General features: G+C 71.9%; 47 protein-coding genes and 2 pseudogenes (1 of these 49 running past the window's edge). 34 read left to right on the top strand and 15 right to left on the bottom strand.

Annotated features, from left to right (window positions below; all coding sequences use genetic code 11):
* From ABD52_RS11980 to ABD52_RS11910, 15 genes are all read left to right on the top strand, one after another.
* Positions 1-732: the 3' portion of an alanine racemase gene (locus ABD52_RS11980; RefSeq protein ID WP_047891840.1), read on the top strand. Its footprint begins 531 nt before the window's first position; only the last 732 of its 1263 coding nucleotides appear in the window; its start codon lies beyond the left edge, outside the window; it ends in the stop codon at positions 730-732.
* Positions 732-1520, top strand: coding sequence for an ATP-binding cassette domain-containing protein (locus ABD52_RS11975; protein WP_013285147.1), 789 nt, complete (start codon positions 732-734; stop codon positions 1518-1520). The genes ABD52_RS11980 and ABD52_RS11975 overlap by 1 nt, the downstream gene beginning before the upstream one ends.
* A 277-nt stretch (positions 1521-1797) precedes the next feature.
* Positions 1798-3453 (top strand): ABC transporter substrate-binding protein, encoded by a 1656-nt coding sequence (locus ABD52_RS11970; RefSeq protein WP_047891839.1) that lies wholly within the window; start codon positions 1798-1800, stop codon positions 3451-3453.
* A gap of 15 nt (positions 3454-3468) precedes the next feature.
* A complete protein-coding gene (locus ABD52_RS11965) occupies positions 3469-4479 on the top strand; it encodes an ABC transporter permease (protein WP_013285149.1) in 1011 nt (336 codons plus the stop codon).
* The gene (locus tag ABD52_RS11960; protein ID WP_030270843.1) at positions 4479-5363 is read left to right on the top strand and encodes an ABC transporter permease; all 885 of its coding nucleotides are present in this window, start codon (positions 4479-4481) and stop codon (positions 5361-5363) included. The genes ABD52_RS11965 and ABD52_RS11960 overlap by 1 nt, the downstream gene beginning before the upstream one ends.
* A gap of 2 nt (positions 5364-5365) precedes the next feature.
* Positions 5366-7399 carry an ABC transporter ATP-binding protein gene (locus tag ABD52_RS11955; RefSeq protein WP_047891838.1) on the top strand — a complete coding sequence of 678 codons (2034 nt, stop codon included), beginning with the start codon at positions 5366-5368 and terminating at the stop codon, positions 7397-7399.
* Positions 7396-9447: a hydantoinase/oxoprolinase family protein gene (locus ABD52_RS11950; RefSeq protein ID WP_013285152.1), complete on the top strand. Its 2052-nt coding sequence runs from the start codon at positions 7396-7398 to the stop codon at positions 9445-9447. The genes ABD52_RS11955 and ABD52_RS11950 overlap by 4 nt, the downstream gene beginning before the upstream one ends.
* Positions 9444-11132, top strand: coding sequence for a hydantoinase B/oxoprolinase family protein (locus tag ABD52_RS11945; RefSeq protein ID WP_013285153.1), 1689 nt, complete (start codon positions 9444-9446; stop codon positions 11130-11132). Before ABD52_RS11950 ends, ABD52_RS11945 begins: the two co-directional genes overlap by 4 nt.
* A complete protein-coding gene (locus ABD52_RS11940) occupies positions 11125-12795 on the top strand; it encodes a hydantoinase B/oxoprolinase family protein (protein ID WP_047891837.1) in 1671 nt (556 codons plus the stop codon). The genes ABD52_RS11945 and ABD52_RS11940 overlap by 8 nt, the downstream gene beginning before the upstream one ends.
* Positions 12792-14057 (top strand): amidohydrolase family protein, encoded by a 1266-nt coding sequence (locus ABD52_RS11935; protein ID WP_013285155.1) that lies wholly within the window; start codon positions 12792-12794, stop codon positions 14055-14057. The genes ABD52_RS11940 and ABD52_RS11935 overlap by 4 nt, the downstream gene beginning before the upstream one ends.
* Positions 14054-14467 carry a nuclear transport factor 2 family protein gene (locus ABD52_RS11930; RefSeq protein WP_047891836.1) on the top strand — a complete coding sequence of 138 codons (414 nt, stop codon included), beginning with the start codon at positions 14054-14056 and terminating at the stop codon, positions 14465-14467. The genes ABD52_RS11935 and ABD52_RS11930 overlap by 4 nt, the downstream gene beginning before the upstream one ends.
* A complete protein-coding gene (locus tag ABD52_RS11925; RefSeq protein WP_013285157.1) occupies positions 14464-15468 on the top strand; it encodes a zinc-binding dehydrogenase in 1005 nt (334 codons plus the stop codon). Before ABD52_RS11930 ends, ABD52_RS11925 begins: the two co-directional genes overlap by 4 nt.
* A complete protein-coding gene (locus tag ABD52_RS11920; protein ID WP_013285158.1) occupies positions 15465-15794 on the top strand; it encodes a TIGR04076 family protein in 330 nt (109 codons plus the stop codon). Before ABD52_RS11925 ends, ABD52_RS11920 begins: the two co-directional genes overlap by 4 nt.
* A complete protein-coding gene (locus ABD52_RS11915; RefSeq protein WP_013474653.1) occupies positions 15791-16789 on the top strand; it encodes an LLM class flavin-dependent oxidoreductase in 999 nt (332 codons plus the stop codon). Before ABD52_RS11920 ends, ABD52_RS11915 begins: the two co-directional genes overlap by 4 nt.
* A 5-nt stretch (positions 16790-16794) precedes the next feature.
* Positions 16795-17886, top strand: coding sequence for an alpha/beta hydrolase (locus tag ABD52_RS11910; RefSeq protein ID WP_235437443.1), 1092 nt, complete (start codon positions 16795-16797; stop codon positions 17884-17886).
* Positions 17887-17960: 74 nt separating this feature from the next.
* On the opposite strand, the gene ABD52_RS11905 is transcribed toward ABD52_RS11910, so the two are convergent.
* Positions 17961-18596, bottom strand: coding sequence for a helix-turn-helix domain-containing protein (locus tag ABD52_RS11905; RefSeq protein WP_221488115.1), 636 nt, complete (start codon positions 18594-18596; stop codon positions 17961-17963).
* 143 nt (positions 18597-18739) lie between these two features.
* On the bottom strand, positions 18740-19717 hold the full coding sequence (locus ABD52_RS11900) for a hypothetical protein (RefSeq protein ID WP_047891845.1): 978 nt from the start codon (positions 19715-19717) through the stop codon (positions 18740-18742).
* Positions 19718-19863: 146 nt separating this feature from the next.
* Between ABD52_RS11900 and ABD52_RS11895 the strand changes: the two genes are divergently transcribed.
* The 4 genes and pseudogenes from ABD52_RS11895 to ABD52_RS11880 all read left to right on the top strand — a co-directional run bounded on the left by ABD52_RS11895 (position 19864) and on the right by ABD52_RS11880 (position 24893).
* The gene (locus ABD52_RS11895; protein ID WP_013285163.1) at positions 19864-20202 is read left to right on the top strand and encodes a PadR family transcriptional regulator; all 339 of its coding nucleotides are present in this window, start codon (positions 19864-19866) and stop codon (positions 20200-20202) included.
* Positions 20199-21020 (top strand): ATP-binding cassette domain-containing protein, encoded by an 822-nt coding sequence (locus tag ABD52_RS11890; protein ID WP_047891834.1) that lies wholly within the window; start codon positions 20199-20201, stop codon positions 21018-21020. Before ABD52_RS11895 ends, ABD52_RS11890 begins: the two co-directional genes overlap by 4 nt.
* On the top strand, positions 21017-21703 hold the full coding sequence (locus ABD52_RS11885) for a hypothetical protein (RefSeq protein ID WP_013285165.1): 687 nt from the start codon (positions 21017-21019) through the stop codon (positions 21701-21703). The genes ABD52_RS11890 and ABD52_RS11885 overlap by 4 nt, the downstream gene beginning before the upstream one ends.
* Positions 21704-21755: 52 nt before the next feature.
* Positions 21756-24893 (top strand): annotated as a pseudogene (locus ABD52_RS11880) (BTAD domain-containing putative transcriptional regulator).
* Here ABD52_RS11880 and ABD52_RS11875 read toward each other — a convergent pair.
* Both ABD52_RS11875 and ABD52_RS11870 read right to left on the bottom strand, forming a co-directional pair.
* On the bottom strand, positions 24877-25623 hold the full coding sequence (locus ABD52_RS11875) for an ABC transporter permease (protein ID WP_013285167.1): 747 nt from the start codon (positions 25621-25623) through the stop codon (positions 24877-24879). The pseudogene ABD52_RS11880 and the gene ABD52_RS11875 sit on opposite strands and share 17 nt — an antisense overlap.
* On the bottom strand, positions 25620-26561 hold the full coding sequence (locus ABD52_RS11870) for a daunorubicin resistance protein DrrA family ABC transporter ATP-binding protein (protein ID WP_013285168.1): 942 nt from the start codon (positions 26559-26561) through the stop codon (positions 25620-25622). The genes ABD52_RS11875 and ABD52_RS11870 overlap by 4 nt, the downstream gene beginning before the upstream one ends.
* A 93-nt stretch (positions 26562-26654) precedes the next feature.
* Here ABD52_RS11870 and ABD52_RS11865 point away from each other — a divergent pair, with 93 nt between their 5' ends.
* From ABD52_RS11865 to ABD52_RS11855, 3 genes are all read left to right on the top strand, one after another.
* Positions 26655-27224, top strand: a complete 570-nt coding sequence (locus ABD52_RS11865; RefSeq protein ID WP_013474658.1) for a DUF4240 domain-containing protein — start codon at positions 26655-26657, stop codon at positions 27222-27224.
* 77 nt (positions 27225-27301) lie between these two features.
* Positions 27302-28381 (top strand): DUF3800 domain-containing protein, encoded by a 1080-nt coding sequence (locus ABD52_RS11860; RefSeq protein WP_047891844.1) that lies wholly within the window; start codon positions 27302-27304, stop codon positions 28379-28381.
* Complete coding sequence (locus ABD52_RS11855; RefSeq protein WP_047891833.1) at positions 28378-29367, top strand: BtrH N-terminal domain-containing protein; 990 nt, start codon at positions 28378-28380, stop codon at positions 29365-29367. Before ABD52_RS11860 ends, ABD52_RS11855 begins: the two co-directional genes overlap by 4 nt.
* 3 nt (positions 29368-29370) lie before the next feature.
* On the opposite strand, the gene ABD52_RS11850 is transcribed toward ABD52_RS11855, so the two are convergent.
* The gene (locus ABD52_RS11850) at positions 29371-29796 is read right to left on the bottom strand and encodes a VOC family protein (protein WP_047891832.1); all 426 of its coding nucleotides are present in this window, start codon (positions 29794-29796) and stop codon (positions 29371-29373) included.
* 45 nt (positions 29797-29841) lie between these two features.
* Positions 29842-33114 carry a hypothetical protein gene (locus ABD52_RS11845; protein ID WP_047891831.1) on the bottom strand — a complete coding sequence of 1091 codons (3273 nt, stop codon included), beginning with the start codon at positions 33112-33114 and terminating at the stop codon, positions 29842-29844.
* A 243-nt stretch (positions 33115-33357) separates the two neighbouring features.
* Here ABD52_RS11845 and ABD52_RS11840 point away from each other — a divergent pair, with 243 nt between their 5' ends.
* A complete protein-coding gene (locus ABD52_RS11840; RefSeq protein WP_047891830.1) occupies positions 33358-34233 on the top strand; it encodes a sulfotransferase domain-containing protein in 876 nt (291 codons plus the stop codon).
* 89 nt (positions 34234-34322) lie between these two features.
* Here ABD52_RS11840 and ABD52_RS11835 read toward each other — a convergent pair whose 3' ends face one another.
* Complete coding sequence (locus ABD52_RS11835) at positions 34323-38729, bottom strand: FG-GAP-like repeat-containing protein (RefSeq protein WP_047891829.1); 4407 nt, start codon at positions 38727-38729, stop codon at positions 34323-34325.
* A gap of 627 nt (positions 38730-39356) precedes the next feature.
* Here ABD52_RS11835 and ABD52_RS11830 point away from each other — a divergent pair.
* The 4 genes from ABD52_RS11830 (at position 39357) to ABD52_RS11815 (ending at position 48594) form a co-directional block, all read left to right on the top strand.
* Positions 39357-45989: an RHS repeat-associated core domain-containing protein gene (locus ABD52_RS11830; RefSeq protein WP_053065367.1), complete on the top strand. Its 6633-nt coding sequence runs from the start codon at positions 39357-39359 to the stop codon at positions 45987-45989.
* Between the two features lies 1 nt (position 45990).
* Positions 45991-46440, top strand: a complete 450-nt coding sequence (locus ABD52_RS37445; protein ID WP_053065366.1) for a hypothetical protein — start codon at positions 45991-45993, stop codon at positions 46438-46440.
* A 956-nt stretch (positions 46441-47396) separates the two neighbouring features.
* Complete coding sequence (locus ABD52_RS11820; RefSeq protein WP_047891828.1) at positions 47397-47843, top strand: hypothetical protein; 447 nt, start codon at positions 47397-47399, stop codon at positions 47841-47843.
* Positions 47844-47883: 40 nt separating this feature from the next.
* Positions 47884-48594 (top strand): helix-turn-helix domain-containing protein, encoded by a 711-nt coding sequence (locus ABD52_RS11815; RefSeq protein ID WP_047891827.1) that lies wholly within the window; start codon positions 47884-47886, stop codon positions 48592-48594.
* Here the strand turns inward: ABD52_RS11815 and ABD52_RS11810 are convergent.
* Both ABD52_RS11810 and ABD52_RS11805 read right to left on the bottom strand, forming a co-directional pair.
* Complete coding sequence (locus ABD52_RS11810) at positions 48576-49154, bottom strand: dihydrofolate reductase family protein (RefSeq protein ID WP_013285177.1); 579 nt, start codon at positions 49152-49154, stop codon at positions 48576-48578. The two genes, ABD52_RS11815 and ABD52_RS11810, sit on opposite strands and share 19 nt — an antisense overlap.
* A 54-nt stretch (positions 49155-49208) precedes the next feature.
* The gene (locus tag ABD52_RS11805; RefSeq protein ID WP_047891826.1) at positions 49209-49673 is read right to left on the bottom strand and encodes a rhodanese-like domain-containing protein; all 465 of its coding nucleotides are present in this window, start codon (positions 49671-49673) and stop codon (positions 49209-49211) included.
* A gap of 62 nt (positions 49674-49735) precedes the next feature.
* On the opposite strand from ABD52_RS11805, the gene ftrA reads away from it, so the two are divergent.
* Positions 49736-50737: a transcriptional regulator FtrA gene (gene ftrA, locus ABD52_RS11800; protein ID WP_047891825.1), complete on the top strand. Its 1002-nt coding sequence runs from the start codon at positions 49736-49738 to the stop codon at positions 50735-50737.
* On the opposite strand, the gene ABD52_RS11795 is transcribed toward ftrA, so the two are convergent.
* The 3 genes from ABD52_RS11795 to ABD52_RS11785 are packed head-to-tail and all read right to left on the bottom strand — an operon-like array spanning position 50704 to position 51855.
* Positions 50704-51072 (bottom strand): nuclear transport factor 2 family protein, encoded by a 369-nt coding sequence (locus ABD52_RS11795; RefSeq protein WP_013285180.1) that lies wholly within the window; start codon positions 51070-51072, stop codon positions 50704-50706. The two genes, ftrA and ABD52_RS11795, sit on opposite strands and share 34 nt — an antisense overlap.
* Complete coding sequence (locus ABD52_RS11790) at positions 51050-51526, bottom strand: SRPBCC domain-containing protein (RefSeq protein WP_047891824.1); 477 nt, start codon at positions 51524-51526, stop codon at positions 51050-51052. The genes ABD52_RS11795 and ABD52_RS11790 overlap by 23 nt, the downstream gene beginning before the upstream one ends.
* Positions 51523-51855, bottom strand: a complete 333-nt coding sequence (locus tag ABD52_RS11785) for a helix-turn-helix transcriptional regulator (protein ID WP_013285182.1) — start codon at positions 51853-51855, stop codon at positions 51523-51525. The genes ABD52_RS11790 and ABD52_RS11785 overlap by 4 nt, the downstream gene beginning before the upstream one ends.
* Before the next feature lie 205 nt (positions 51856-52060).
* Here ABD52_RS11785 and ABD52_RS11780 point away from each other — a divergent pair, with 205 nt between their 5' ends.
* Both ABD52_RS11780 and ABD52_RS11775 read left to right on the top strand, forming a co-directional pair.
* On the top strand, positions 52061-52777 hold the full coding sequence (locus tag ABD52_RS11780) for a hypothetical protein (RefSeq protein WP_013285183.1): 717 nt from the start codon (positions 52061-52063) through the stop codon (positions 52775-52777).
* Between the two features lie 70 nt (positions 52778-52847).
* Complete coding sequence (locus ABD52_RS11775; protein ID WP_047891823.1) at positions 52848-53801, top strand: FAD-dependent oxidoreductase; 954 nt, start codon at positions 52848-52850, stop codon at positions 53799-53801.
* Positions 53802-53826: 25 nt separating this feature from the next.
* Here ABD52_RS11775 and ABD52_RS11770 read toward each other — a convergent pair whose 3' ends face one another.
* Positions 53827-54252: an iron chaperone gene (locus ABD52_RS11770; RefSeq protein WP_047891822.1), complete on the bottom strand. Its 426-nt coding sequence runs from the start codon at positions 54250-54252 to the stop codon at positions 53827-53829.
* Positions 54253-54395: 143 nt separating this feature from the next.
* Between ABD52_RS11770 and ABD52_RS11765 the strand changes: the two genes are divergently transcribed.
* The gene (locus ABD52_RS11765; RefSeq protein ID WP_047891821.1) at positions 54396-55133 is read left to right on the top strand and encodes a VOC family protein; all 738 of its coding nucleotides are present in this window, start codon (positions 54396-54398) and stop codon (positions 55131-55133) included.
* Positions 55134-55181: 48 nt separating this feature from the next.
* On the opposite strand, the pseudogene ABD52_RS38240 reads toward ABD52_RS11765, so the two are convergent.
* A pseudogene (locus ABD52_RS38240) lies at positions 55182-55289 on the bottom strand (ADP-ribosylation/crystallin J1); the annotation flags it as partial.
* An 89-nt stretch (positions 55290-55378) separates the two neighbouring features.
* Between ABD52_RS38240 and ABD52_RS11760 the strand changes: the two are divergent.
* The 3 genes from ABD52_RS11760 to ABD52_RS11750 all read left to right on the top strand — a co-directional run bounded on the left by ABD52_RS11760 (position 55379) and on the right by ABD52_RS11750 (position 57554).
* A complete protein-coding gene (locus ABD52_RS11760; RefSeq protein WP_047891820.1) occupies positions 55379-55915 on the top strand; it encodes a DUF664 domain-containing protein in 537 nt (178 codons plus the stop codon).
* Between the two features lie 83 nt (positions 55916-55998).
* Entirely contained in the window at positions 55999-56613 is a 615-nt protein-coding gene (locus tag ABD52_RS11755) for a dihydrofolate reductase family protein (protein WP_013474676.1), read from the top strand.
* Between the two features lie 47 nt (positions 56614-56660).
* Positions 56661-57554 carry a hypothetical protein gene (locus ABD52_RS11750; protein ID WP_047891819.1) on the top strand — a complete coding sequence of 298 codons (894 nt, stop codon included), beginning with the start codon at positions 56661-56663 and terminating at the stop codon, positions 57552-57554.
* A 2-nt stretch (positions 57555-57556) separates the two neighbouring features.
* On the opposite strand, the gene ABD52_RS38235 is transcribed toward ABD52_RS11750, so the two are convergent.
* On the bottom strand, positions 57557-57671 hold a 115-nt coding region (locus ABD52_RS38235; RefSeq protein WP_200905183.1), incomplete at its 5' end, for an SUKH-4 family immunity protein.

Here is a 57671-nt window from a genome sequence, read left to right as displayed (position 1 = left end):
CGGCTCGACGCCCTCGACGGCGCCCGGTTCGCCGGTGTCACCAGCTTCCCGACCCAGCTGTTCGATCCGGCCGCCGGGCGGGTCGTGCCGACCCCGAACCTCGGCACCCTGCGGGCCGCCGCCGTGGCGTTGCGCGCCGCCGGGTGGTCGCACGTCGAGATCAACGCCCCGGGTACGACGTCGGCGGCGATCCTGGCCATGCTGGCCGAGGCGGGCGTGACGCAGGTCGAACCCGGCCACGGGCTCACCGGCACGACGCCCTGGCACGCGGTCACCGACCTGGTCGAGGAGCCCGCCGTGCTCTACGTCAGCGAGGTGTCCCACCTGTGGGACGGGCGGGCGTACGTCTTCGGCGGCGGGCTCTACGTCGATCCGGTGCTCGGCCTGGGCGGCACCCGGGCGCTGATCGTGCCCCGGGGCGGTGGTCTCGACGACGCGTACCTGGTCGACGTCGAGATGCCCGCGCCCGAGGCGATCGACTACTACGCGATGGCCGACGTGACGGCCGCGCCGGGCGTCGCACCCGGCGACACGGTCCTGTTCGGGTTCCGGCCGCAGGCGTTCGTCACCCGGGCGCTGACCGCCGGGGTCACCGGCGTGCGGTCGGGCGCCCCGGCCGTGGCCGGTGTGTACGCCGCCGACGGTTCGGCGCCGATCGGGCTGGACGACATCGACGCGGGCGACGGCCCCGGCACTGGTAACCAGGCGGCTCGCAGCGCAGGGAGGGCATGATGAGCACTGTCATCCACAAGGACGACGCGACCCGGGCGGGCGCCCCGCCGCTGCGGCTGAGCGGCATCCGCAAGCAGTTCGGCGGCGTGGTCGCGATCGAGCGCTTCGACCTGGAACTGGCCGCCGGGCAGATCACCGCGCTGGTCGGCGACAACGGCGCCGGCAAGTCCACCCTTGTGAAGATCATTTCGGGGGTTTACCAGCCCACGGAGGGTGAGCTGGAGATGCACGGGCGCCCGGTGACGTTCCGGGACGCCTCCGACGCCCGGCGGCAGGGAGTCGAGGTGGTCTACCAGGACCTGGCCCTGGCCGACTCGCAGCCGGTCTACATGAACATGTTCCTGGGCCGGGAGCTGACCCGCGGTCCGCTGCGCCTGCTCGACCGGCGCCGGATGGCCCGGGAGACGCAGGAGCTGGTGGACGCGCTGGACGTGCGCATTCCCAGCGCGAAGGCGACGATCCGGGACCTGTCCGGCGGGCAGCGGCAGGCGGTGGCGATCTGCCGCGCCACCCACTGGGCCAGCGGCCTGGTGCTGATGGACGAACCGACAGCGGCGCTGGGCGTGGCCGAGACCGCCAAGGTGGAGCAGCTGATCCTGAAGCTGCGGGAACGTGGTGCCGCCGTGCTCGTCGTCAGCCACAACCTGGACCAGGTGTTCCGTATCGCCGACCGGGTGGCGGTGCTGCGCCGGGGACGCCAGGTCGGCGTCCGCGACATCACCGGGACCAGTCGCAACGAGATCGTCTCGATGATCACCGGCGCGTCCGAGGAGACCGGCCGCCCCTGAGCCGCGCGGACCGCCGCGCGCACGATGACCCCGGGTGCCCCTCCCGGGGTCATCGGCGTTTCCGGCCCCGTTCGATCCGTCGTACGTAACGTTTTGGTGAACTCATGTGAACGCTGACACCGGGGTCATCCCGCACTTCGGGAGCGCTCTAATTTCACAGCCCGGGCGTGTTCAGTGAACACCGTTCACCCTATTGTTCACTCGTGCCTAATCCGGTAGAACACCAGGTAGGTCCGCAGCTCGGGCCATTCGCCTCGTGCTTCTAGGAGGGCTTCTCATGGCTCGTTCACCCCGTCCGGGCGCCTCCTCGCCCGCGCTCTCCCGCCGCGGCGTCCTGCAGTTGGGTGGCAGCGTCGCGCTCCTGTTCGCCACCGGCGCCTGCGCCGCGGACAGCGGCAGCAAGTCCACGGACGGCAAGTCCGGCGGCGCCTCCGCCAAGACGCTGCGCATCGCCGTCTCCAGCTATCTGTCGAGCTGGGACCAGGACTTCGTCGGTTTCGACCTGACCGCGCTGATGCTCTACAAGAACGTCTTCCCGTACCTGATCGACTACGGGGTCACCAACGCCGGCGGCAGCCAGATCCTCGACACCCAGAACATCACCCCGACGTTCGCCGAGTCGTTCGAGCCGGACGCCGAGCAGAAGGTGTGGACGCTCAAGCTGCGTCGCGGCGTCAAGTTCGCCAGCGGCAACGAGATGAAGGCCGCCGACGTGAAGTGGTCGAAGGACCGCGCGTTCGCCGCCCAGGCCAACGTGGCCGGCGTCTACCGCACCATCGGCCTGACCAGCGCGGACCAGGTCAAGGTCGTCGACGACTACACGGTGGAGTTCCACCAGGCGTTCCCGAGCGCGCTGACCCGGCAGATCCAGGCGATCTCGCTGTACGTCTTCGACTCCGCCGAGGCCAAGAAGCACGCCAGCGGCAGCGACCCCTGGGCCAAGGAGTGGTTCGCGAAGAACCCGCCGACCGGCGGCTACTTCAACGTCGCCAAGGCCACCCAGGGCCAGGAGATCGAGCTCAGCGCGAACACCGGCTACCCGGGCCCGGACCCGGCCAAGACGCCGACCATCCGGATCTCCGTGGTGCCGGCCGCCTCCAACCAGCGGCTCCAGCTCCAGGCCGGTGACATCGACATCGCCCTGGGCATCAGCCAGCGCGACATCCAGGACCTCAAGAAGGCGGCCGGCATCAAGGTCATCTCGGCGGCCAGCAACCGCCAGGTCGCCATCCAGATGTCGGTGACCGCCGCGCCGTTCAACGACGTGAACATCCGCAAGGCGCTCGCGTACGCGGTGCCCTACGAGCAGATCATCAACAACGTGTACGGCGGCGACGCCCGCGCGGCCAAGAGCCCGGTCCCGCTGGACATGCCCGGCTACGACGAGAGCGGCTACCCGTTCACCTACGACCTGGAGAAGGCGAAGGCCGCCATGGCCGCCGCCGGCCGGGCGTCGCTCGACTCCGAGCTGGTCTTCGAGGCCGACAACGAGGAGCAGCAGAAGATCGCCGTCCAGGTGCAGGGCGAGGCGGCGAAGGCGGGCATCCGGCTCAAGCTGACCCCGCTGGACCCGGCCACCCTCGGCGAGCGGCGGACGAAGAAGAACATCCCGCTCCAGATCACCTCCGGGCAGCTCTGGGTGGACGACGTCGAGTACATGCTGGCGACGAGCTTCGTCAAGGGCGCCAACCTCAACTACTCGAACTACAGCAACCCGGAGATCGAGCAGATCTACGAGAAGTCGCACACCACTGTCGACACGGCCGCCCGCAACGCGCTGTGGAAGCGGGTCCAGGAGATCCTCGCCGCCGACGTGCCGTGGGTGGTCATCTGCCAGCCCAACTTCAACCTGCCCGTCCGGGAGTCCGTCGCCGGCTGGGTGCAGCCGATGGACGGCCTCGCCCGCCTGCGCTACCTGAGCGCTTCGGCCTAGGGACGTCACCCACCCATGCGTATCTTCCGGTTCGTCGTCAGGCGACTACTCCAGCTGATCCCCGTTCTGCTCGGAGTGGTCGTCCTGGCCTTCCTCCTGGTCCGAGTGCTGCCGGGCGACCCGGTCCGCAGCATCCTCGGGCAGAACGCCACAGAGGAGGACGCCGCCGCGGCCCGTGCCCGCTTCGGGCTGGACCAGTCCCTGTGGCAGCAGTTCCTCGACTACCTCGGCGGGCTGCTGACCGGTGACTTCGGGACGTCGATCCAGAGCGGCAGCTCCGTGGGCTCGGAGATGGCGCTGCGGGTGGGTCCGACCCTGGAACTCGTCGTCATCTCGGTGAGCATCGCGCTCGTGGTGGCGACGGTGCTGGGCATCTGGTCGGCCAAGCGGGCCAACCGGGCCGGCGACCACAGCGTCCGGATCTTCGCGCTGGTCGGCAACTCCGTACCGGAGTTCTGGCTCGGCCTGGTGCTGGTGCTCGTCGGCTACAGCATCCTCGGCTGGTTCCCGGCCCCCAACGGCCGGGTCGACCCGGACACCGGCCTGACCCCGCTCACCGGCGCCGACCTCGTCGACGCCGTCCTCACCGCCAACGGGCCGGCGATCGCCTCGGCCGCGGCGTACCTGGTGCTGCCGGTGCTGACCCTCGTGGTCGGCGTGGTCGCCCCGCTGCTGCGCAGCGTCCGGGCCTCCGCGCTGGAGGTGCTGCACTCGGAGTCGTACGCCGCGGCGAAGGCGCACGGGCTGCGCGACCGCACGCTGCACTACGGCTACCTGCTGCGGGCGACGCTGGTCCGGCTGCCGTCGCTGGCCGCGCTGGTCTTCGGTACGGCGATCGGCTCCACCGTGCTCGTTGAGTACGTGTACTCGTGGCAGGGCTTCGGCCAGTGGGCCCTGCGCGGCCTGCTCTACCGGGACTACCCGGTGGTGCAGGCGTCGGTGCTGGTCATCGCGCTGTGCTACGTGCTGGTGTTCCTCATCGCCGACGTGGTCCACGCGATCCTCGACCCGAGAGTGAGGCTCTGATGGCCGAGCTGCGAACCGTCCCCGACGGTCCCGCCGCCGCGCCGGTGGTCGTGCCCGGCGGCGACCGGGACAGCCGATTCGCCCGCCGCATGATCATCGCCGGGGCGAGCATCCTGTCGGTGGTCGCGCTGCTGGCGGTGTTCGCGCCGCTGCTGAGCCAGTGGGGCGAGACCGAGATCGACGCGGCGAACACGCTCGTCGCGCCGGGCGGCAGCCACCTGCTCGGCACCGACGGCAACGGCATGGACATCTGGAGCCGGGTGCTCTACGCCGCCCGGCTCGACCTGGGCATCGCCCTGGCCGCCGTGGCGCTCGCGGTGGTCGTCGGCACGCTGCTCGGCCTGGTCGCCGGCTACTTCGGCGGCTGGCTCGACGACGTGCTGATGCGGGTGGTCGACATCTTCCAGTCGTTCCCCACGTTCATCCTGGCGCTCGCGGTGGCCGCGCTGCTCGGCAACGGCACGATCAACCTGATCATCACGATCGCGGCGGTGAACGCGCCGGCGTACGCCCGGCTGGTCCGCGCCGAGGTGCGGTCGCTGCGGGAACTGCCGTTCGTGGACGCCGCGATCACCTCCGGAGCGTCACCGATCGGCGTGCTCTGGCGGCACCTGCTCCCCAACAGCCTCACCCCGGTCCGGGTGATCGCGCCGCTGAACTGCGGCTGGGCCATGCTCACCCTGGCCGGGCTCTCCTTCCTCGGCCTGGGCGTGAGCATCCCCGAGGCGGAGTGGGGCGCCATGATCAGCCTGGGTGCCGCGGACGTGGTCGGCGGCCGGTGGTGGACCTCGGTCCCGCCCGGCCTGGCCCTGTTCGTCTGCGTCCTGGGGTTCAGCCTGCTCGGCGAAGGCCTGCAGGACCGCGCGAACGCGAAGCGGCGGTGACCATGCTGTCGATCGAGAACCTCTCCGTGACGATCCGCCGGCCCGGCCGGCAGGTCGCCGCGCTCAGCGGCGTCAGTTTCGCCGTCCGGCCCGGCGAGGTCGTCGGCCTGGTCGGCGAGAGCGGCGGCGGCAAGAGCATGGTGGCCCGCGCCGTCGTCGGGCTGCTGCCCGGCGGCTCGCACGCCACCGGCCGGGTGCGCTTCGGCGACTCGGACGTGCTGCGGATGGACGACGCCGCGCTCGCCGCCCACCGCGGACGCGGGGTGGCGATCTGCTTCCAGAACCCGCGCGGCGCGCTCAGCCCCACCCGCACCATCGGCAAGCAGCTCGTCGACCGGCTCGCCACCCACCAGGAGATGTCCGGCGACCGGGCCCGGGAGGCGGCGCGCGAGCTGTTCGAGGCGGTCGGCATCCGCAGCCCGCAGCGGCGGCTCGACGCGTACGCCCACGAGCTGTCCGGCGGCATGGCCCAGCGGGTGATGATCTCGCTGGCCACCGGCTGCGCGCCGGAGCTGCTGATCGCCGACGAGCCGACCACCGGCCTGGACGTGACCCTGACCCGGGAGATCCTGCGCCAGTTCCGGCACGCCGCCGACACCGACGGCCGGGGCGTCCTGCTGATCTCGCACGACCTGGCCTCCATCGCGGAGGTCTGCGACCGGGTGGTGGTGCTCTACGCCGGCACCGTGGTGGAGAGCGGACCGGCCGCGCAGGTGCTGCGGGAGCCCGCGCACCCGTACACCCGGGCGCTGCTGCGTTCGGTGCCGGACGTCGGCGGCCGGCCGGTCGTCGCCACTCCCGGCGCCATGCCGCTGCTGACGCAGGAGCCGCACAACTGCCCGTTCGTCGCCCGGTGCGCGCACGCCGACGGCACCTGCTCGTCCCGGCGCCCGGCCACAGTGCCGGTGCCCGGTGGCGGCGAGTGGTCGCTCGCCTGCTTCCACCCGCAGACCCGGCCGCTGGACGCCGACGTGCCGCAGGCGTCGCACACGCCGGCAGCGTCCGGCGCGGTCTCGGCCGACGCGGACGCGAAGCCCGCCGTGCTGGAGATCGAGGACGCGCACGTCGTCTACCGCAGCCGGTTCGGTTCCGGCGGGCACCACGCGCTGCGCGGCGTCACGCTGCGGCTCGGGCCGGGCGAGACGCTCGGTGTGGTGGGCGAGAGCGGTTGCGGCAAGAGCACCCTCGCCAAGCTCGTGATGGGCCTGGTCGCGCCCACGTCCGGCACCGTCACGGTCGCCGGGCAGGCACTGGTCAAGCAGCCGGGCCGCCCCCGGCCGCGGGGCCGGGCACTGCGCCGGGCCCGGACCCGGGCGCAGCTCGTGTTCCAGGACCCGATCGGCTCGCTCAGCCCGCGCCGTCCCGTCGGCGACTCCATCGCCGAGCCGCTGCGCGCCGCGGGCCTGTCCCCGGCGCAGCGGGAGGAGCGCGTCACCGCCGTGCTGGACCGGATGGAGCTGGACCGGTCGATCCTCCAGCGCTACCCGCACGAGCTGTCCGGCGGCCAGGCGCAACGCATCGGCATCGCCCGCGCGCTGGTCGGCGAGCCGGACCTGATCGTCTTCGACGAACCGACCTCGGCGCTGGACGTCACCGTCCAGGCGCAGATCCTCGACGTGATCGCCGACGTGGCCGCCGACGCGGAACGCGCCTCGGTGTTCATCTCCCACGACCTGGCCACGGTGCGCGGGTTCGCCGACCGCGTCGTGGTGCTCTACCTCGGCCGGGTCGTCGAGGAGGGACCGGTGGACGTCGTCTTCGACACGCCCCGGCACCCGTACACCCGCGTGCTGCTGGGCAGCGCCCCCCGCCTCGGCGGGACGACCGGGTCCGACGGCGAGGCCGTCGAGCTGGTCAAGGACCTGGAGGAAGCCGACGCCGCGACCGGGTGCCCACTGGCCGCCCGGTGCCCGTTCGTCACCGACCGGTGCCGAGCGGAGCAGCAGGAGCTTCAGTCGTACGGCGAGAGCCGGGCCGCCTGCTGGCGCGTTCCCGAGCTTCCCGCCCTCATCGGAAGGCAGGCTGTCACGCCATGACCCGTCGCCCCATCCGGCTCGCCGTCGACATCGGCGGGACCTTCGTGGACGCCATGGAACTGGACACTCGCACCAACCGGGTCCGGTTCCGCAAGGCGGCCACGACCCCGGCCCGGCCCGCGGACGGTGTCCTCAACGCGATCACCGCGCTCGGCACCGACCTGTCCGAGGTGGAGCTGTTCATCCACGGCACCACCCTCGGCCTCAACGCGGTGCTGGAACGCCGTGGTGGCCGTACCGGCATCATCACCAACGAGGGCTTCCGGGACGTCTTCCTGATCGGCCGCGGCAACGTGCCGTCCGACCACATGTACGACTTCCAGTACCAGCGGCCGGAGAGCCTGGTGCAGCGCCGCTTCACCGCCGGTGTGCGGGGCCGGCTGGACTACCGGGGCCGCGTGGTGGAGCCGCTGGACCCGGACAGCGTCCGGGAGGCCGCCCGCACGCTCGTGGTGGACCAGCAGGTCACCTCGATCGCCATCTGCTTCCTGCACTCGTTCCTCGACCCGAGCCACGAGCGGGAGGCCGCGCGCCTGATCCACGAGGAGTTCCCCGAGGTCAGCCTGTCGCTGTCGACCGACATCGTGCGCGAGTACCGGGAGTACGAGCGCACCAGCACCACGGTGCTGGAGGCGTACATCCGGCCGATCTTCGAGCGGTACGTGGACGAGCTGGAGGCCGGCCTGGCCGAGCGCGGCTTCTCCGGGCGCTTCCTGATCATGCGCTCCGGCGGCGGTTCGATGACCAGCGCGGTCGCCAAGACCGCCCCCACGCACACAGTGCTGTCCGGCCCGGCCGGCGGCATCGTCGGCGCCGCCTACGTCGCCTCCGAGCTGGGCCGCGACAACGTGCTCACGTTCGACATCGGCGGCACCTCCCTGGACGCCTGCGTGATCGAGCGCGGCAACCCGGTCGCCGCGTACGAGGCCCAGCTGGAGCATTTCCCGCTGCTCATCCCGACGTACGACATCCGTACCATCGGCGCCGGCGGCGGCTCGATCGCCTGGCTCGACCACGGCCTGCTCAAGGTCGGCCCGCAAAGCGCCGGCGCCGACCCCGGCCCGGTCTGCTACGGCCGTGGCGGCACCAAGCCGACTGTCACCGACGCGGCGGTGGTGCTCGGCTACATGGACCCGGACCGGTTCCTCGCCGGCACCATGGGGCTGCGCGACGCCGAGGCGCGCGCCGCGATCCAGGAGCAGCTCGCCGATCCGCTCGGCCTGAGCGTGGAGAACGCGGCGGCGGGAGTGTTCGACGTGCTGCTGGCCCGCACCGTGGGCGCGGTCCGGCAGATCACCGTCGAGCGGGGGCACGACCCCCGGCAGTTCGCGCTGCTCGCATTCGGTGGCGCCGGCCCGCTGCTGGCACCGCTGCTGGCCCGGGAGATGGGCATCGGCGAGGTGGTCGTGCCGTTCGCGCCGTCCGGCTTCTCCGCCTGGGGCATGCTCTCGGCCGACATCGTCAACGACTTCAGCCGTACCGTGATGGCCACGCTCGACGACGCCGACCTGTCGGAGCTGGAGCAGCTGTTCAAGGCCGTCGAGGCCGAGGCCGTCGCGTCGCTCGTGGCGCAGGGCGTGCCGGCCGGCGAGGCGGTGCTGGAGCGGCAGTTCGAGCTGCGCTACCTCGGCCAGGAGCACAGCCTGATGGTCACCGTCGGGCGTGAGCTGGACCGCGACGCGATCCGCGCCGCGTTCGACGAGACGCACCGCACCCGGTACGGCCACACCATGGGCAACCCGCTCCAGATCCTCAACCTGCGGGTACGCGGCATCGGGCGCACCGACCGGCCGGAGCTGGAGACCCTGCCGCGCGGCGACGGCGACCCGTCGCAGGCGCTGCTGGCACACCGCGACGCCTACGACTTCGGGCAGCAGGCGGTGGTGCCGTTCGCGGTCTACGACCGGGCCCGCCTGGAGCCGGGCGACACCTTCGACGGACCGGCGCTGATCGACGAGGGCACCTCCACCACAGTGGTGCCCAGCGGCCAGCGGGTCACCGTCGACGACCACGGATACCTGCTCGTCACCCTGGAGGAAGCCGCATGACCACGCTGGACGGAGCCCAGGTCGAGGTCGTCCGCAGCTATCTGCTGTCGGCCGCGGAGGAGATGCGGGCCACCCTCATCCGTACCTCCTTCAACCCGGTCATCTACGAGGTGCACGACTTCGGCCTGTCGATGTACGACGCCGACCTGCGGCTGGTCGCCGAGGCCACCGGGCTGACGTTCTTCCTCGGCGCGAACGACTTCTCGCTGCGCAAGGGCGTGGAGTACGTGGGCCGGGAGAACCTGCACCGCGGTGACGTGGTGCTGCTCAACTACCCGTACTGGAACGCGGCGCACGCGTTCGACGCGACGCTGTTCGCGCCGGTGTTCCGGCCGGACGAGGCGGACCCGGACGCGGACGGCGACCTGGTCGGCTTCCTCTGCGTCCGCGCGCACTGGATGGACCTGGGCGCCAAGGACCCGGGCTACGTGCTCGACTCGACCGACATGCACCAGGAGGGGCTGATCTTCCCGGGCACCAAGGTCGTGTCCCGGGGCGAGCCGGTGCGCGAGATCCACGAGCTGATCCGGTTCAACTCGCGGATGCCGGACGCGGTGCTGGGTGACCTGCACGCGCAGATCGCCGCGCTGCGCACCGGCGAGCGGCGGATGCTGGAGATCATCGAGAAGTTCGGCCGGGACACCGTGAACCAGGCGATCGACCGGATCATCGCCGACGGTGAGGCCCGCGCCCGCGCGGCGCTGGCCACGCTGCCGCAGGGCACCTGGACCGCCGAGGACTGGGTGGACGACGACGGCATCAGCGACGACCCGGTGAAGATGCGCGTCACCGTCACCATCGCCGACGGGCGCTTCGTCGTCGACTTCGCCGGTTCGGCGCCCGCCACCCGCGGCCCGATCAACATGCCGTTCGGCGCGACCGAGGCGATCTGCAAGGTCGTGCTGAAGTCGCTCACCTCCCGGGACGAGCCGTCGAACGCCGGCACCGTGGCGCCGCTGGAGGTGCGGGCCGAGCCGGGCACGCTGTTCCACGCCGTCTACCCGCAGCCGACGTTCACGCTCTGGACCGGCATCGTCGCGGTGGAGCTGATCCTCAAGGCGCTGGCCCAGGGCATGCCGGACCTGCTGCCCGCCTCCTCCGGCGGCGACGTGCCCGGCTTCATGATGGTCGGCCTGCACCCGGACACCGGGAAGATGTTCGCGGTCAGCAACAACGACCTGGTGGGCTGGGGCGGCACCGCGCAGCACGACGGGATGGACGCCGCCACCCACGTCTCCGGCAGCACCGGCCGGGGCACCCCGATCGAGGTCATGGAGGCCAAGACCGGGATGTTCTTCGAGCGCTGGGAGATCCGCGAGGACTCCGGTGGCGCCGGCCGGTTCCGTGGTGGTTGCGGCCTGCGGCGGGACATCCGGTTCGTGACGCCCGGTGAGTTCCTCACCGTCATCAAGAAGACGAAGAGCGCACCGTGGGCGCTCGACGGCGGCTTGCAGCCGGAGCCGAACCAGATCGTGGTGTTCCCGGGCACCGACCGCGAGCACCGGGTGAGCACCAAGCGCACGACGGTCGCTGTGGGCGACCGGGTCACCCTTCTGACCGCCGGTGGCGGTGGGCACGGCGACCCGCGCGGCCGCGACCCCGAGGCGGTCCGGCGCGACGTGGCCGAGGGCTACGTCTCCCCGGAGGCGGCCCGGGACGTCTACGGAGTGGACGTCGATGGGTGAGCCGACCGTCGACGGGGCAACCGTCGAGGTCGTCCGCAGCCATCTCGTCTCGGCCGCCGAGGAGATGCGGGCCGCGCTGGTGCGCACCGCGTTCAACCCGGTGATCTACGAGGTGTACGACTTCGGCATCTCCGTCTACGACCGGCGGCTGCGGCTGGTCGCGGAGTCGACGGGATTGTCCCGCTTCCTCGGCGCCAACGACTACTCCCTGCGCAAGGGCGTCGAGTACGTCGGCGTGGAGAACCTGCACCGCGGCGACGTGGTGCTGCTCAACTACCCGTACTGGAACGCGGCGCACACGTACGACGCGACGATGTTCGCGCCGGTGGTGCTGCCGGACAGCGAGGAGCTGATCGGTTTCCTGTGCATCCGGGCGCACTGGATGGACCTGGGCGCCAAGGATCCCGGTTACGTGCTCGACTCCACGGACATGCACCAGGAGGGGATCATCTTCCCCGGCACGAAGGTGTACTCCCGGGGCGAGCCGGTGCCGGAGATCCACGAGCTGATCCGGTTCAACTCACGGATGCCGGAACTCGTCCTCGGCGACCTCAACGCGCAGATCGCCGCGCTGCGCACCGGTGAGCGGCGGGTGACCGAGTTGTACCGCGACTACGGTCCTGCGGTGGTCGACGCGGTCGTCGACCGGGTGATCGACGCCGCCGCGCAGCGCGCCGGGGAGGCGGTGGCCGCGCTGCCGCAGGGCAGCTGGACCGCCGAGGACTGGCTCGACGACGACGGGGTCAGCGACGATCCGATCCGGATGCGGGTCACCGTCACCGTCGCCGACGGCGAGTTCACAGTGGACTTCGCCGGGTCGTCCCCGGCGGTGCCCGGGCCGGTGAACCTGCCGCTGGGCGCGACCATCGCCACCTGCCGGGTCGCGTTCAAGGGCGTCACCACGCCGCACGAGCAGACCAACGCCGGGCACTTCGCGCCCCTGCGGGTACGCGCCGAGCCCGGTACGTTGTTCCACGCGCAGTATCCGGCCGCCACGTTCACCCAGTGGACCGGCACCGTCGCGCTGGAGCTGATCCTCAAGGCGCTGGCGCAGGGCATGCCGGACCGGCTGGCCGCCTCCTCCGGGGGCGACGTGCCCGGGTTCATGATGGTCGGCCGGCACCCGGACACCGGCGACATGTTCGCGGTCAGCAACAACGACCCGGTCGGCTGGGGCGGCACGCCCCGGCACGACGGCATCGGACCGGCGAACCACCTGTGCCAGACCCAGGCGCGCAACACGCCGGTGGAGGTGCTGGAGTCGAAGACCGGGATGTTCTTCGAGCGCCTGGAGATCCGTACCGACTCCGGTGGCGCCGGCCGGTTCCGGGGTGGGTGCGGCCTGCGGCGGGACATCCGGTTCGTGACGCCGGGTGAGTTCCTGTCGGTGATCAAGAAGACGAAGAGCGCGCCGTGGGCGCTGGCCGGCGGCGAGCAGCCGGAGCCGAACCAGGTGGTCGTCTTCCCGGGCACGGACCGGGAGCACCGGGTGAGCACACGGCGTACCGCGGTGGCGGTGGGGGATCGGGTGACGTTGCTGACCGCCGGTGGCGGCGGGCACGGTGACCCGAGGAGTCGGGATCCGGAGGCGGTGCGACGGGACGTGGCCGAGGGCTACGTCTCCGCGCGGGCCGCCCGAGACGTTTATGGAGTGATCGCGTGAGTGCCGCCTATTCGCCCGAGCAGCCGAGCGTGCTGCTCGGCAACTGCACAGTGCTGGACGCCCGCGTGGTGGACGGCATGGCGCCCGTGACCGGCGCCGGGGTGTGGGTCCGGGGTGACCGGATCGCCGCCGTCGGGCCGTACGCCGAGGTGGCCGAGCAGGCGCGGGCCGCCGGCCGGCTGACCGAGGTGGACCTCGACGGCGCGTACGTGACGCCCGGCCTGGTCAACATGCACACCCACTTCTCGCTGTCGCTGCCCGGCTCCGCCGGCGACGACGTCAAGGGGATGGGCGCGTACGACCTCGCCCACTACATGGCCGACGGGGCACGGCGCACGCTGCACACCGGCGTGACCACAGTGCGCTGCGTGGCGGAGAAGGACCACGCCGACTTCGCGCTGCGGCGGGCGATCAACGCCGGGCGTGTCCCGGGTCCGCGCATCTACACCGCCGGACGGGCGCTGGTGTGCACCGGCGGGCACGGCCACGAGGGCAACGACACGCTCGAGTGCGACGGCCCGGTCGGCTTCCGACAGGGCGTGCGCAGCCAGATCAAGGCCGGCGCGGACCTGATCAAGGTGATGATCTCGGGCGGCATCGCCGGTGAGCACGAGAGCATCCACACGCCGCAGCTCTTCGCCGACGAGATGACGGCGGCGATCGAGACCGCCCACGCGTGGGGCCGCCGGGTGACCGCGCACGCCGGGCCCGCCGATGTGATCGCCGCGGCCGTGGAGCTGGGGCTGGACTGTGTGGAGCACGGCTACCAGCTCACCCCGCAGGTCGCGGCGCGGATGGCCGAGCGTGGCACGGCGCTCGTGCCGACGCTGCTGGTGACGCGCTGCAAGGAGTTCTTCGACGAGCTGGGCGTGCCGGAGTGGATGCAGTGCCGGTCGCTCGGCGCCGGCCCCCGGCACCTGGAGAGCTTCGAGATGGCCATCGCCGCGGGCGTGGAGGTGCTGCTCGGCAGCGACGTCCCCCCGTTCTGGGAGTTCGAGGGCACCACCGCCTCGATCCGGGAGCTGGAGTACATGTCTGAGCGGATCGGCGCCGCGCGGGCCATCCACGCCGGCACGCTCGGCCCGATCCGGTGGCTCGGCGCCGAATCCGATCTCGGCACTGTCGAGGTCGGCAAGCTGGCCGACCTGATCGCGACGGACGCCGACCCGCTGGCCGACACCTCGGCCTTCCGGGACGTGCGGTGGGTGATGAAGGGCGGGCAGATCGCCCGCGACGACCGTAACCAGGAGGAGACGCGATGACGTTCGCGCAGGCAGGCGCGGCGGAGATCGCCGCCGGCATCGACGACATGTACGACGCGTTCCTCGCGGGGGACCAGCAGCGGTTCGACACGCACCTGGACCCCGACGTGACCACCTGGGAGACGCACCTGCCCGGGCCGCTGCGGACCCGGGCCGAACTGGACGAGTACCGCGCCCGGCGCGACGCCGCGGGGCAGCGGCCCCGGCTGGCGGTGCTCGCCCCGCGGGACAAGCGCATCGACGCGTGGGAGGACTTCGGCGTGGCCCGGTACGAGCTGGTCTCGCAGCTCGGCCCGGACGACGAGCCGGAGATCACCCGGGTCACCGACGTGGTGCGCCGGATCGACGGCCGCTGGGTGATCGTGCACCACCACGCCGAGCTGGTCCGGGAACCGGTGGGCGCGGCGTGATCCGGCGGCTGGTCGCCGGGCGGACCGGTGAGCCGGCGGACGTGCTGTCGGTCGCCGACCTGCCCGACGACCCGCCGCCCGGCCCCGGTGAGGTGCAGCTCGCCGTGCGTACGGTCGGGCTGAACTTCCTGGACGTCATGCTCTGCCGGGGCGAGTACCCGGTGCGGCCGGACCCGCCGATGACACCCGGCGTGGAGACGGCCGGCCGGGTCGTCGCCGCCGGCGCCGGGGCCGAGCACCTGCTGGGTCAGGAGGTGCTCGCCTGCCCGGCGCTGCCGCGCGGTGCGCTCGGCAGCACGGTGACCGTGGACGCCGCGGTGGTGGTGCCGCGACCGTCCACCGTCGATCCGGTCACCGCGGCGGCGCTGCCGGTCACCTACCAGACGGCGTGGTTCGCGCTGGAACGATCCGGTCTCACGGCCGGGCAGACGGTGCTGGTGCACGCGGGCGCCGGCGGGGTGGGCATCGCCGCGATCCAGCTGGCCGTCGCCCGCGGCGCGCGGGTCCTGGCCACCGCCGGCGGTCCGGCCAAGACCGCGATCTGCCGCGACCACGGCGCCCAGGTGGCGATCGACTACACGGCGGACGACTTCGTGCCCGCCGTGCTCGCGGCCACCGGCGGGCGGGGCGTGGACGTCGTGGTGGACCCGGTGGGCGGCGACGTGTTCGCCCGCTCCTGGGAGTGCCTCGCGTTCGAGGGACGCCTGGTGGCGGTGGGCGCCGCCGGTGGCGCACCGCCGCCTGTCGACCCGCTGCGGCTGATGGCGGCGAACGCGACGCTCGTCGGCCTGTCCTGGGGCTCGCAGTACCCGTGGCGGCGGGCCAGTGCCGTCGAGGCCGCGTACCAGGAACTGTTCGACATGTGCGCCTCCGGCGCGGTCCGGCCGCCGGTCAGCCGCGTCGTCTCGCTGGACGAGGCGCCCGCGGCGCTCACCGAACTGGCCGAACGCCGGACCACCGGCAAGATCATCGTACGGATCGACGAGGGGGAGGGGCCGTGAGCGACAGCGCCGACGGCGACATGGAGATCTACGACCTGAAGGTGACAGTCGACCGGATCGAGGGCCGGTCGGTGTGCGGCATGGCCGTGGGCGACCACTTCGAACTGACGAACAGCGCGCACCTGCGGCTGCCCGAGGGAAAGCACTTCTGCGTGTACGCGCTCGCCTCGGTGCTGCCCTTCCTCGCCGCCAAGCAGCGTGACCTGGCGCCGGGGGACTGGCTGGCCCAGGACTCCCACTTCATCTGCCCCGACCCGGAGGAGCGGCTCGTCATGAAGGTGGAACGGACCTGCCGGCGCACGATGAACTCGGCGGACCTGACATGACCGTCGAGATCGGACTCGGCCTCCAGAGCGACAAGCCGGCCGGCGCCTACGCCCGGCTGGCCCGCGCCGCCGAGGCGCACGGCTTCGACGTGCTCACCGTCTTCGGCGACCTGATGTACCAGCCGCCGATCTTCCCGCTGCTGGAGATGGCACAGGCGACCGAACGGGTACGCCTCGGCGCGGCCTGCCTGAACCCGTACTCGATGGCGCCGTACGAGATCGCCGGTCAGATCGCCGCCCTGGACCTGGCCTCGCACGGGCGGGCCTACCTGGGCCTGGCCCGGGGGACCTGGCTGGGCGCTGTCGGCCTGCCGCAGCCGCGGCCGCTGACCACGATCGAGGAGGCCGTCCAGGTCGTCTACCGCCTGCTGCGCGGCGACCGCGGCGGCTTCACCGGAAAGGTCTTCTCGCTCGCCCCCGGCACCGCCCTGCGCTACGACGTGCAGCGGCCCGACCCGCCGCTGCTGCTCGGCGCGTGGGGCCCGCAGGGCGCGGCGCTGGCCGGGCGAATCGCCGACGAGATCAAGGTGGGCGGCAGCGCCAACCCGGACATGGTCCCGGTGATCCGCGAACGGCTGCGAACCGGCGCGGAGAAGGCCGGGCGCGACGTCGCGGACGTCGGCATCGTGCTCGGCGCTGTCACAGTCGTCGACACCGACGGCGAGGCGGCCCGCGCCAAGGCCCGCACCGAGGTGGCCATGTACCTGGCGGTGGTGGCCGAGCTGGACCCGACCGTCGAGATGCCCGACGACCTGGTCAAGCGCGTCGGCGAGCTGGTCGACGCGGGCGAGGACGAGGCGGCGGGCCGGCTGATCCCGGACGACGTGCTCGACCGGTTCGCCTTCTCCGGCACCCCGGAGCAGGTCGCCGCGCAGGCCCAGGCGCTCATCGACGCGGGCGTGCGCCGGGTCGAGTTCGGCACGCCGCACGGCCTCACCGACGAGCGCGGCGTCGACCTGCTCGGCTCGGCCGTCCTGCCGCTGCTGCGCAGGTGAGTCAGGTGCGGCTCACCGTCCTGGTCGGCCCCGGCCTGGTGGCCGACGCGGCCCTGCTGGCGTCGTCGACCGCCGCCACCTGCGCCGAACTCGACGTCGCAGGCGAGGTCGTCACCGCCGCCTCGGCCGACGAGATGCGCGCGCTGCTCGCCACGGCCGACCAGCCGGTGGTGGTGCTCCCCGGCCCCACGGCTGCGGCCCGTGCCCTGATCGGCGCGCAGCCGTCCGGCGTGGTCTGGTACGACCTCACAGTCGAGCCGTCGGTGCCCGGCGCGGTCCACCTGGCCGGGCGGGGACTGTGGGGCCTGACCTGGGCGATCCGGCACGCCGTGCACCGCCTCCGTGCGCCGGCCACCCGGATCGCCTATGGCCCGGACCCGGACCAGTGGGGCGACCTGCGGCTGCCGTCCACCCCGGACGCCGGGCCGGCGCCGGTCGCGGTGCTGCTGCACGGCGGGTTCTGGCGGTCCATCTGGGGCGCGGACCTGATGGACGCGCTCGCCGTCGACCTGGCCCGGCGTGGGTACGTGAGCTGGAACCTGGAGTACCGGCGTCCGGACCGGCACGGCTGGGACGCGACCACACAGGACGTGCAGGCGGGCCTCCTCGCGTTGCGGGAACCGGCCCGCGACCGGTTGGTCGACCTGGACCGGATCGTCGTGCTGGGGCACTCGGCGGGCGGGCAGCTCGCGTTGCGCGCCGCGGCGGACCTCGCCGCGCGTACGAGCGGGCCGCGTGTCGCGCTCGCGGTGTCGCTGGCCGGGGTGCTCGACCTCACCGAGGGCGAGCGGCGCTACCTCGGCGACGGCGCGGTCGCCGCGGCGCTGGGCGGCTCACCGGTGACGGCACCACGCCGGTACGCCGAGAGCGACCCGATGCTCCGCCTGCCGACAGGGGTGCCCACACTGCTCGTGCAGGGAACGGAGGACAGCCTCGACCTCGTCGACGCCAACCGGCGCTACGCCGCCGCGGCGGCAGCCGCCGGGGACGAGATCCGCCACCTCGAACAGCCGGGGGACCACTTCGCCGTCATCGACCCGGCCTCGGCCGTCTGGCAGGACACGATGACCGCCGTGGACGCACGCCTCGGCCGCTGACGCCGGACGCTGAATCGCCCTCCAGGTTCACCTACGTGAACACGGAGGGCGATTCGTGGTGCCCGGGGCGCGGGTCAGAACAGGCGGGGCGTGACCACCGAGACCACAGTCGTCACCGCGTCGGTGTCGTTGTAGAGCTGGTGCGGCACCGACGAGCGCAGGTGCACGCTGTCGCCCGGGAACAGCCGGTGCTCGACGCCCTCGACCTCGTAGAGCAGCTCGCCGGAGATGACGTACGCGAACTCCTCGCCCCGGTGGCCGTACGCGTTCTCCCGGCGCCCGCCCGGCGCGATGTGCACGAGCATCGGTTCGAGCACCAGGTCCGGCCCGCGGTCGGAGAGCATGCGGTAGGTCTGCTGCCCGGACACGTACTGCGTGGCGGCCGTCTCCGCCCTGGTCAGCGTGAAGTGCCGGGGAAGCGAGGAGACGGTGCTGTCCGGCGCGGCGGTGCCGGCGTCGAAGAAGTCGGCCACCGACCGGTCGAGCGCCTTGGCGACGCTGCCGAGCGCGGTCAGCCCGATGGAGGAGATGCCCCGCTCGACCTGGGACAGGAAGCCGATGGACAGCCCGGAGCGGGAGGCGAGGCCGCGCAGCGTCAGCCCGCGCTCCTTGCGGTAGCGCCGGATCCGGCCGCCGACGACGCCCGCGGGCGTGTTCTCGTCCGCGGCGCCACCGGAGCCGGCCTGCTCCGACGGCGGCTGACTGTTCATGGGCCGCACGAGGACCTCCTGTCGAGGCGGCGGGACGTCCGCCGGGATGTTCGATGGTATCGAACATCCCGGCCGGTCCGCGAGGGGCCGTGCGGCCGGTCTCCCCACATCGTCCCGGGTGGACCGCGGCCGGCGTCGCCCGCCTACCGCTTCACCAGGTTGCGCAGCGCCCCGAGCAGCGATCGGTGGCTTACCTCGGCGTAGATCTTCTTGTCCGAGCCGTACAGGACCACGTACGGGCACTGCTGGTCGTCCCCGCCCATGGTCTTGTCCAGCAGTCGGCGGCCGGTCGCCACCTCGTACACCCGCAGGCGGTAGGTGGCCTTCAGCAGCGTCAGCGTGTCCGGCTTCGGGTCGTCGTAGCGGCACTTGCGGATCGTCGCGCCGGTGCTCGTACGATCCAGGCAGGCGACCATCTGCACGGTCTTCGGGTCCTCCGACGCCCAGGTCCGTTCCACCCGCTTCGACAGGCCCTCGTCGTAGTAGTAGACCTGGTCGTGGCGGCGGCTGCCCGTGCCCAGGTCGGTGCCGACGAGCAGTGCCACCGGGTGCGGCGCCGCTCCGGTGCGCCTCGGCGACTGCGGGAAGTAGAGAACCCCATCGCACACGTCGTTGAGATCGGAGATCTGCGCCGCCGGGAAGTCGCTCGGCTGCGGCCCGCGCGCCGACGGCTCCGCGCTCGCCGTCGCACCCGGCGTGGGCGTCGCGCCGGACGACCGCCAGGGCGCCACCGGCGGCGCGGCGGGCTCCCGCCCGGCCGTCTCGCGGGGCGAGGAACCCAGCAGGAACGCGCCGCCGATCAGGCCCGAGCACGCCACCAGCAGCAGCACGCTCAGCACCGCGACGGCGACGACCAGACCGCGGCTGCGGCCGGACGACTGCGGGCCGGGTGGCGGGTACGGCCCGAACGGCGCAGCCGGCGTGGCCGGACCGTACGGCGGACCAGCGATGGGCGGTCCGTAACCCGGAACGGGCGACCCGTGACCCGGCCCGGTGGCGGGCGGTGGTGGCGGCCCGGGAACGCCGGGCGGCTCGCCGGCCGGCCGCATCCAGGCGGTCTCTCCCCGCTGTTCCGCGTCCCCCGCCGGTCCCTGCTCGGATCCGGCCCCCGTGTCGGACATGCGCATTCCCCCGTCGAACCCGTGCGGAGGGCGCAACCTATCAGCCTCGCCGGGCCGGAGGAGGCCCCACTAGATGGTTGCGCTACCTAGGTAGCGGCGCTACCGTCATCGCCGGATGTCGTCCGATCGGGACAGTGCGGAGCGGGATGAACCAGGAACGGCGGGCGCAGTGGCTGCGCGGGGTGCTCGACCTCTGCGTGCTCGCGCTGCTGAGCCGGGGCGAGTCCTACGGCTACGAGCTGTCCCAGGCGCTGCGGGCCCACGGGCTGGGCGCCGTGCAGGGCGGCACCCTCTACCCGGTGCTGCTGCGGTTGCAGCGCTCCGGCCTGCTCACCGCGCACTGGCGGGAGGGCGGGACCGGGCCCGCGAGGAAGTACTACCGGATCAGCCCGGCCGGCAGCGCGGCGTTGCGGGCCGCCGCGATCGACTGGAGCGCCTTCGCGTCGAGCGTGGGCACGATACTGCGCGAGGAGCCGAAGCGGTGAACCACGAACCCTGGCTCGCCGCCCTGACCGGCGAGCTGCGCCGGCACGGGGTGGGGCCCGACCTGACCGGCCACGTCGTCGCGGAGGCGGCCACCCACCTGCTCGACAGCGGGGAGTCGCCGCTGCGGGTCTTCGGCGCGCCGGAGACGTACGCCCGGGCGGTGGTCGACAGCCTCGGTGGCCCCGACGTGCGACCGCCGCGCCGCCAGCCCGGACCGGTGCGGCTCGCCGCGCGCGGCATCACCAAGCGCTACCGGGGGCGGACCGTCCTGGACCGGGTCGACCTCATCGTCCGGGCGGGCCAGATCGCGGCGGTGGTCGGTGCCAACGGCGCCGGCAAGAGCACCTTCCTGCGGATCTGCGCCGGCCTGCTGAGCCCGGAGGCGGGCACCGTCGAGGTGCACGGCACGCTCGGCTACTGCCCGCAGGACGGCGGCACCGCCGAGTTCCTCAGCCCGGACGAGCACTTCGTGCTGATCGGCGCCGGCCGGGGGCTGGGCCGGACGGCGGCCCGTCGGGCCGGTCGCGCGGAGGCGGCCGGGCTGGAGTGGACACCGCCGCGACGCATCCAGGCCCGGCACCTCTCCGGCGGCACACGGCAGAAGCTCAACCTGGTGCTGGCCCGGCTCGGCGAGCCGGACGTGCTGCTCCTCGACGAGCCCTACCAGGGGTTCGACAGGGGCACCTACCTCGACTTCTGGCACGAGGTGTGGCGCTGGCGCGACGCCGGCAAGGCCGTCGTGGTCGTCACCCACCTGCTCAACCAGCTCGACCGCGTCGACGTCGTGCTCGACCTGGCCGGGGAGCGTGACGCGTGAGCCGGACCCTGGTGGTGGCCGAGGCCGCCCTGCGCGAGCTGCTGCGCCGCCGTACCGTGCTGGTCATCCTGCTGCTGATGCCGCTGGCGTTCTATCTGAGCCGCCGCGGCGACCACCTCGGACAGTCGATCCGCTTCGTCTGCCTCGGCCTGGGCTGGGCGCTCAGCACCGCCGCGCTGTTCGCGGGCAGCGCGGCGCGCGGCATCGAACCCCGCCTGCGGCTCTCCGGCTACGGCAGCCGGCACCTGGTGCTCGGCCGGCTGCTCGCGCTGTGGACCGTCGGCATGCTCCTCTCCACTCCGTACTTCCTGCTCGTCCTGGCCGACCAGCGCGACGTCCGGTACGGCGCGATCGCCCTGATCATGGCGCTGACCGTGTTCGTGTCGGTGCCGTTCGGCCTGCTGCTGAGCGCCGTGCTGCCGCGTGAGCTGGAGGGCACGCTGGTGCTGCTCACAGTGGTCGGTCTCCAGATGGTGATGGACCCGGCGGGCAGCGCCACCCGCGCGTTGCCGTTCTGGTTCAGCCGCGAGCTCGCCACGTACGCCGTCGACCACACCGACGGCGGCTACCTCAACCGCGGCCTGACCCACGGGCTGGCCTTCGCTGTCGCACTCACGCTGCTGGTCGTGGCGGCCGCCGCGGTGCGGCTGCGGCAGCGCCGCCACCTGCGCCTGGCCACCTGACCGGCGGGGGCGGCGGACCGGACCCGGTCGCCGGGCGTGGCAGGATCGGCGGGTGCAGATCGGGTTGCTCGGGCCGTTCCAGGTCACCACGGACGGTGGCGTACCGGCCGACGTGCCGGGCGCGCGGCTGCGCGGGCTGCTGGCCGCCCTCGCGCTCCAGCCCGGCCGCGTGGTCCCGAAGGCGACGCTCGTCGACTGGATCTGGGGCGAGCAGCCGCCCGCCGACGCCGCGAACGCGCTGCAGCGGCTGGTCTCCCGGCTGCGCAAGGCGCTGCCGGCGGGCGCCGTCGACGGGCTGCCCGACGGCTACCGGCTCGCCGTCGAGCCCGACGCCGTCGACGCCGTACGGTTCGAGCGTCTCGTCCGCCGGGCCCGCGACGGCGACGGGCCGCAGCGGGTACGGCTGCTGCGCGAGGCGCTGGGCCTGTGGCGCGGCGACGCGCTGCGCGACATCGGCCTGCCCGACAGTCCGGCGCTCGACGCGGCGGCCACCCGGCTGGAACGGCTGCGCCTGACCGCGACGGAGGACCGGTACGACGCCGAGATCGGGCTCGGCCGGGAGGCCGACCTGATCCCGGAGCTGACCGACCTGGTGGCCGCCCATCCCGTGCGCGAGCGGCTCGCCACGGCGCTGATGCGCGCGCTCGTCGCGGCCGGCCGCGACACCGAGGCGTTGCTGGTCTACCAGCGCACCGCCGACGCGCTCGCCGACGCGCTGGGCGCCGACCCGTCGCCGGAGCTGTCGGCGCTGCACGTCGCCCTGCTGCGCGGCGAGACGGTACGCCGGGAGGACACCCGCCGCACCAACCTGCGCGCCGAGCTGACCAGCTTCGTCGGCCGGGACGCCGACCTCACCGCGGTCGGCACGCTGGTGGCCGAGCACCGGCTCACCACGCTCACCGGCCCGGGCGGCTCCGGGAAGACCAGGCTGGCCACGGAGACCGGGCGCCGGATGACGGGCGACCTGCCGGACGGCGTGTGGCTGGTGGAGTTCGCCGCCGTCAGCGCCGGCGGGGACGTGGTGCAGGCGACGATCTCCGGGCTCGGCCTGCGCGACGCGCTGCTCGGCGACGCGGGCAGCGCGGAACCGGCCGACCGGCTCGTCGCGGCGATCCGGGACCGGGAGATGCTGCTGATCCTGGACAACTGCGAACACGTCGTCGACCAGGCGGCGGCGCTGGCGCACCGGCTGCTCGGCGAGTGCCGGCGGCTGCGGATCCTGGCCACGAGCCGGGAACCGCTCGGCATCACCGGGGAGGCGCTGTGGCCGGTCGCGCCGCTGGGCCTGCCGGACGGCGACGCCCCGATCGCCGAGGTCGAGTCGTCGCCCGCCGTGCGCCTGCTGCGGGACCGGGCCGCGGCGGTACGCCGGGACCTCGCCTTCGACGCCCGTACCGCGACGACGATGGCGCGGATCTGCCGGGCGCTCGACGGCATGCCGCTGGCGATCGAACTGGCCGCGGCGCGGCTGCGCACCATGTCCGTCGACCAGCTCGCCACCCGGCTCGACGACCGGTTCCGGCTGCTCACCGGCGGCAGCCGGACCGCCCTGCCCCGGCACCGGACGCTGCGCGCGATGGTCGACTGGAGCTGGGAACTGCTCAGCGACGCCGAACGCGCGGTGCTGCGCCGGCTGTCGGTGTTCTCCGGCGGGGCGAGCCTGGACGCGGCCGAGCGGGTCTGCGCCGGCGGCGCCGTCGAGCCGGGCGACGTGCTCGACCTGCTCACCGCGCTGACCGACAAGTCGCTGCTGGTCGCCGCCGGTGACGTCGCGCCGCACTACCGCATGCTCGGCACGATCAAGGAGTACGCCGCGCAGCGGCTCGCCGAGACGGGGGAGGCGGACCTCGCCCGTCGCGCGCACCTGGCGTACTTCACCGAGCTGGCCGAGACCGCCGAGCCGCGGCTGCGCCGCGCCGACCAGCTCACCTGGCTCGCCCGGCTGGAAGCCGAGCACGACAACATCACCGCAGCCGTGCGGGGGGCGCTCGCCGCGGGTGAGGGGCGCGAGGCGATGCGGCTCGCGGCCGGCGCCGGCTGGTACTGGTGGCTCGGCGGCCACCGGACCGAGGGCATGGAACTGATCATCGCGGCCACCGAGGCGCCCGGCGACGTGCCCGACGACATCCGAGCCGTGGTGTACGGACTCGTGGTGCTGTTCCTCAGCTCCGGGCCGGGCGACGCGCAGCACGCGGCCGAGTGGATCCACAAGGCGTACCGGTTGAGCGGCGAAGGCCACGGTGGTCACCCGGAGCTGGCCCTGGTCGTGCCGATGGAGCGCATGCTGCGGGAGCCGGACGCGCTGCTGCCCGCCTGGGAGTCGCTGCTCGACCACGAGGACCCGTGGGTACGCGCGCTGGCCCGGCTGCACCTGGGCAAGCTGCGGGTCATCCTCGGCGTCGAGGCGGCGCAGGCGGAGGCGTGCCTGCGGCAGGCGCTCGCCGAGTTCCGGGCGGTCGGTGAACGCTTCGGGATCTCGTTCGCGCTCAGCGAGCTGGCCGAGCTGATCGCCGTACGCGGTGACGTCGCCGCCGCCTGCGACTACTACGAGCAGGCAGTCGCGGCGGTCACCTAGGTCGGCGCCGTCGAGGACGTGATCCGGATGCGGGCGCGGCTGGCCTGGCTGTACCGGCTGGGCGGCGACGAGACGGCGAGCGCCGCCGCGCTGGCCGAGGCGCACCGGCTCGCCGCGGGGGTCGCCTGGCCGGGCGCGCTGGCCGAGCTGGCGCTGGTCCGGGCGTACCTGGCCCGCCACGACGGTGACGCGGACGAGGCGTACGCGCAGCTGCGGTCGGTGTCGGCGCTGCTCGGCGACGAGGCGGACCTGGCGAGTGTCCGGGCGGGCACCCAGGATCTGCTGGGTTACCTGGCCGAGGACGTCGAGCAGGCTCGTACCCATCGGGCGGCGGCGTGCCGCGCGGCGCGCGAGGGTGGCTACGCGCCGCTGACCGCGCAGGTGCTCGTCGGTGTCGCGGACCTGGCGTTGCGGCTGGACCGGCCGGACCACGCGGCGCGGCTGCTCGGCGCCGCCACCGCGGTACGCGGGCTGTCCGACCGCGCCCACCCCGACGTGCCGCGGATCGAGGCGGCGGCGCGCGACCGCCTCGGCGACGCGGAGTTCGCCGAGGCGGTCGCACAGGGCCGGGAGACCGGCTGGGAGCGGCTGGTCGAGATCACGCTCGCTTCGTGAACGTGGACCGCGCCCACAGGTAGCCGACCACCGCGATGCCGGCGCACCAGACGACCGCGGGGATCACGTCGCCGGCCGACGGCGCGCCGTCGAGCAGGCCGCGCAGGGTCTCGATGATCGGCGTGAACGGCTGGTACTCGGCGAACTGCCGCAGTCCCGGCCCCATCTTGTCCGCGGGCACGATCGCGCTGCTGAAGAACGGCAGCAGGACCAGCGGCACGGAGGCCATGCCCGCCGACTCCGGCGACTTCGCGAACAGGCCCAGCGCGACTGTGAACCAGCTGACGGCGACGCTGAGCAGCACCACCACGCCGGCCACGCCGAGCCAGTGCAGGGGATCGGCGGCCGGGCGGAAGCCGAGCAGGAACGCCACCCCGACCAGGGCCGCGACCGCGAGGACGTTCGTCAGCACGGTGGCGACGACGTGGCCGGTCAGCACCGCGCCCCGGGAGACGTGCATGACCTTGAAACGGTTGATGATGCCCTTGGTCATGTCGGAGTTCACCGACGTCGCGGTGCCGCCGAGGCCGTAGCAGACCGCCAGCAGCATCAGGCCCGGCGTCGCGTAGTCGACGTAGTCGACGCCGACGGAGAACGCGTCGCCGAGCATGTACACGAACATCAGCATGACGATGATCGGCATCAGCACCGCGTTGAACACCGAGGTCGGGTTGCGGCGCAGGTGCGTCAGGTTGCGGCGCAGCATGACGACCGAGTGGTTTCTGCTCATCTGGCGGCCACCTCCGGGGTACGGCCCGTCAGGGCCAGGAACACGTCGTCGAGGTCGGGGGTCTGCACGGACAGGTCGTCGGCGTTGATCGCGTGCGCGTCGAGCCGGTCGAGCAGGGCGCGCAGCGCCGCGGTTCCGCCGTCGGCGGGCACCCGCAGCGCCAGCGCCTCCTCGTCGCGTACCGCCTCGGGCAGCACCAGCGCCGCCGCGTCGAGTTCGGCGACGGTGCCGAACCGCAACCGCACGTGCGTGCCGGGGATCCGGCGCTTCAGCTCCTCCGGCGTGCCCTGGGCGACCAGCCGGCCCTGGTCGAGCACCGCGATCCGGTCGGCGAGACGGTCGGCCTCGTCGAGGTACTGGGTGGTGAGGAAGACCGTCACGCCGCCCGCGACCAGATCCCTGATGATCGACCACATGGTGCGGCGGCTGCGCGGGTCCAGCCCGGTCGTCGGCTCGTCCAGGAAGATGATCCGCGGCTCGCCGACCAGCGTCATCGCCAGGTCCAGCTTGCGGCGCATGCCCCCGGAGTACGTCGACACCGGCTTGTCGGCGGCCTCGACCAGGTCGAACCGTTCCAGCAACTCCGCGACGACCCGCTTGCCGGGCACGCGGTTGCGCGGGCCGAGGTCGACCATCAGTTGCAGGTTCTCCCGCCCGGTCAGCAGTTCGTCCACCGCCGCGAACTGCCCGGTCACGCCGATCGCCGCGCGGACCGCCTTGGCCTCGGTGACGACGTCGTGCCCGGCCACCCGCACCGACCCGGCGTCGGCGCGGATCAGGGTGGTCAGGATGTTGATCGCTGTCGTCTTGCCGGCTCCGTTCGGGCCGAGCAGGGAGAAGATCGTCCCGGCGGGGACGTCCAGATCGATGCCGTCGAGCACCACCTTGTCCTTGTACGCCTTGCGCAGCCCGGAGACCGTTATCGCTGAACTCGTCATGCGACCACCATGGGCGGCCGTACCGCCACCGCCCTGACACGGCGCTGACACGGCCGCTGACAGCTTGTCGGTGGGCCGGCGTACGGTCCCGCCGTGGATCGGGAGACGTTCTGGGACATCGTGGAGCGGGCGCGTGGCGCTGCGGGCCGCGAGACGGTCACCGCCGAGGGGGCCGACGCGGTGGCCCGGCACCTCGTCGCGGAGCTGTCGGTGCTGAGCCCGGCAGCGATCGTGGGCTTCCAGCAGGCGTACGACGACGTGAATCTGGAGGCGTGGCGCTGGGACCTGTGGGCGGCCGCCTACCTGATGCGCGGCGGCTGCTCGGACGACGGATTCGACTACTTCCGCGGCTGGCTGGTCGCGCAGGGGCGGGCGGTCTGGGAGCGGGCCGTCGCCGATCCCGACTCACTCGCCGAGGCCGGCGTCGACCCGGAAGACGACGCGGTCGAGTGCGAGGCGGTGCTGAGCGCGGCGGGCGACGCCTACGCCGAGGCGACCGGCGCCGGCACCGACGCGTTCTGGGAGGCGCTGGACGCCGCCGACCGGGCTGCAGACGACCGGGCGCCGGCCGACCCGGCCGGTGAGGACTTCGACTTCGACGACGACGAGCAGATGCACGCCCGGCTGCCGCGCCTGACCGCGATCTACCGGCCGCTGGAATGAGCCGGCGCGACCCGCCGCCGACCCGATCCGGGTTAACCGCTGGTCCGCCGCGGGCCGGGTGGGCGAGCATGGTCGGCATGGCCGGGTCGACGGGTGCGAGGCTGCCGCTGCAGGGTGGGCTGCCACCCGGCGAGGCGCTGACCGGCGCGGTGCTGGAGATCGCCTGCGACGAGTCCGGTTTCTCCGGGACCAACCTGCTCGATCCGGCCACCCCGGTGATCGTCCACGCCAGCGTCGACCTGAGCCGTGACGAGGCCGCTGCGTTGATCCGTACGCTGCGGTCCGGGTTCCGGTTCTCGCCCGACGAGGTCAAGTCCCGGCAGTTCCTGCGCCGCCGCGAGGCCGCCGAGGCGGCGGAGTGGTTCCTGTCCGCGCTGCGCGGCCGGGCGCACGTGCACCTGGTCGACAAGGAGTTCTTCCTCGCCACCCGGGTCGTCGACCTGCTGCTGGCCGAGCCGTCGTACGCGGCGGGCACCCGCCTCGCCGGTGACCGGCGTCAGGCCGCGGCGGCGCTGCACCGGGCCGGGCGGGCGGCCGGACCCGGCTGGGCGGTCTTCCTCGCCACCGTCGTCGAGATGCTGCGCACCAAGCGTCGGGATCGGGCGGACGACCGGAGCGTGCAACGGTTCTTCGCCGCGCGGGACGCGTTACGGCGTCACGTCGGCGACGAGGCGGCCGGCGCGGTCCTCGACGCGCTCGATCCGGCCCGGGTGGCTGAGGTGCAGGCCAGGTTGTACGCGGGCGACCGGACGATCCCGCCACCGCTGGAGCCGCTGCTGCCGGCGCTGGCCGAGACCGTCCTGCACTGGAGCGGCGGCCGGCGGCCGGTGCTGGTGATCCACGACGAGCAGAGCGCGCTCACCCAGGACCGGCTGCGCCGCCTCCAGGCGGCACTGGCCGCGGTCGACCCGGCCGGTCCGTCACCGCTGGCCGGGCTGGTGATGACCGATTCGCGCGACGACCCGCGCGTCCAGGCCGCCGACCTGCTCGCCGGGGTGGCCCGCCGGATGCCCGGCATCCCCGGCGACGGACCGCTGCGCCCGCTGCTGACCCCGCCCTCCGGGGACGCCCCGGGCACCGCCGCTGGAGCGCACGATCCGGGCGCCGCCGCGACGCACGATCCGAGCGCCGTGACGGCGGAACAGGAGGCGACGTGATTCTCGACGACGTGACGCCGACCGGCGGGGTGCACTGCGAGACCACCACGCTCGGCGTGCTGACCCGGCACGCGGGCCTGGACCTGTCCGAGCCGATGCTGTTCGGTCTCGGCGAGGGGCTCGGCTTCGTCTACTGGGACGCCAAGGGCATGGACGTGCCGTTCCTCGGCGGGCGCACCAAGCCGCTGTGCGTGACCCGCGCCGCCGCCGGCCGCCTCGGGTTGGACCTGCGCGTCCGGGAGACGACGTCGGCGGCCAGGGCGTGGCGGAACGTCACCGAGGCGCTGGACGCCGGGCACCCGGTCGGCCTGCAACTGGACTCGTACCACCTGGACTACTTCACCACCCGGGTCCACTTCGGCGGGCACACAGTCGCCGTGTACGGCTACGACGACTCACACGCCCACCTGGTCGACACCGCCCAGCAGGGCGGCGCGGTGACCACCACGCTGGACAGCCTGGCCCGGGCCCGCGCCGCGCGCGGGCCGATGACCGCGCGCCACCTGTCGTACACGCTCACCGCGCCCGGCGGCCCGCCGGACCTGGACGCCGCCGTCCGCGCGGCGGTACGCGCCAACGCCGGGGCGTTCCTCGACCCGCCGATCGCCAACCTCGGCCACCGGGGGATCGCCACCGCCGCCGCCCGGGTGACCCGCTGGCTGGACCGCGCCGCCGATCCGGCACGCGACCTTCCGCTCGCCGCGACGCTGATGGAACGCGGAGGCACCGGCGGCGCGCTGTTCCGCACCATGTACCGGGACTTCCTCGCCGAGGCCGCCACCGTCACCGGTGACGCCCACCTGCGCCGGGCACAGCTGATGTACGCCGACATCGCGCCGCTGTGGACCGCCGTCGCCGACCACATCGCCACCGCCGGGCGGACCGGGGACGCCACCCACCTGACCCGCGCGTCTGTGGTCCTCGCCGACCTGGCCGTCCGTGAACGCGAGGCGATGACGGTGCTGGCCGCCGTCGTCGCGCGGTAGGCGTCAGCCGAGCTGCTCGGCCAGCGCCACGATGACGCCCGCCGGGCCGCGCAGGTAGCAGAGCCGGTAGACGTCCCCGTACTCCGCCACCTCACCGATCAGCTCACCGCCGTGGGCCCGCAGCCGGGCCACCGTGTCGTCGACGTCGTCCACGGCGAACATGACCGACCGCAGGCCCAGCGTGTTCGGCGGCGCGTCCGGCGGTTCGGCGGCGACGAGTGCCGGCGCCCGGAACCGCGTCAGTTCGAGCTTGCCGTGGCCGTCCGGCGTACGCATCATCGCGATGTCGACCCGCACGCCGTCGATGCCGTTGACCCGGTCCACCCACTGCCCCTCGACCGGCATCTCGCCCTCCACCTCCATCCCGAGTTCGGTGAAGAAGGCGATCGCGGCCGGCAGGTCGTCCACCACTACGCTGACGTGATCCATCCGCTGAAGCGTCACGCTCCGAGCATAGGGCGACGCCCGGCGTGGTCAGCTCATGTCGAGCGTGTACGCGGCCTCCCGTACGTCGGCGTCCGGATGACGGCGCAACCCGACGAGCAGGTCCCGCCACGGCGTCTTCCAGCCGAACTCCGACCCGTGCGCGACCAGCGCCACCGCGAACAGGCCAGCGGCCAGGTCTCCGCGCCCGGCGAGGTGGTCCACCGTCTCGGCGAGGGCCGCCGGATCGGGCCGCCGCCGCATGGTGAGCAGGCGATCGCCGACGCGTTGCGCGGTGCGGACCGCTACCACGGGCCGGCCGGCGCAGAGTGCGGCGACCTCGTCCAGCTCGTCGAGCCGGCCGAGTTCGACGAGCAGCCCGGTGGCCGTACCCAGGAAGCCGTCCTGGCCTGCGAGCCACCGCGCCGCCTCGACCAGCCCGGCCCGGTCGGCGCCGGCGGGGCGGCTGTCGGACCAGAGGGCCGCGCCCTCCGTGAGCAGTTCGACGCGCCGCCGGGCGGGCCGGTCGGCGGCCGGGCCGCCCGGGTCGTCGTCGGCCGCGTCCCGCTCCACCAGCCGGGCCAGCGCGGCCCGGAACGCCGTGTCGCCACCGGCCCGCAGCAGGTTCGCCACCCCGATGGCCGGCGTCGTCTCGTCCGGGTCGGTGAGCCGGTCCACGACCAGGTCGGTGACGTCGGTCAGCCACGGCGACCACTCGCCGAGCGCGTCGAACGCCGCGCGCCGGACCTCCCGGTCGTCGGCCCGGCACGCCTGCACCACCAGCGCGGCGTAGGCGCGGCGGTGGCGCTCCGAGATCCCCGACGGGTACGCGCCGAGCACCGCCCGCCGCTCCTCCCGGCCGGCGTGCACCGCCGCGCGCAGCACGGCCCAGGTCGCCTCGGTGCCCAGCCGCTGCCGGGCGGCGGAGACGATCGCCGCGCGCACGTCGCGGTGCGTGCCCGGATCGGCGTACGCCTCCTCGAGCACCACCATCACGTCCACCTGCGCGTAGCGGGCCAGGAGCCGCGCGGCCTCCTTGCGGCTGGTGACCTTCGCGGCGCCGGTGAGCACCCCGCCCAGCAACTCGGCCAGCCGGGTCGGCGGGACGTGGCGGGCGGCTCGTCCGGCGGCGTACAGCGCGACGCGGGCCCGGTCGCCGTCGGCGTACCGGAGCAGCAGCGGGAACGCCTCGTCCGGCCGGTCGGTCCAGGCCAGCGCGCCCAGCGCCGCCTCGGCGACCGGCACCTCGGACGCGTCGACGTGGCGCAGCACCATCTCGCGTCCGGCAGGGCCGGCCCCGGCGGCGGCCCGGATCGCCGCCGCCCGCTGCCACACCCGGTGACCGGAGTCGGCGACGACGCGCGCCTGCAGCGCCACGAAGCGTTCCTGGTGGCGGGGGAGCCACCGCTGTGCCCGCGGCGCCGGGCCGGGCACCCACCGCTTCCCGTTCTCCACGAACCGGCCGCGCGGCGGCCGGTCCAGCACGCGGTCGAGCAGGTCGGTGCGGGACGTGCAGACGATCGCCCACACCTCGTGGATCGCCACCGCCGACGCGTCGACGTCGAGCACCTCGGCGACGCGCCGCGAGCGGGTACGCGGATCGGCGAGCCACAGCCCGACGGCCGTACGGGCCACAGCGGGCAGGGTGCCCGGCCCGATCGTCCGGCGCAGCAGGTCTTGAAGCTCCGGCAGACGCCAGGCGCGCCGGCCGAGCGCGTGGGTGAGCGCGAACAGCAGTCCGTACCGGCCGCGCGCCATGCCGGCCTCGATCCGGCCGCGCAGCCGGTCGAACACCACCCTCTCCTGGCCGTGGCGCAGCACCGTGTCGAGCCGGCGCAGCACCGGCACGTTCGCGTCGCTGCTCACCGCGTCGATCGTGCGCAGTGCCCATTCGACCAGTTCCGGCACGTCCACGTGGTGGGTGAGGACGTCGACGGCGAGCCGGCTCAACGCGGTGGTGGTGGTCGCCGAGGTGTCCCGCGCGTCGACCGCGTCGGTGGTGAGCCCGGTCAGCCCGCCCGCGTTCGTGGCGGTGAGCAGCGGCGCCGCAGTGGCCAGCGCGGTGAGCGCTGCGGCGCGTACCGGGTCCTGCTCGTTGCGCAGCCGGCCCAGCCGGACCACCACCTGGGCCACCGTCCGCGGATCACGGGAGCGGCGCGCGGCCGCCACCAGCAGCCGCCACCCGTCCGCCCGTTCGTCCGCGTCGCCGGAGCGCAGCGCCGCGCTCGCCGACGCGGACGCCTCCGGCCACGGCAGGTACGCGCTCCAGAACCGCACCTGCTCCTCCCGCTCCCGGACGGACGGGAGGGTCAGCACGCGGGCCGCCTCGCGTGCCCGTACCGCCGCCGGCAGCACCTCCATCACCGCGGCGCCGGGTAGCAGCGCCGTGGTGTCGGTGTCGGCCAGCGCTCCGTCGTACAGCTCGGCGCGGCGGCTCGGCGGCACGGCGCGCAGCAACGCGGCGAGCGCCCGGTCGTGCTCCCGCAGCCGGGCGGCCAGCGGGACCAGTTCACCAGTGGGCAGCGTGGTGAGGCGGAGCAGCAGCGCCCGGGGCAGCACGGTCCGGGCCAGCCAGGCCGCGCGGCCGGGCGACGTGAGCAGGCGTACGACCCGGCGCGCGTCGTGTGCGGCGAGCCGCCCGTACGCGACGATCGGGCCGGGCAGCGACTCCTCGGGCGCGTACGCGTCGAGCAGGTCCAGGGCCCGCGCGGGCTCACCGCGCAGCACCGCGCCGGCGGCCTCCGCCCAGATCCGCCCGCGCGACTCGGGCGGGGCCGCGGCGAGCCGCTCACCGGTGCGCGCCAGCACGATGTCGCTGTGCGTCCGCATCAGCCGTTCCGGGTTCAGCGCGTGTTCCAGGTCGGGCAGCCAGGCCCGTACCGTCTCGGGGCCGCAGGCCGGCAGCAGCGCGGCGGCCTCGTGGTCGCCGAACCGCTCGCGTACCCCGATGATCAGCGCGTCGGCGACGGCCGGCACCGGGTTGCGGCGCAGCGCCCGGTAGACGCGCCGCCGCGCGCCGGCCGGCTGGTCGGTCAGGTCGGCGGGCGTCACGCCGGCCCGCACGGCGGCGGTCAGCGCGGTGGCGGCGATCGAGGGTTCCGGGTCGAACGTCGCGGCCAGGACGGCCGCGGTGTCCCGGCTGGCCAGCGCGGCGAGCAGCGCGAGACGCCGCTCGTAGGGGCCGTGCCGGCGCAGGTCGGCGCAGACCTGCGCACGGTCGGGCGCGGTGCGTGCCCATGCCACGAGACGCCGCGTCCGGTCGCGGTGGGACAGCGGGTCGAGGACGGTCAGCAGGTCGCGGGTGGCGGTGAGCACGGCGCTCATTGTGCCGGTGCGCGGGTGGCGGCGGGTGCCCGTCGCGCTTATTCCGCAACTCCTATGGAAATAGTAGATTTTCAGCGTTCTCCCAGCCGCCCGGGATTGACATCAATCGGACCGTCGGGGATATTCCTAGCGGCGCGTCGGGGCGCGGGGCGGAGCAGGCGAGGTCTGCGGACTTCACCTGCGTGACGTGCGGAAAGGTGTTCGTGCTGCCCCTGCTCCGCGGGGTCCGGATGAGGTTGGGAAATGATTAATCGGGCCGTCGAATTCGCCAAGCACAATTCGCCGAATTCTCTGCGCGTCAAGGCCCGGCGGGCGCAGATGGAAGCGCGCAACGCCCGCATGCGACTCACCGTTCCGGTGGTGGCCCGTAGCGAGTTCGACAACATCTTCCACTGCACCGTCCGCAAGACCGGCAGCCAGTGGATCAAGGCGCTGTTCAGCGACCCGGCCGTCTACCGCCACTGCGGGATGCTGCCCTACGACCCGCGCTTCTACTCCGGCGGGGCGACCGCGCCGGTGCCGGCCGGCCGCATCGGCCTGGCGATCTTCCTCTCCCACAAGCGGTTCGAGGCGGTGCCCAAGGCCGGCAGCTACCGCGCGTTCTTCGTGATCCGCGACCCGCGCGACGTTGTCGTCTCCAGCTACTTCTCGCTGCGCAACTCGCACGCCCCGATGGGCGACATCCCGCAGGCACGCAAGGCCCTCCAGGAGCTGCCGAAGAAGGAGGGCATGCTCTACGTCATCGACCGCCTGCGCGACAAGAAGCAGTTCGGGCAGATGAGGTCCTGGGCGGTCGCACCGAGCGCCGAGACGTTCCGGCTGTTCCGCTACGAGGACCTCACCGGCGAGCGGCAGGCCGACGAGGTCGACCAGCTCCTGCGGCACTGCGGCATCACGCTGCCGCCGGCCGAGCTGGAGTCCCTGCTGGCGCGCTACAGCTTCACCAAGATGAAGAAGTCCAAGGAGACCCCCGGGCGGATCTCCCACTACCGCAAGGGTGCGTCCGGCGACTGGCGCAACCACTTCGACGACGACATCTACGCCGCGTACACGAAGGCGGCCGGTGACCTCGCGGAGATCCTCGGCTACCCCGCCCGGGACGAGACCCCCGCCCGCTGACGATCGCCGTATGCTCCTGCCGCTTCACAAACGGTGATCCGGTGCCCGGCGGTCCTCACCGCCGAGCACCGGATCCTGTTCCTTTCGGCTCAGCCGATCGCCTTGACCACCGTGGTGGTCCAGCCGCTGGCCACCTGGTAGCGGTTGTTGAGGCTCACGTCAGGGCGGCCCGTGTAGACCCACGCGTTCCCACTCGAGTCGACACCGAGGACATCCGGGAGGCCGTCGGAGTTGATGTCGGCGACAGCGACCCGGTACGGGCCCCAGTCGTTACCGATCTGCTTCCTGGCGCCGAACATCACCCGTCCGGCCTGTCCGGTGTTCGGGTAATAGAACATGTCACCCGCCGGATCGATAGCGATGAGGTCGTCGAGTCCGTCCCGGTTGAAGTCGGCCGGGTAGATGCGGTAGTTCGACCACCCGGAGCGACCCACCAGGACCTTGCAGCAGCCGTTCGGGTAGTAGAACAGTTCGCCGGTCGAGTTCTTGATCCCGAAGTGATCCGGCTTCGCAGCGCGGTTCGCGTTACCTGTCGCGTGGGTGTAGTCACCCCACATCGAACCGACCAGCGCACGTCTGCCCGAGCTGGGCGCACCGCTGGCGTTCGGGTACGCCCACAGGTCGCCGACCGTGTCGACCATCATGACGTCGGCAAGGCCGTCCTGGGTCCAGTCGTAGATGTCCCAACGCAGGCTTCCCCAGCCGACACCGATCTTCACCGGCGTGCCGAAGGTGGACATGCCGGTGCCGCCGGTGTGCGGCCGGAGGTAGAGGTTGCCGGCCGAGTCGGCGGTGACGATGTCCGGCTTGCCGTCACCGGTCAGGTCGTGCTGGGCCGGGCTCGGGCTGAGCACCACCGACTTCCACGTCTGGACGGTGGACAACTGACCGTTGAAGTAGCTGCCGACGGATGCGCTCCCGGTGCGCGTGCCGCCGAAGCGCATGCTCCGGTCCGCGTGCCAGGTGGTGGAGTGCGCCGCCGAACCGACCCCGCGTCCGTTGACGTAGAGGTACATGCTGCTGAGGTTTCCGCCGGCCGGTCTGAACGTGATCGTCAACTCCGTCCAGGCGCCCAGCCGTACGGTGTTGGCGCCACTGCTGACCGTGTCCCAGACCGGGCTCGCGACGTCGCTGCGCGACATGGCGAACCGCCAGGAGTTGTCGCTCGCCTCGGCCCACAACCTGAAGCTCGCGGTGTTGACGCCGTCCTGGGAGACGACGGTGCCGCCGCTGGCGTCCGGCTTCGCCCAGACCGACAGCGAGAACTCGGCATTGGTGGTCACCGCTGACGAGGGCGTGGTCAGAGTGCTGTCGACGCCGTCGAGGTCGATGCTCGGATCGAACAGGTCGCCGGAGTGCCAGGCCGCCGCCCCGCTACCCGTCGCCGCCAGGCTACCGACCGCGTCCTGCGCCGGAACGGCGCTCGCCGGCCCTTCCGTCGCTTCGCCGAAGTGCCAGGCGTGGTCAGCGGTGACGATCTTACGATCGGTGTCGGCGGCGATGGTCCCCGCGGTGCCGGCCAGGCCGGTGACCCGCCAGATCTTGCTCAGGCCGCCGTCACCGATCGCCCAGAGATCCGGGTTTCCGTCGTTGTTCACGTCGGCGGCCCGAAGGCGCACGGCCGCGCCGGTGTTCCAGCCCGACGCGGCGATCACGTACGGGGTGTAGGTCATCTGGCCGTTGTCGATGTCGATGCCGATGCCGGTCCAGAGATGAAGTGCGCCGGTACTGCGCTTCCAGAGGAACATCGCCGTGCTCGTGCCGGTGCTGGTGGTCACCTGCGCCGTGGCGATGGTCCAGTTGTTCCAGTCGACGCCGCCGTCCGGTGTGGTGGCTGAGGTGCGGGTGACCTGCTGGAACATCCCGGCACCGGTCGACGGGTAGTAGGTGAGCGAGTAGCCGACGGAGTCGTTTCCGCTGGTCCCGATGAGATCGTTGTGCCACGATCCGGTGCCCCGGGCGTCACCGGCGTTGGCCACCTGCAACGGCGACTCCCCAGCCTCGTCGGTGAGGGCCTCGCGCTGGATCGTGTACTGGGTGTCGTCCGCGGACGGCTGGATGACCGACCCGTCGCCGTTCGTGCGAAGCACAGTGCCGCCGCCGGCGAACGGCCCGGAGGTGTAGTAGACGAGCACGTCCTGCAGCGCGTAGCCGGAGAACCGACCGGTGACGGCTTGTGCGCCGTCGTAGTCCCGGGCGGATCCGGGCTTCGTCAGGCCGTTGCCCTTGGCCCCGATGTTCGTCGCGGGTGCGGGCGGCCCGTCCGACCCGCCCTCGGTGAGCCAGAGCCCGGCCGGCAACCCGTTCACGCCGCCGGTGGCGACCAGGTCGGGCACGTCGTCCCCGGTCATGTCACCGTCGGCAGCCAGGGCCGCCGGATCCGCGTTGAAGGTCACGCTCTCGGAGTCGCCGATGTTGCCGCCGGGGGACAGGCTGGTGACGGTGAGCGTGTTGGTGTAGCGGGTGGGGAGGATCGTCACCGTGGTGCCGTCGGCGCCGGCGTTCGCCACCTGGACCGGCGCGCCGGCGTTGAGCTGGTAGAGGTAGCCACTCGGCGTGGTGCCCCCGGCCGCGGTGATGGTGAAGCTCGCCGGCTGGCCGATGACGGCCTCCGTCGGCTTCGTCACCTCGGGGTGACCAGGGCGGGTCGGGTCGAAGTTGAACGTGCAGGTGTCCGACCAGTCGCTCGCCGTACGGAAGTCGGTGGCCTGGACCCTCCAAGTGAAGGCCGTGACCGCGCCGGTGCCGGGGCCGGTGTAGCCGGCGTACTGGCGCAGGGTGGCCTGTGAGACCACGAGTACCGACGTGGCGCCCGAGGCGGAGGTCAGCTTGTTCGGGTCGGACGTCGCGACCACCGCACCGTCGCTCTTGCGGGTGACCCGGAAGGACACCCCGAGAACCGCGCCGTTGCGGTCGGAGACCGGCGCGTAGAGGGAGACGGAGGCGTCGCCGACAGTCGAACCGCCTGCGCAGGTGGTCTTCGGCGAGGTGGTCAGGCCGGTGGGCTTGTTCGGCTTGTGGTTGTACTGGATCTCGAGCGTCGGGCTCGTCTCCAGGAACTCCTTCCAGCTCTGCGGGTCGCTCGCCTCACTCGCCGCCTTCAGCCACAGGGTGCGGGTCTTGTGGTTGTCGCTGATGTCCCGCTGGATCTGGGCCTTGACGTCGAACGACACACCGTTCGCCGCGCACCCGCTGTATCCGTACGCGAAGCTCTTGGACGCGGCCAGCGGCCCGGCGCTCTGGCCCTCCCAGAAGTTCCAGGTGGCGTTGCTGCTACTCAGGACCGTGTTGGGTGCGTAGACGTTCACCTGCTTGGGGTCGCAACTCCACGACCGCGTATTCGTAATCTTGAAAAGCGCCGAGTTGATCTCGGCGTTGGTCAGGGTGCTCACCGGGATCGAGAAGTTGATCAGCGTGTTCGAGCGCTGTACGCCCGAGTTGCCGACCTGCATCCGGTCGGCCGGATCGGGTGTGGTCATCCAGTAGTTCGTGGACTGGTGCTGGTAGGAGATGCTGGCCCAGCCGCCCCGGGACGACCCGGCGGGCGTCCACGTGAACGTCGGGTCGATGTACACCGGGTACGTCGTCTTCGCGCCGGTCAGGAGGGCCTGATCCGGAGTGAGGTGAAGCTGCCGACCCTGCATGCGTACCTTGATCGGCGCCGTCCGTGCGGCCCGGCCGGGCGCGGCGGCGGTCGAGTTCGGGGCGCTGCGGGCGGCCGGGCCGGTCGCCCGGGACGCGCTCGAATCCCACATGATCGGCGCGGGCGCGGACAGTACCGTGGCGCCGGCCCGGTCCCGGCCGGCGATGTTGCCGGTCCCGTCGACGTCGAGAGTGAAGCCGTTCGCCACGGTGCCGAGGGTCAGCGTTCGGAGTGCCGGGTTGGCGGCGGCTTTCGGTGTGTGCACCACGAAGACGTGGGAGAAGCCGCCGTTGCGGTCGACCCTGACCACCAGGTCGACGTCGGGCAGCACCTGCCGGTAGGTGGCGGTCGGGCCGGACAGCGTCGGCGCGGGAAGCGGCACGGGCGCGTCCACGGTGAGGGTGCGGTCACCGGATGTCAGCTCGGCCAGCGGCGTCGAACCGCCGGGGGAGATGCTCACCTCGCTGGTCGTCAGCCTGGGAGCGATGGTGCCGTCCGGTTGCCGGACCAGTGTCGCGTCCAGATCCTTCCACGTGCCGTCGACCATCTTCCGCATGGGCGTGGCGTGCTGGGTCAGGCGAACCTGACCGTTGGGCAGGGCCGTGACGACGGAGGTGGACGTGCCGGTCGCGGTCGCCTCTACGGACTTCCCGGTCCGGCGTGCCTGGGCCAACGCCTTCTCGACGCCCAGCGGGGCGTCGACGGCGCCGGTCGGCACCGGCGCGCCGGCGTAGCCGTCCGGTGACGCGGAGACGATCGAGCCGGGCCAGACGACGCCGGTGCTGACGACAAGGATGGCCGCAGTCGCGAACGAGGCGGCCCTCGTTCGGCGTGGAGGCCGGATTGCGGGCATGACGAAATCTCCCCCGTGTCGAGGGACGCGCGGGTGCGCGTCCGATGGCGGGCACAGTGAACCAGCGGAACCCGGCTCGGGGAATGTTCTTCGTTACAGCGTGCTTTCCCTTTCGCACTTGCTGCAATGCTTTTGCGCCGATGCCAACGGGTCCGTGTTACCAATTCGTGATCTTGTATCGGCCGGAAACGTGGCACATTGATCGCGCCACGGGGGTGAGCGACATCGATGACCCGTGTGGTCACCTCATCCGTACTCAGGTTGGGACACGCATGCTCAGGCACGGGGGATCGCGGCTCTTCACGGGTCGCAGGCGGCTGGTCACGTCAGTCGTCACCGCAATCGTCGCGGCGGGGGTGCTGGTCGGCACGCCCGCCGNCGCCCGCCGCAGCCGCACCGACTGTGGCCCGGCCACCGGTCCCGTCGCCGGGCAGGTCGGTCGACGGGGTGAAGCCTCTGCCCAGCCGGTTCGTGGCACCCCGGAACGACGCCAGGACGAGCTTCAAGCCGACCAGGACGACCTGGCCTCGGGCCGCCGCCGCGCAGGTCGACCTGAGTGGCGTCGCGAAGAGCTCGTCCGGCGCGTCCAAGGCCCGCGCGGCGGGCACCCCGGTCTGGGTTAGCCCGGTGGCGGAGGGACGTGCCGCCTACACCGGTCCGCAGCGCCTGGACGTGCGTGTACTCGACCGCACCGCCGCCACCGCGACCGGCGTCGACGGACTGCTCGTGGGCGTCACTCCGCAGGCGAACTCGTCGGCGAAGACCACCGGCACCGTGCGGATCGGCGTGGACTACGACTCCTTCGCCGAGGCGTACGGCGGGAACTACGGTCTGCGGTTGAAGTTGGTTCGTCTGCCGGCCTGCGCGCTGGACACCCCGCAGCGCGCCGAATGCCGCAAGCAGCAGCCGCTGTCGTCCACGAACGACAGCGCCACCAGGACCGTCTCCGCCGAGATCCCGGTGGAGACCGCCGTGTCGAGGACCGGCGCGCAGATGCTCGTCGCCGCAGTCGCAGGCGCGGGTGAGGAAGGCGGCAAGGGCGGCACCTACGCCGCGACCGACCTCAAGCCTTCCGGATCGTGGAGCGCCGGTGGCAGCACCGGATCGTTCAGCTACTCGTACCCGGTGACCCTGCCGCCGTCGCGCTCGAAGCTCGCGCCGCAGCTCGCCCTCTCCTACGACTCGAGCGCCGTCGACGGGCAGACCGTCGCCACCAACGCGCAGGCGTCCTGGGTCGGCGACGGCTGGTCGACGCCGCGTAACTACGTCGAGCAGACGTTCGTCTCGTGCAAGGACAACCCGGGCGGCAGCCCGTCGCCGAAGAAGACCTACGACCGCTGCTACGCCGGGCCGATCCTGACGTTGTCGCTGAACGGCTCGTCGACGTCGCTGATCTGGGACGACGACAAGGAGGTCTGGAAGCTCCAGAGCGACAACGGCTCCGTCGTCACCCGGGTCACCGGGTCGAACAACGGCAGCGGCACCTACAACACCGAGTACTGGCGGGTGACCGAGCCCGACGGAACGATCTACGAGTTCGGACGCAACCGCCTCCCGGGCTGGTCCGCCGACAAGCCGGAGACCAAGTCCGTCGACTACGGCCCGGTCTACTCCCCGCACCCGGATGACCCCTGCTACGACAGCGCGGGGTTCGGCGCGTCCGTCTGCACCATGGCTCACCGGTGGAACCTCGACTACGTCAAGGACCCGCACGGCAATGCGATGGCCTACTTCTACAACCAGGACGTCAACTACTACGGGCGCAACGAGGGCGCAACGGACGTCCCCTACATCCGCGACAGCAGCCTGGCCCGCATCGACTACGGCTTCAGCGACGGCGGTGCCTACGGCACCGTGCCGAACCGGGTCGTGTTCAACACCGACGACCGCTGCCTCTCCGGCACCTGCAAGCCGCTCAACGAATCCACGAAGGCCAACTGGCCCGACGTCCCCTACGACCTGGTCTGCGCCAAGGACACCGACTGCAAGTCCTGGAGCCCGTCGTTCTTCTCCACGGTGCGACTCACCTCCATCCAGACCCAGCAGTACGACCTGACCGCCCGGAAGCACCTGCCGGTCGACACCTACACGCTGGCGCAGACGATGCCGGTCACGGGCGACGGCACCGCGCCCACGCTGTGGCTCGACTCCATCACCCGCACCGGGCACGACCTCACCTCGGGCGGATCGACGACGCCGATCACCCTGCCGTCCGTGTCCTTCACGGGGAAGAAACTCGCCAACCGGGTCGACACCGCCGGCGGCTTCCCGTCGTTCTACCGGCAGCGCATCGAGACGGTCACCACGGAGACCGGCTCCAAGATCACCGCCAGTTACGAGCTGCCGGTCCCGTGCACCGCGCCGGTCACCGTCGCGCCGGAGTCGAACACACGCTCCTGCTATCCGGTCTACTGGACGCCGGACGGTCTGACCGCGCCGAAACTCGACTGGTTCCACAAGTACGCCGTCACCCGGGTGACCGCCACCGATCCCACGGGTGGTGCCCGGCAGACCTCGACCAGCTACAGCTACGTCGGTGGCGCCGCCTGGCGTTACGACGACAACGAGGTGGTCAAGGCCAAGTACCGCACCTACGGGCAGTTCCGGGGATACGGCAAGGTCGAGACCCGCAACGGCGACGGTGTCAACGACGCACAGACGTTGTCCGTCTCGACCTACTACCGCGGCATGTCCAAGAACAACAACAGCACCGTGGTGAGGGTGACGGACTCCGCGGGTGGGCAGCACGAGGACCTCGACCAGCTCGCCGGTCGGGAGCTGGAGACCACCACCCATCGCGGCGACACCGGCCCGGTGGAGACCTCCTTGGTGATGTCCTACTGGGTATCCGGTGCCACTGCCACTCGCGAGCGCGTCGGCCTGCCCGCGCTGACCGCCCACAAGATGGGACAGGTCCAGAAGTGGAACCGGCAGGCGGTCACCTCGTCCGAGACCACCACGTGGCGCTACAGCCAGACCGACACCACGTACGACACAAACGTCAACTCGCCGACCTTCGGCCTGATCACGCACTCCTATGACCACACCGTGCCGGTGGATCCCGCCTACGACCGCTGCACCTCCACGAAGTACGCGCCGGCGAACACCGCCGCCAACATCACCGGTCTGATCAGCCAGGTCGAGACCGTGTCGGTGGCCTGTGGCGGTTACTCCCAGGGGTCGCCCGCCACCGTTCCCGGCAGCGTCAACACGTTGACCGCCCCGGCGAACGTCGACCGACCCCGCCAGGTTGTCTCCCACACGCGGACCTACTACGACGACCCCGCGTTCGACGAGACCTTCCCGCAGACCAAGGTGCCGACCCGGGGCATGGTCACGATGGTGCGCAAGGCCGAGGACTACAAGTCCGGCGCCTACGTCTACCAGACCAGCGACCGTGCCGAGTTCGACAGCTACGGACGGGCCGTGGCCACCTACGACGCCAACGGCAACGTCAGCCGGACCACGTATACCGACAACTCGGTCGGTCTGACCGTTGGGGTCAAGACCACCAATGCCGAAGGGCATTCCACCTCGGCGACGGTCACGCCGATGCGCAACCTCACCACGGTGAGCAACGACGTCAACAACGTGGTGACCACCCGCCAGTACGACGCGCTCGGCAGGGTCAAGGCGGTATGGGCTGCCTCCCGGGCGACCAGCAGCTCACCTCACTATCGCTACACCTACCTGGTTCAGAAGACTGGTCCGAGCGCCACCACCACCGAGACGCTGAACAACTCCGGTGGGTACGCCGTCTCCACCCAGATCTTCGACGCCCAACTGCGTCCCCGGCAGACGCAGACCACGACGCCGGCCGGCGGCCGCATGATCACCGACACCTTCTACGACAGCCGCGGCTGGGTGACGGAAACCTACAACGGCTGGTGGGACGCCGAGCGGGATCCCGGAACGACCCCTGTGTACGCGCCGGACCTGGCCAAGAAGGTGCTCAACCAGACGAGAAACACCTACGACGGTGCGGGCCGGGTGATCCTCGCCGAGAGCGCCCGCGACAACCTGGTCGTCTCGTCGACCCGCACTGTCTACAACGGTGACCGCACCACGGTGATCCCGCCGCCGGGCGGCACCGTCACCACTGCCGTCACCGATCCGATGGGCCGTGCCACCACGCTGCTCGAGTACACCGCCGCGCCCGCCCTGGTAAGCCCGGCGAACGCGTTCACCGGCACCTTCCGGGTGAGCGGTGGCACCACGACCGCCACCAGCTACGGCTACGACGACCGGGGCAACCAGGCGTTCCTGACCGACGCGAGCGGAGCCGAATGGAAGAACCAGTACGACCTGCTCGGCCGGGTCACCAGCAAGACGGACCCGGTCGCCGGCACCACCAGAACGACGTATGACGGCGTCGGCAACATCACCGAGATCACCGACTCCCGTGAGAAAACCGTCTCCTACGTCTACGACAAGATCAACCGGAGGACCGGCAGCTTCACCGCCGCAAAGAAGGACCAGTCGTCGGCCAACCAGTTCGGCAAGTGGGAGTACGACAACACCAACAACGCCGTTGCCGGGATGACGAACCCGATCGGCAAGCTGACCACGGCCACCACCTACCGCAACGGCGCCGCCTACACCACCCAGTACGGCGGCTTCACCGCCTTCGGCGCCTCCACCGGCGAGACGATCACGATCCCGGCGACCGAGGGGCTGCTCGGCAATACCTACTCCTTCACGCACAAGTACCTGGCCGTCACCGGCAAGCCGTACAGCGACGCCTGGCAGGCTGCCGGCGGCCTGCCCGCCGAGACGGTCACCTACTCCTACAAGAGCGCGCTGGAGATCCCCAACGGGGCGAGCAGCCTGCTGGCCACCTACGCAAACGTCACCAACTATGACGCGTGGGGCCGGATCACCGGCGGAGGCCTCAACACCAGCTCCAGCCAGGCCAGCATGGCCAACATCTACGACGACCACACCGGCTGGCTCAAGCAGCGCAAGATCACCAAGACGACGACCAGCACTTCCGACGTCGGGCAGCGTGACTACGAGTACGACCGGTTCGGCAACATCATCAAGCAGGTCGAAACCCGGAACCTGCCCAGCGTGGCGGCCGAGACCCAGTGCTACCGCCACGACGCCCTGCGGCGGCTCACCTCGGCCTGGACCGCCACCGACAACTGCTCCACGCAGCCCACCGCGGGCAACCGCTCCATGGTGGGCAGCGGCATCGGCTCCACCAGCGCGTTCTGGACCGAGTGGACCTTCGACGCCGTCGGCAACCGTAAGACCCAGATCCAGCGCTCCCTCAGCGGCGGGTCCGACACGACCACCGACTACGTCTACAACGGCAACGGCGCTGGCCAGCCGCACTCGCTGACCGGCACGACGACCACCGGCGGCCTGACCGGCTCGACCTCGTACACCTACGACAAGAGCGGCAACATGACCGCCCGTAACGCGGGCCAGGGCAACCAGACGCTCACCTGGGACGAGACCGGCGAGCTGACCGCGGTGACCGGGGGCCGGGACGGGGACAGCCGCTTCCTGTACGACGCGGACGGCAATCTCCTCGTCCAGAAGGATCCCGGCACCGCCACGCTCTACCTGCCGACCCAACAGATCACCCTGAACACCACCACCAACACGGTCAGCGGAGTCCGCTACTACCCGCTGCCCAACGGTGCCACGGCGATCCGGACCGGTAGCGGCACCAACTACAGCTACCTGATCCCGGACCACCAGGGGAACCCCACCCTCTACCTCAACAACACGGCGCAGATCCCCACCTGGCGCCAGTTCACCCCCTACGGCGGGCAGCGCGGCGCCACCGTCACCGCGCCCGACAACCGTGGCTTCCTCAACCAGCCCCTCAATACCAACACTGGGCTGACCCAGGTCGGTGCCCGCAACTACGACCCGAGCACCGGTCGCTTCGTCTCCCTGGACCCGCTCCAGGATCTGTCGAGCCCGCAGCAGTGGAACGGCTACGCATACGCGAACAACTCCCCGGTCACGATGAGTGATCCCTCCGGGCTGATCCCCGACGACTGCGGCCGGTTCGACTGCTACGGATACAGCCCGACCAAGGGCTGCCCGGGCGGATGCGGCAGTGAGGCGAACCAGGCGTGGGGTGAGGGCCGGAAGCTGTCGGGCAGCGCGCCCAAGCGTAAGTACGACCCGCGAATCCTCGGTCACGTCATCGAGGTTCCTGAAACGGTGCCGCTTGAGGAGTTCACCCGCCGGTGGAACGAGCAACGAGGCGAATTCCTCTACAACTCGGGACCTGGTCCGGAGGATTGGATGGCGGAGAACGAGCGCATCCTTGCGATGAGCATCTGTGCGCAGATGGGTCGGCCTGGTGGCTGTGACAAGTGGATCGAGGAACTGGCGGAGCAACGATTCAGCTGGCTGGCTGCCAATCTCCCCCCAGACGAGTTGATGGGCGGCGGGGCCGGAGCGCTAGGGAAGCAGCTCTCCCCACCTGGTGCGAAGCCCGGAGGTGGCGCGGGCGGAAAGCACGGCGGCTGCATGATGAGCTTCAGTGGCGACACTGAGGTTCTCATGGCGGACGGCTCGCGCAAACCGCTTGACGAGGTTAAAGAGGGCGACGAGGTGATTGCCGCGGATCCCGAAACCGGCGAGCAGGGACCTCGAACCGTCGAGCAGGTCTGGGTTCATCTCGATGAGTTGATCGAGCTTGAGGTCGGTGACGCCGTCCTCGTCACCACCGAGGATCACCCGTTCTGGAACCGGACCGACGGCAAGTGGCAGCGTGCCGATGAGCTCGACCCGGGGGACCTCGTCGTCGGTCCTGGTGGGACCGTCGAGCCAATTGGCGCTCTTCGTGCGGCCTCTGTACGCACCGCTCCCGCCTACAACCTCACCGTCAGCGGCATCCATACGTACTATGTGATGGCCGGCAACACGCCGGTCCTCGTGCACAACACGGGCGGATGCATCCCTGCACTGCGTAACTGGCAGAGTGAGCGATTCCAGTTCGGCAACCAGCAATTCCTGCTTGACAAGAAGGGCATGGAGCACATCCTTACGCGGCATCATCCCGCCCACTGGGATGGCTCAGTGAAGGCGCAGCAGAGTTTCTTCGACCGCTCCATGTCTGTGGAGGATGTGCAGAGTGCGATCGGCTCTGTTATGCGGCAGAACCGGGATACGCTGGCACGGCGTGGAGGGCGAGGCATGTATCAGGTGCAAGGAAATGTGAACGGCGTGGACTACGTACTCGGAGTCAACAACGGTCGAGTTGGCCAGTTCTATCCATTGCCGGGTAACTGAGATGTTGATTGTTAACTCCTTTATCAGGCTCACTGACGGATCGTTTGTGCACGTCGATTCATATGGGGATCGTCCAGCAGACCCCGACTATATCGAGGGCGCGATCGAGATCGTTGCGGATGGCGTGGAGATTGTTGGTCAGCGGGAATGGGACTATGTCGATCAACTATGGTCCTATCTGGCGGATGCTTTGGAGCGGCTTCGGGCGGATGGCGCCGCGAGCACTTACTATCCGGATCAGCCGATTCGGATTGAGTTCTCGGTGCAGGGTTCCCGTGTTCTTATCTCGTCCACTGGGGGAGAGCATGTGCGTCGGATCAGCGTCAATAGAGCTGAGTTTGACGAGGTCTTCAATGCGGCTGGCCGACGCTTCTTCGATCGGATCTCAGAGATCGTCCCCGTGAATTCGGACGGCTACGCAGCGGCCCGATCCAAGCTGGTGACTGCCTGAGCTTCCATTGGTGCAGCGTTGCTGTGCGTAGCGGTGTTGATGTCGTTGCCTGTGCTGGATCGTGGGCGTTGCCGTCAGGGTTACCGTCAAGCGAAAGCATGAATCGATGACTGCCGCTCAATGGGCTGAGCGGTCAGCTGAGATGTGGTCCGGGATCGCTGCTCTGTTGCGGCAGTTGATCCCGGACTTCCCGTCCGGCATGGCGGGTGCTTCTGTTCTGCCGGCGTGCCGACTGTGAAGCTTGTGTTCGGTATTGCTGGGCGTGCGCGCGGGGCCGTAGGCCTTGAGCGCGTGCGCGCGGCCCGGCTTCGGCCGGGCCGATCTTGATCCTGTAGAGCAGTTTTGAGCCAGTCGGATTTTGGTCGAGGGCGGAGAACGCCACCCATCGATGCCCTGACCACTGAAGGGCGCGGACGTCTCCCCAGGTTGCCGTCACCGTCGCCGTCAACACCGATAGACGTCGATTCGGCAAGTGGGTGCCACACGCGAAAGGCCAGGTGAAACGTCATAAACAAGTAAGTCACACTGCGTGACGGACTGAAAATCCCACACGTACTATGTGATGGCCGGTAACGGCCCGGTGCTGGTCCACAACACCAACGGGTGCGGCCTACCGGATCTGAGCGTTAATTCGGCCCAGTTCGGAAAAAGTGGGGGAAGCATGCCCAAGGCTACGGAATGGATCCTGCGAACCCGGCTCGTCGCGATTCGTTCTTGCGACGAATGAAAGAAATCCACGCCGGTCCTCACGAGGTCCGGATCGGACCGATCATGAAGGCGGTCCAGATAACATCATGATTCGTCAGGGCGATGACTTGCTCATTACGAAGATGGATGGAACCTTCGTGAGCATGTACCCAGGCGGGAATACCAGCACGTGGTTTGCGAACGGTGCACCGCGGCCATGTATGTGCCCTGGGTAGGGTGTCATAGGTTTGACATGGAAGGTAGCACCGATGTTCGATGACCGCCTTGCAAGTATGCTGAGCAGCGCGATTGTGCGGGTCAGGCGCATCAATTACGTCCAGCCGGGAGGGGCCCGCGACGTCGACGAAGGGCCTTTCGAGGTCACACTTGACAGCGGTGCTGTGTATCGGCTGGAGTCCGGCGATGATGGTGAGTCGCTGAGGCTTGCGGTTGGCGAGTGGGTTGACTCATTCGCGGAGCCACTCAGCCTTGAGAACAGAGAGTTCGTGGCTAGGTCGGGGAAATGGGTCGCCTTTGATGTGTCTAGCGATCGCGATTTCTGCAGGCTCATCGGTGCGCGACTTGACGACCTGAACCTGCTCATCACTTCAGGGAGAATCGTTGGCGTAGAGCTCGTATTTGGACTTGCGACCCTGAGGGCTGAGGTGCGTGGCGACGAGCTGTATATAGATTTCCGATACGATAACGATCGGTAGGGATGTCACGTGTAGCTGGTAAGCTCCGTATGCTCCTGCCGTGGAGCTGCGGTTCACCACGCGGGCGTCCGACTCGGCCTGGATCGACACCGTGTGGACCTGCACCAGCGATCGGGTCGACGAGATGACCTCGGTGGCGACCCCGTGCTGGGGGCTCGTGTTCTGGCAGCGCGACGGGCGCTCCCACGCGGCCGTCTCCGGCCCCGAGACCGCGACCGGCACCGCGCCGGTGCCCGAGGGCGCCACATTCGTCGGCATCGAGTTCGCGGTGGGCACCTCGCTGCGGCTCGTACCCACGCCCGAGCTGGTGGACAGCGGCGCCGAGCTGCCCGACGTGAGCCGCCGGACGTTCCGGCTCGACGGCGGCCGGTGGCCCACACCCGGCCCGGACGACGCCGAGGCCCTGGTGGACCGGCTGGTCCGTGCCGGTGCGGTGGTCCGCGACCCGCTCGTCACCGAGACGTTGCGCGGCGGCCGTCCACCGGCGTCACCGCGTACCCTCGAACGCCGGTTCCGCGCGGCGACCGGGCTGACCCGGGGCGCGGTGCGGCAGATCGACCGCGCGCGCCGCGCCGCCGTGCTGCTGGCCGCCGGCGGCCCGCCCGCCGACGCGGTCGCCACCTTCGGGTACGTGGACGAACCGCACCTGGCCCGCGCGCTGCGCCGGTACGTCGGACGGACGGCCGGTGAGCTGCGCGCGGGCGCCGGTGGTGCGATAGCGCTGGACCCGGCTCAGCGGGTCACGTCGTAGATCAGCTTGACGACGCCGTTGGGGTAGGCGGCGGAGTCGCGCAGACGCAGTGTCTGCCGGTCCCGGTCCGCCTGGCTGAACAGGCCCTTGCCGGCGCCGAGCAGCACCGGGAAGACGAGCAGGTGGTACCTGTCGATCAGGTCCGCCTCGGCGAGACGGCGGGCGAGTTCGGCGCTGCCGTGGATGAAGATGTCGCCGCCGTCGCCCTGCTTGAGCGCGGCGACGTCGGCGGTGCTCCGCAGGACGGTCAGCGGTCCCCAGCCGTCGATCAGCGCGTCCTCGGGCAGGCTTGACGACACCACGTACTTCGGCAGATCCCGGTAGGCGGCGTGGTCCTCGGAGTCGCGCCAGGTCGGCGCGAACGCCTCGTAGCTGCGCCGTCCGAACATCAGCGCCGTGGTCTGTTCCAACTCCTCACCCTTGAGCGAGAACGCCTCCGGCAGGAACTCGACGTCCTTGACGACCCAGCCGCCGCTGCGGTGCTCCTCGCCCGGACCGCCGCCGGGGGAGTCCACCACGCCGTCGAGCGACATGAATCCGGTGTAGACAAGATCACGCATGCGGCCATGCTAGGAACGGCCACCACCTGCCGTCTTGTACGGAACCGACACGCCTCAGCAGCCGCACGTCGCGCCGGCCGGGGCGGTGAGGTCGTCGGCGGGCCGCCGGACCAGCCCGGCCTCGGTGCGTACCGGGAAGCCCTCCCGCACCCAGTACTCGTACCCGCCGATCATCTCCTTGACCGGCCGGCCGAGCCGGGCGAACTCCCGCGCCGCGCGGGTGGCGCCGTTGCAGCCCGGCCCCCAGCAGTACGTGACCACAGTGGCGTCCGCCGGTACCAGCTCGCCCGCCCGGCCGGCGATCTCCGCGGTGGGCAGGTGCACGGCGCCGGGGATGTGCCCCTGCCGCCACGCCGGGAGGGAGCGCGAGTCGATCACGACCAGGCCGGTCACGCCCGCCTCCAGGTCGGCGTGCACGTCGCTGACGTCGGCCTCGAAGGCGAGCCGGGCCGCGAAGTGGGCGAGGGCGTCGGCGGGACGGGCAGCGGGGATGCGCAGAACGTTCGACATGGCACCCATCGTGGTGGCCGCCGTCCGGTCGCTCCAGTGGCGCGAGCGACGCTGTTCGCTAAGATCCCGCCATGAACCGCGCCACCGTGTCGGTGCTGGCGTACGAGGGCATGTCGGCGTTCGAGACCGGGATCGTCACGGAGGTCTTCGGCCTGCCCCGCCCGGAGTTCGACGTCGGCTGGTACGAGCTGACCGTCTGCGCGGAGACACCCGGCGCGGTGCGGCTGGTCGGCGGCGCGACGCTGCACACCGGCCACGGCCTCGACGCGTTCGCCGCCGCCGGCACGCTGATCGTGCCCGGCGTCGCCGACCTGCACGCCGACCCGTCACCAGCGCTCACCGACGCGCTCCGCGCGGCCCACCGGCGCGGCGCCCGGATCGTGTCGATCTGCTCGGGCGCGTTCGCCCTGGCCGGCGCGGGACTGCTCGACGGCCGCCGCGCCACCACCCACTGGCGGTACGCCGACCTGCTCGCCCGGCGCCACCCGGCGGTACGCGTCGACCCGGACGTGCTCTACGTCGACGACGGGGACATCCTCACCAGCGCCGGCAGCGCTGCCGGTCTCGACCTCTGCATCCATTTGGTACGCCGCGACCACGGTCCGACGATCGCCAACGCGGTCGCCCGCCGGCTGGTCGTACCGCCGCACCGCGAAGGCGGTCAGGCGCAGTTCATCGAGGCGCCGGTGCCCGGCGACCCCGAGGACGACCGGCTCGCCGCCAGCATGTCCTGGGCGCTGGCGAACCTCAGCGCCCCGATCACCGTCGACCGGCTGGCACGGCGGGCGCACATGTCGGCCCGTACCTACCTGCGGCATTTCGCGCGGGCCACCGGCACCACCCCGATCCGGTGGCTGATCGAGCGGCGCGTCCAGGCCAGCCTCCCGCTGCTGGAGACCACCACCGCGCCGATCGAGGAGGTCGCCACGACGGTCGGGTTCGAGACGGCGGTGACGTTCCGGCACCACTTCACCGCAGCGATGCGGACCTCGCCGTCGGCGTACCGCCGGGCCTTCACCCGGCCCGGCGGCCGCCGTGCTCACGACCCGGCAGACCCCAGCGGTACGACGTAGGAGTCGACGCGGGCGATGAGCCCGTCCCGGAACGTGAACAGGTCGTTGAAGGCGAAGCGGAACGGCCCGTGCTCGACGCTGACGCCCCGGCCCTCGCCGGTCACCACGACGACCGGCCCGTCCTCGTGCACGCGCTCGACGTCGAGCTGCGGGCTGCCGGTGAAGGCCGGATTCTCGATCTCGCCGTCGAACTCCGTCCGGCCCCGGGTGGTGCGGTGGCCGTGGATGACCCACTCGACGTCGTCGGTGAGCGTGGCGAGGATGCGCTCGTGGTCGCTCGCCCGGAAGCCGTCGAAGTATTCGGCGACCAGGTCACGCTGGGTTGCTCGGGTCACTGCTGTCTCCATCGTCGTGGTGTCGGAGGTGGGCGGCGAGGGCGTCGAGGATCGAGGCGAGCCCGTCGGCCGCCTGGTCGGTGCGCAGCTCGGGCGGGAGCTTGCGCTGGTGCACGGTGAGGTCGGTGCCGTGTCCGGCGGGCCGCAGCGTGACTGTGGTGCGCAGGCCGGTGACCGGCTCGTCGAACACCAGCTCGCTTGGCGGCTCGACGCGTACGTAGACGAACCGCAGCCGCCCGGTCCGGCCGTCCGGGGCACGGGTGTCGAGCGCGAACTCCCCGCCGGGTCGCAGGTCGACAGTCACCGACGCCTGCGGCACGGTGGCGTGTGAGCCGCCCCAGAACGCGGCGATCCCGGTTGGTGAGGTGAAGGCATCCCACACCCGGTCGGGCAGGGCGGGCAGATGGCGGCGGGCGATCAGTTCGTCGCCGTGTCGTTCGGTAGCCGCCCTCACCGGGTCGCCTCCGGAGCGGAGAGGTGCGTCTCCAGCGCGTCGAGGCGGTCGTCCCAGGCGCGGCGCTGCTCGTCGATCCACGTGCTCAGCCGGGTGAGCCGGTCGACGCGCAGCCGGCACGGTCGCCGTGTGCCCTCGCGTCGCTGCTCGACCAGGCCGCACCGGCGCAGGACGCCGACGTGGTGGGAGATGGCCTGCGGCGTCAGATCGAACGGCTCACCCAGCTCGCCGACTGTGGCCTCACCACGGGCGAGGCGGGTCACCAGGGCGCGGCGGACCGGGTCGCCGAGGGCGGCGAAGGCGAGGTCGAGGTCGGGATCGGAGCGCATGCCCTCACGCTATCGCAAACAATCATTTGCGGAAGCATTTGTTTGCGAAGTCGCCGCACCCTTGTGGGTGGAGCGGCCGGAACCCGGCAGCGGGGCCGGGCGTTGGGGGAGTGGCGGTGCTGTTTCGGGTGACGCCGCATCGGGAATTCGTCGGGACGGGCCCGGGACGGAGGTCGACGTGAGGACACCGAGTCGCCGTAGACGGATGCTTGGCGCACCCCTGCTCGTCACCGCGCTGCTGGCCGGCGCGTGTGGCGACGGCGGCGCGAACGACGGTGGCGCCGCGGGGACCACCTCGCCGCCGGCCGCCGGCTCGACGACCGCGACGCCGTCGCCGTCGGCCTCGTCCGGCGGACGCGTCACGATTCCGACGTCAGCCTTCGCCGATCTGCCGCCGGAGCTGCGCAAGACCGACGCGCAGCCGATGGAGGTCACCGACGCGCTGCCCGGATTGTGCGACCAGGAGTTCCGCAGCGGCGGGCGGTCGGTCACCGCGAGCGCCGCCATGATGAGCGCCTACAAGCAGCCCAAGGACCCGCCGGAGAACGTCCCCTACGGCACGCTGCACCAGACCGTCTTCGCCTTCGAGGGCACCGGCGCGGCCGACTACCTGCGCCGGGTCCGCGGCGCGGTCGCGGACTGCCGGTCGTTCCAGGCCTCGGGCGGCACTGTCACCGTCCGGTCCGAGCCGATGGCCGGAACCGGGGACGAGGCCCTGCTGGTGACGGTGAGCCGGCCGGCGACCAGCCTGGACGGCAGCCCGGCCGAGGGCCGGACCACCAGCCAGATCCTCGTGATCCGGGTCGCCGACGCGGTCACTGTCGTGCACGACCAGGGCTGGGAGGGCACCAGCAACGACCCCGGCCTGGCCGACGACGTCGCCCGGTCCGCGGTCCGCGGCCTCGACTCCTGGCAGCGCTAGCGACGGCGGCGCGCCACCCGGGGGTGCAGAATGGACGGACCGCCGCGACCGTCGAGTGGATGGAGCCGCCATGGCCGCACGTCCGGACGTCGTCGTCCTCGGAGCGGGGGTGAGCGGGCTCAGCACCGGCATCCGGCTGGTCGAGAGCGGCGCCCGGGTGCTCGTCCGCACCGCGGCGCCGTCCGCGCACACGACGTCGGCGCTGGCCGGGGCGATGGTCGGCCCGAATCTGTCCCCGCCCGGCGACCCGCAGCGCGCCTGGACCGACGAGACGCTGCGGGTGCTCGGCGCCGAGCCGCTGCCGGGCGTGGCGTGGCGCGACGGCACGCTCGCCGCCCGCCCGGAAGGGGCGACGCCCCCGTTCGCCGACCAGGCGCCGGGCTTCCGGCAGTTGGGCGACGACGAGCGCCCCGCCGGCTTCGGCACCGCGTTCACCGTCCGGCTGCCGCTGGTCGACATGCCGGTCTACCTCGCGTACCTCCTGGAGCGCTTCCGCGACGCCGGCGGTGAGGTGCGGATCGCGCCGGCGGGCTCGCTCGACGAGGCGGCGACGTCGGCCCCGGTGGTGGTCAACTGCGCCGGGCTGGCGGCGCGGACGCTGACCGGCGACACCGGCCTGCACCCGGTGCGCGGCCCTCGGATCGTGGTGCGCAACCCCGGCCTGGACCGGTTCTTCATGGAGGCGCCGATGGCGCCGACATGGGCGTCGATCTTCCCGCACGGCGACCACGTGGTGCTCGGCGGCGGCCAGCGGCGCAGCGACGACACCACCCCCGATCCGGCCGAGGAGGCCGACGTCCTCGCCCGGTGCGTCGCGATCGAACCCGCCCTGGCCGCCGCCGAGATCCTCGAACACCGCGTCGGGTTGCGTCCCGGCCGGGCGGCGCCGCGCGTGGAGGCCGAGCGGCGTGGCGACGCGCTCGTCGTGCACAACTACGGCCACGCGGGCAACGGCGTGATGCTGTCCTGGGGCTGCGCCCGCGACGCCGCGGCGCTCGCCCTCGGCCCGGCGCCCGCCGCCTGACGGGGCCGCCGGTCCGGCGGCACGGTCAGGACACGGCGGCCCGCACCAGCTCGGTGATCTTCTTCTCCACCTCCGGGCTCCACTTCACCAGCGCGAACGACGCCGGCCACATGTCGCCGTCGTCGAGGTTCGCCGCCTCCTGGAAGCCCAGCGTCGAGTAGCGGTACTTGAACTTCCCCGCATCCTGGAAGAACACGACGATCTTGCCGGCCGCGTCGGCGTACGCGGGCATGCCGTACCAGGTCTTCGGCGACAGCTCCGGCGCGGCGGAGGTGATCGTCATGTGCACGCGCTCGGCCAGCTCGCGGTCCTCCGGCGCCATCTGCGCGATCCGGTCGAGCACGGCCTGGAGGTCGTCGGCCTTCTTGGCGCCCTTCTTGCCCTCGGCGCGCAGCTCGGCGGCGCGCTCCTTCATCGCGGCGCGCTCCTCGGCGCTGAAACCGTCGGACATCTCGATTCCCCCTCGTGGCTCGCGGTCCGCGTGGTGCGACCGCCTGACGACAACGCTATGGCGCGGCGGTCACGGTGCGCTTCTCGATTCCTGATCACCTGCCGGGACCACGCCGGCACGGCCCACGCCCTAGCATCGCGGCCATGGCAACCCGGCTCGTACAGATCAACATGAAGGCGCACGACGAGATCACGCTCGGTGACTTCTGGGCGAAGGTGCTCGGCTGGGAGATCTCCAGCGAGGCCCCCGGCGTGACGAACCTCGAACCCGAGGGCTTCACCTACCCGGACCCCCGCTTCCTCTACGTCGACCTCGTCGTCTCCTCCGAACCGAAGACGGCGAAGAACCGCGTCCACGTCGACCTCGCGACCACCTCGGCCGCGCACCACGCGGAGATGGTCGCGCGCCTGACCGCGCTCGGTGCCACGCCCGCCGACGTGGGTCAGGGCGACGTGCCGTGGACGGTCCTGGCGGACCCGGAGGGCAACGAGTTCTGCGTACGGGAGCCGGACCCGCGGCACGCGGACACCGGGCCGATCGCCGAGGTGGTGGTCGACTGCGCCGACCCGGGCGCCATGGCCGGCTTCTGGAGCCGGGCCACCGACTGGACCGTGCACGAGGTGACCGACAAGCAGGCCGTGCTGCGCTCCGCCAAGGGCGTCGGGCCGTACCTGCGGTTCGCCCGCACGGCCGACGCGAAGACCGGATGGAACCGTGTCCACCTCGACGTCCGCCCGTACGCGTCGGACGACCTGGACGCCGAGACCGCCCGCCTGCGGTCCCTCGGCGCCACCGACGCGGACCTGGGCGGGGCCGACATCCCGTGGCGGGTGCTGGTCGACCCGGAGGGCAACGAGTTCTGCGTCCTCACCCCGGCCTGACCCACCGGCGGTGCCGGGCGGGCGCGACCACCCGCCCGGCGCCGGTCAGACCGGCTGGTCCGGCAGCCGCGGCGGCCAGGCCCGCCAGCCGGAGGCGCGGACGAGGTCGAGCTCCCGCGGGCTGGTCGGGCGCCACAGCGTCGTCGTCTCCGTCATCGCGTACCCCTCTCGCGTCTCGTCCCGCGAACCGTACCGGCGGACCGTCGCCGCCCCCATGGATTTCGCCGGCTGCCTATGCTTCGGCGATGGACGATGCGACCACCGAGAGCGAGGCCGAGGCGCTGCTGGCCGTCCTGGAGCGCAACCGGCGGACGTTCGCCTGGAAGACCGACGGGCTCGAAGAGACGGGCCTGCGCGCGGTCACCGCCGCCAGCACCATGACGCTCGGCGGCCTGATCGCGCACATGGCCCTGGTCGAGGCGGACTGGCTGGCCGTGAAGGTGGCCGGTCAGGCATACGGATCGCCGTGGGACGGCGTCGACTTCGACGCCGAACCCGACTGGGACTGGCGCTTCGGTGCGCAGGCCGCACCGGACGACGTGTACGCCCTGTGGCGGGCCGCGGTGCAGCGGTCGCGCGGGCTGGTCGGCGCCGTCGTCGCCGAACGTGGACTGGCCGGGCCGTCGTCGTTTACCTGGCCGGACGGCCGGACCCCCACCGTCCGCAGAATGCTCCTCGACATGATCGAGGAGTACGCCCGGCACACCGGTCACGCGGACCTCCTCCGCGAGGCGGTCGACGGGCGGGTGGGCGAGGGCGCGCCACCGGATTTCCCGTTCTGATCCCGGGTGACGTCGTCGCGGGCCGATGAGTTTGACACGGTGCGGCGGTCAACCCGTCGAACCCACTGCGAAGGAGCACCGCGATGGCCACTGTCATCTCCACGCTGTTCATCTCGGCCGACGGTGTCGCCGAGATCGACCCCGACTGGCACTTCCCGTACTTCGACGAGAACATGGGCCGCGCCGTCACCGAGGACTACGACACCTCCGACGTGCTGCTGATAGGCCGGGAGACGTACGACAGCTTCGCCGGCGCCTGGCCGGACCGCGAGGCAGCCGGCGGTGAGGACGCGCCGTTCGCCAAGCAGCTCGGCGACATGCGCAAGGTCGTCGTCTCCCGCCAGCCGCTGGAGTTCTCCTGGCGCAACTCCGAGCTGATCCAGGGCGACCTGGTCGACGCCGTGCGCGCGCTCAAGGCCGACGCCGGCATCAAGGGCGTCCTCATCCCCGGCTCGATCTCGGTGGTGCAGCAACTGCTCGCCGCGGGCCTGGTGGACGAGCTGCGGCTGCTGGTGCACCCGGTCGCCGCCCGCAAGGGCCGCCGGCTGTTCGACGAGGGCGACGCGCCGTACCACCTGCGGGTGGCCGCGACCGAGGCGTACCCGACCGGCGTGATCCGGGTGATCTACACCCCGGCCCCGGCGCCGGGCGCGGTCGGCTACGACGACGTCAAGGACCAGGTGCCGGCCGGGAGCTGACGACCACGGGGCCGCGGCGGGCCGCTGTGTCGTGAAAGGATCCGCCGGTGCGTCGCGCTCCGCTGCTGCTGATCCTCGCGGCGGTGTCCGCCGTCGCACACGTCGTCGGCGTCCTGGTGGCCGCCCCGCTCTGGCGCGGCGCCGAGGTGCTGAGCCTGGCGCTGCTGCTCGGCTACGCCGTCGCCGCCGGACTGCCGGCCCCGCGCTGGGCGGTGCCGGTGGCGCTCGTACCGCTGGTCGTGGACGCGGTCCGCACCATGCCGGCCGAGCCGGGCGCCGGGGACGCCGCCTGGTTGGTGTACGGCGGCCCCGGCAGCGGCTTCGACGTCACGGCCGGCTTCGACGCGGCGCTCGCCGGCAGCTGGGCGACGCTTGCCGCGGTGGCGGTGCTGCTGCTCGCGTTCCGGGGCCGTGGACGACGCCGGCACCTGATCGCCGCCGCGGTCGCCGCCGCGCCCGTCGTCGGGTACGCGGCCGTCCGGGTCGCCGACGTCGGCTCTGCCGTGGCCGCGAGCACCCGGGTCGTGGAGGTCCGCACCGAGACGACGCTGACCCGGGTGGGCGGCCCCGGCCACGACCAGGTCGACGCCGTGCCCGCGCTCGTCCTCGCGGTGCTGCCGCCGCTGGCGCTCGCACTCGCCGCGCTGGCGCTCGCCGCGCTGCTGGCCGGGCGGGGCCGGCGGCTCGCCGCGACCGGGGCGGCACTGCTGGCGGTGCTCGCGCTGCCGCTGCTCGACGCGGCGCTGGCCGCGGTGCCGCATCCGTTGGACGCCGACGGCACCGCGCTGTTCGCCTGGTACGCCATCACACCCACCGCGGCGATGCCGCAGCCGGTGGCGGCGCTGACGGCGGCGGTGGAGCTGACCGCGTACCTGCTGCTCGTCGCGGGCCTGACCCGTTCGCGCCGTACGGCGGTGCCCGCACCGGCGGCGGCCGGTTGACGTCAGGCGGTCGACTCCAGCTCGTCGAAGGCCATGTTCCACCACGACTCCGGATCCGCGAACGCGACCGGGTCGACCGGGCGCAGGTCGTCGCGGATCGCCGCCGCGCGCGCGGCG

The sequence above is a fragment of the Micromonospora sp. RV43 genome, assembly GCF_001029515.1.
GTDB classification, from domain to species: domain Bacteria; phylum Actinomycetota; class Actinomycetes; order Mycobacteriales; family Micromonosporaceae; genus Micromonospora; species Micromonospora aurantiaca.
Note: the sequence above shows the minus strand (reverse complement) of the source record. Positions and strands in the feature narration are given on the sequence as shown.

Bases quoted from the DNA above. Each gene is read 5' to 3' on its own strand.
- ABD52_RS11780 (WP_013285183.1), top strand. From the start codon at position 52,061: ATGCTTGGCGCACCCCTGCTCGTCACCGCGCTGCTGGCCGGCGCGTGT.
- ABD52_RS11970 (WP_047891839.1), top strand. From the start codon at position 1,798: ATGGCTCGTTCACCCCGTCCGGGCGCCTCCTCGCCCGCGCTCTCCCGC.
- ABD52_RS11975 (WP_013285147.1), top strand. From the start codon at position 732: ATGAGCACTGTCATCCACAAGGACGACGCGACCCGGGCGGGCGCCCCG.
- ftrA (WP_047891825.1), top strand. From the start codon at position 49,736: ATGAACCGCGCCACCGTGTCGGTGCTGGCGTACGAGGGCATGTCGGCG.
- ABD52_RS11955 (WP_047891838.1), top strand. From the start codon at position 5,366: ATGCTGTCGATCGAGAACCTCTCCGTGACGATCCGCCGGCCCGGCCGG.
- ABD52_RS11850 (WP_047891832.1), bottom strand. From the start codon at position 29,796: ATGGATCACGTCAGCGTAGTGGTGGACGACCTGCCGGCCGCGATCGCC.
- ABD52_RS11785 (WP_013285182.1), bottom strand. From the start codon at position 51,855: ATGCGCTCCGATCCCGACCTCGACCTCGCCTTCGCCGCCCTCGGCGAC.
- ABD52_RS11770 (WP_047891822.1), bottom strand. From the start codon at position 54,252: ATGTCCGACGGTTTCAGCGCCGAGGAGCGCGCCGCGATGAAGGAGCGC.
- ABD52_RS37445 (WP_053065366.1), top strand. From the start codon at position 45,991: ATGTTGATTGTTAACTCCTTTATCAGGCTCACTGACGGATCGTTTGTG.
- ABD52_RS11820 (WP_047891828.1), top strand. From the start codon at position 47,397: ATGTTCGATGACCGCCTTGCAAGTATGCTGAGCAGCGCGATTGTGCGG.
- ABD52_RS11965 (WP_013285149.1), top strand. From the start codon at position 3,469: ATGCGTATCTTCCGGTTCGTCGTCAGGCGACTACTCCAGCTGATCCCC.
- ABD52_RS11945 (WP_013285153.1), top strand. From the start codon at position 9,444: ATGACCACGCTGGACGGAGCCCAGGTCGAGGTCGTCCGCAGCTATCTG.
- ABD52_RS11805 (WP_047891826.1), bottom strand. From the start codon at position 49,673: ATGGGTGCCATGTCGAACGTTCTGCGCATCCCCGCTGCCCGTCCCGCC.
- ABD52_RS11840 (WP_047891830.1), top strand. From the start codon at position 33,358: ATGATTAATCGGGCCGTCGAATTCGCCAAGCACAATTCGCCGAATTCT.
- ABD52_RS11875 (WP_013285167.1), bottom strand. From the start codon at position 25,623: ATGAGCAGAAACCACTCGGTCGTCATGCTGCGCCGCAACCTGACGCAC.
- ABD52_RS11860 (WP_047891844.1), top strand. From the start codon at position 27,302: ATGGCCGGGTCGACGGGTGCGAGGCTGCCGCTGCAGGGTGGGCTGCCA.
- ABD52_RS11870 (WP_013285168.1), bottom strand. From the start codon at position 26,561: ATGACGAGTTCAGCGATAACGGTCTCCGGGCTGCGCAAGGCGTACAAG.
- ABD52_RS11755 (WP_013474676.1), top strand. From the start codon at position 55,999: ATGGCCACTGTCATCTCCACGCTGTTCATCTCGGCCGACGGTGTCGCC.
- ABD52_RS11845 (WP_047891831.1), bottom strand. From the start codon at position 33,114: ATGAGCGCCGTGCTCACCGCCACCCGCGACCTGCTGACCGTCCTCGAC.
- ABD52_RS11775 (WP_047891823.1), top strand. From the start codon at position 52,848: ATGGCCGCACGTCCGGACGTCGTCGTCCTCGGAGCGGGGGTGAGCGGG.
- ABD52_RS11895 (WP_013285163.1), top strand. From the start codon at position 19,864: ATGAACCAGGAACGGCGGGCGCAGTGGCTGCGCGGGGTGCTCGACCTC.
- ABD52_RS11930 (WP_047891836.1), top strand. From the start codon at position 14,054: ATGACGTTCGCGCAGGCAGGCGCGGCGGAGATCGCCGCCGGCATCGAC.
- ABD52_RS11960 (WP_030270843.1), top strand. From the start codon at position 4,479: ATGGCCGAGCTGCGAACCGTCCCCGACGGTCCCGCCGCCGCGCCGGTG.
- ABD52_RS11835 (WP_047891829.1), bottom strand. From the start codon at position 38,729: ATGCCCGCAATCCGGCCTCCACGCCGAACGAGGGCCGCCTCGTTCGCG.
- ABD52_RS11950 (WP_013285152.1), top strand. From the start codon at position 7,396: ATGACCCGTCGCCCCATCCGGCTCGCCGTCGACATCGGCGGGACCTTC.
- ABD52_RS11915 (WP_013474653.1), top strand. From the start codon at position 15,791: ATGACCGTCGAGATCGGACTCGGCCTCCAGAGCGACAAGCCGGCCGGC.
- ABD52_RS11940 (WP_047891837.1), top strand. From the start codon at position 11,125: ATGGGTGAGCCGACCGTCGACGGGGCAACCGTCGAGGTCGTCCGCAGC.
- ABD52_RS11905 (WP_221488115.1), bottom strand. From the start codon at position 18,596: ATGAACAGTCAGCCGCCGTCGGAGCAGGCCGGCTCCGGTGGCGCCGCG.
- ABD52_RS11900 (WP_047891845.1), bottom strand. From the start codon at position 19,717: ATGTCCGACACGGGGGCCGGATCCGAGCAGGGACCGGCGGGGGACGCG.
- ABD52_RS11810 (WP_013285177.1), bottom strand. From the start codon at position 49,154: ATGCGTGATCTTGTCTACACCGGATTCATGTCGCTCGACGGCGTGGTG.
- ABD52_RS11765 (WP_047891821.1), top strand. From the start codon at position 54,396: ATGGCAACCCGGCTCGTACAGATCAACATGAAGGCGCACGACGAGATC.
- ABD52_RS11760 (WP_047891820.1), top strand. From the start codon at position 55,379: ATGGACGATGCGACCACCGAGAGCGAGGCCGAGGCGCTGCTGGCCGTC.